This is a genomic window from bacterium (assembly GCA_026708055.1).
GTDB lineage: Bacteria > Actinomycetota > Acidimicrobiia > Acidimicrobiales > CATQHL01 > VXNF01.
The window spans coordinates 57672-115342 of the sequence record JAPOVS010000038.1; the positions used below are offsets into that span (position 1 = coordinate 57672).

Annotated in this window: 47 protein-coding genes and 1 pseudogene (2 of these 48 cut by a window edge); 22 read left to right on the plus strand and 26 right to left on the minus strand. The window is 67.9% G+C overall.

Translation table 11 applies throughout. The features are described 5' to 3' along the window. Positions 1-55, plus strand: the 3' end of a protein-coding gene (locus OXG55_07380; GenBank protein MCY4103063.1) for a PQQ-dependent sugar dehydrogenase. Its footprint begins 1574 nt before the window's first position; the window shows 55 of its 1629 coding nt (coding positions 1575-1629); its start codon lies off the left edge, out of view; its stop codon occupies positions 53-55. Beyond that, positions 52-1602, plus strand: a complete 1551-nt coding sequence (locus tag OXG55_07385) for an MFS transporter (protein ID MCY4103064.1) — start codon at positions 52-54, stop codon at positions 1600-1602. The genes OXG55_07380 and OXG55_07385 overlap by 4 nt, the downstream gene beginning before the upstream one ends. Before the next feature lie 471 nt (positions 1603-2073). On the opposite strand, the gene OXG55_07390 is transcribed toward OXG55_07385, so the two are convergent. Together OXG55_07390 and OXG55_07395 are read right to left on the minus strand one after the other, a co-directional pair. Further along, the gene (locus OXG55_07390; GenBank protein ID MCY4103065.1) at positions 2074-3327 is read right to left on the minus strand and encodes a DUF4143 domain-containing protein; all 1254 of its coding nucleotides are present in this window, start codon (positions 3325-3327) and stop codon (positions 2074-2076) included. A 127-nt stretch (positions 3328-3454) separates the two neighbouring features. Beyond that, a complete protein-coding gene (locus OXG55_07395; protein MCY4103066.1) occupies positions 3455-4180 on the minus strand; it encodes a PIG-L family deacetylase in 726 nt (241 codons plus the stop codon). Positions 4181-4255: 75 nt separating this feature from the next. Between OXG55_07395 and OXG55_07400 the strand changes: the two genes are divergently transcribed. The 8 genes from OXG55_07400 (at position 4256) to OXG55_07435 (ending at position 21093) form a co-directional block, all read left to right on the plus strand. Next, complete coding sequence (locus OXG55_07400) at positions 4256-5281, plus strand: nucleotidyltransferase domain-containing protein (GenBank protein ID MCY4103067.1); 1026 nt, start codon at positions 4256-4258, stop codon at positions 5279-5281. 394 nt (positions 5282-5675) lie between these two features. Further along, the gene (gene bmt, locus OXG55_07405; protein MCY4103068.1) at positions 5676-6683 is read left to right on the plus strand and encodes a betaine--homocysteine S-methyltransferase; all 1008 of its coding nucleotides are present in this window, start codon (positions 5676-5678) and stop codon (positions 6681-6683) included. A gap of 355 nt (positions 6684-7038) precedes the next feature. Continuing rightward, the gene (locus OXG55_07410) at positions 7039-10713 is read left to right on the plus strand and encodes a DUF4338 domain-containing protein (GenBank protein MCY4103069.1); all 3675 of its coding nucleotides are present in this window, start codon (positions 7039-7041) and stop codon (positions 10711-10713) included. After that, entirely contained in the window at positions 10710-12245 is a 1536-nt protein-coding gene (locus OXG55_07415) for a hypothetical protein (protein ID MCY4103070.1), read from the plus strand. Before OXG55_07410 ends, OXG55_07415 begins: the two co-directional genes overlap by 4 nt. Continuing rightward, positions 12242-16918 carry a DUF87 domain-containing protein gene (locus OXG55_07420; protein MCY4103071.1) on the plus strand — a complete coding sequence of 1559 codons (4677 nt, stop codon included), beginning with the start codon at positions 12242-12244 and terminating at the stop codon, positions 16916-16918. Before OXG55_07415 ends, OXG55_07420 begins: the two co-directional genes overlap by 4 nt. 209 nt (positions 16919-17127) lie before the next feature. Beyond that, positions 17128-18693, plus strand: a complete 1566-nt coding sequence (locus OXG55_07425) for an MFS transporter (GenBank protein MCY4103072.1) — start codon at positions 17128-17130, stop codon at positions 18691-18693. A 102-nt stretch (positions 18694-18795) separates the two neighbouring features. Further along, positions 18796-20265, plus strand: coding sequence for an FAD-binding oxidoreductase (locus tag OXG55_07430; GenBank protein ID MCY4103073.1), 1470 nt, complete (start codon positions 18796-18798; stop codon positions 20263-20265). A gap of 168 nt (positions 20266-20433) precedes the next feature. Beyond that, the gene (locus OXG55_07435) at positions 20434-21093 is read left to right on the plus strand and encodes an RCC1 domain-containing protein (protein MCY4103074.1); all 660 of its coding nucleotides are present in this window, start codon (positions 20434-20436) and stop codon (positions 21091-21093) included. A 577-nt stretch (positions 21094-21670) separates the two neighbouring features. On the opposite strand, the gene OXG55_07440 is transcribed toward OXG55_07435, so the two are convergent. From OXG55_07440 to OXG55_07460, 5 genes are all read right to left on the minus strand, one after another. Further along, on the minus strand, positions 21671-22255 hold the full coding sequence (locus OXG55_07440) for an AAA domain-containing protein (GenBank protein MCY4103075.1): 585 nt from the start codon (positions 22253-22255) through the stop codon (positions 21671-21673). Beyond that, the gene (locus tag OXG55_07445; protein ID MCY4103076.1) at positions 22227-22394 is read right to left on the minus strand and encodes a hypothetical protein; all 168 of its coding nucleotides are present in this window, start codon (positions 22392-22394) and stop codon (positions 22227-22229) included. Before OXG55_07445 ends, OXG55_07440 begins: the two co-directional genes overlap by 29 nt. A 131-nt stretch (positions 22395-22525) precedes the next feature. Then, positions 22526-22945, minus strand: coding sequence for a hypothetical protein (locus OXG55_07450; GenBank protein MCY4103077.1), 420 nt, complete (start codon positions 22943-22945; stop codon positions 22526-22528). Continuing rightward, positions 22920-23642, minus strand: a complete 723-nt coding sequence (locus OXG55_07455; GenBank protein ID MCY4103078.1) for a DUF433 domain-containing protein — start codon at positions 23640-23642, stop codon at positions 22920-22922. The genes OXG55_07450 and OXG55_07455 overlap by 26 nt, the downstream gene beginning before the upstream one ends. A 200-nt stretch (positions 23643-23842) precedes the next feature. After that, the gene (locus OXG55_07460; protein ID MCY4103079.1) at positions 23843-24709 is read right to left on the minus strand and encodes a MaoC/PaaZ C-terminal domain-containing protein; all 867 of its coding nucleotides are present in this window, start codon (positions 24707-24709) and stop codon (positions 23843-23845) included. A 99-nt stretch (positions 24710-24808) separates the two neighbouring features. Here OXG55_07460 and OXG55_07465 point away from each other — a divergent pair, with 99 nt between their 5' ends. Both OXG55_07465 and OXG55_07470 read left to right on the plus strand, forming a co-directional pair. Next, positions 24809-25771, plus strand: coding sequence for an alcohol dehydrogenase catalytic domain-containing protein (locus OXG55_07465; protein MCY4103080.1), 963 nt, complete (start codon positions 24809-24811; stop codon positions 25769-25771). 9 nt (positions 25772-25780) lie between these two features. Then, a complete protein-coding gene (locus OXG55_07470) occupies positions 25781-27163 on the plus strand; it encodes a serine hydrolase (protein MCY4103081.1) in 1383 nt (460 codons plus the stop codon). Here OXG55_07470 and OXG55_07475 read toward each other — a convergent pair. Further along, positions 27160-27873 (minus strand): class II aldolase/adducin family protein, encoded by a 714-nt coding sequence (locus OXG55_07475; protein ID MCY4103082.1) that lies wholly within the window; start codon positions 27871-27873, stop codon positions 27160-27162. The two genes, OXG55_07470 and OXG55_07475, sit on opposite strands and share 4 nt — an antisense overlap. A 129-nt stretch (positions 27874-28002) precedes the next feature. Here OXG55_07475 and OXG55_07480 point away from each other — a divergent pair, with 129 nt between their 5' ends. Beyond that, positions 28003-28467: a nitroreductase family deazaflavin-dependent oxidoreductase gene (locus OXG55_07480; protein ID MCY4103083.1), complete on the plus strand. Its 465-nt coding sequence runs from the start codon at positions 28003-28005 to the stop codon at positions 28465-28467. A gap of 149 nt (positions 28468-28616) precedes the next feature. Here the strand turns inward: OXG55_07480 and OXG55_07485 are convergent, their stop codons facing one another. The 3 genes from OXG55_07485 to OXG55_07495 form a co-directional block, all read right to left on the minus strand. Next, positions 28617-29414, minus strand: coding sequence for an SDR family oxidoreductase (locus tag OXG55_07485; GenBank protein MCY4103084.1), 798 nt, complete (start codon positions 29412-29414; stop codon positions 28617-28619). 139 nt (positions 29415-29553) lie between these two features. Beyond that, complete coding sequence (locus tag OXG55_07490) at positions 29554-31086, minus strand: hypothetical protein (GenBank protein MCY4103085.1); 1533 nt, start codon at positions 31084-31086, stop codon at positions 29554-29556. A 94-nt stretch (positions 31087-31180) separates the two neighbouring features. Further along, positions 31181-32953 (minus strand): DUF262 domain-containing protein, encoded by a 1773-nt coding sequence (locus tag OXG55_07495; protein MCY4103086.1) that lies wholly within the window; start codon positions 32951-32953, stop codon positions 31181-31183. Positions 32954-33341: 388 nt separating this feature from the next. Here OXG55_07495 and OXG55_07500 point away from each other — a divergent pair, with 388 nt between their 5' ends. Beyond that, positions 33342-33587 (plus strand): hypothetical protein, encoded by a 246-nt coding sequence (locus OXG55_07500; protein ID MCY4103087.1) that lies wholly within the window; start codon positions 33342-33344, stop codon positions 33585-33587. Continuing rightward, complete coding sequence (locus OXG55_07505) at positions 33584-34012, plus strand: DUF2335 domain-containing protein (GenBank protein ID MCY4103088.1); 429 nt, start codon at positions 33584-33586, stop codon at positions 34010-34012. The genes OXG55_07500 and OXG55_07505 overlap by 4 nt, the downstream gene beginning before the upstream one ends. Here the strand turns inward: OXG55_07505 and OXG55_07510 are convergent. From OXG55_07510 to OXG55_07530, 5 genes and pseudogenes are all read right to left on the minus strand, one after another. Beyond that, positions 34009-34833, minus strand: coding sequence for an SDR family NAD(P)-dependent oxidoreductase (locus OXG55_07510; protein ID MCY4103089.1), 825 nt, complete (start codon positions 34831-34833; stop codon positions 34009-34011). The genes OXG55_07505 and OXG55_07510 overlap by 4 nt on opposite strands. Before the next feature lie 180 nt (positions 34834-35013). After that, complete coding sequence (locus OXG55_07515) at positions 35014-36198, minus strand: RtcB family protein (protein MCY4103090.1); 1185 nt, start codon at positions 36196-36198, stop codon at positions 35014-35016. Between the two features lie 74 nt (positions 36199-36272). Further along, positions 36273-36596: pseudogene (locus OXG55_07520) on the minus strand (AAA family ATPase). A gap of 21 nt (positions 36597-36617) precedes the next feature. Continuing rightward, on the minus strand, positions 36618-36791 hold the full coding sequence (locus OXG55_07525; protein ID MCY4103091.1) for a hypothetical protein: 174 nt from the start codon (positions 36789-36791) through the stop codon (positions 36618-36620). A gap of 233 nt (positions 36792-37024) precedes the next feature. Next, the gene (locus tag OXG55_07530; GenBank protein MCY4103092.1) at positions 37025-37423 is read right to left on the minus strand and encodes a pyridoxamine 5'-phosphate oxidase family protein; all 399 of its coding nucleotides are present in this window, start codon (positions 37421-37423) and stop codon (positions 37025-37027) included. 107 nt (positions 37424-37530) lie between these two features. Between OXG55_07530 and OXG55_07535 the strand changes: the two genes are divergently transcribed. Continuing rightward, a complete protein-coding gene (locus tag OXG55_07535; protein ID MCY4103093.1) occupies positions 37531-38124 on the plus strand; it encodes a hypothetical protein in 594 nt (197 codons plus the stop codon). 222 nt (positions 38125-38346) lie between these two features. On the opposite strand, the gene OXG55_07540 is transcribed toward OXG55_07535, so the two are convergent. From OXG55_07540 to OXG55_07565, 6 genes are all read right to left on the minus strand, one after another. Continuing rightward, on the minus strand, positions 38347-39648 hold the full coding sequence (locus OXG55_07540) for a DUF4143 domain-containing protein (protein ID MCY4103094.1): 1302 nt from the start codon (positions 39646-39648) through the stop codon (positions 38347-38349). A 240-nt stretch (positions 39649-39888) separates the two neighbouring features. Further along, positions 39889-40914, minus strand: a complete 1026-nt coding sequence (locus OXG55_07545) for a Gfo/Idh/MocA family oxidoreductase (protein MCY4103095.1) — start codon at positions 40912-40914, stop codon at positions 39889-39891. Positions 40915-40981: 67 nt separating this feature from the next. Beyond that, positions 40982-42001 (minus strand): XdhC family protein, encoded by a 1020-nt coding sequence (locus OXG55_07550; GenBank protein ID MCY4103096.1) that lies wholly within the window; start codon positions 41999-42001, stop codon positions 40982-40984. Between the two features lie 223 nt (positions 42002-42224). After that, a complete protein-coding gene (locus OXG55_07555; protein ID MCY4103097.1) occupies positions 42225-44585 on the minus strand; it encodes an aerobic carbon-monoxide dehydrogenase large subunit in 2361 nt (786 codons plus the stop codon). Next, entirely contained in the window at positions 44582-45049 is a 468-nt protein-coding gene (locus tag OXG55_07560) for a (2Fe-2S)-binding protein (GenBank protein ID MCY4103098.1), read from the minus strand. The genes OXG55_07555 and OXG55_07560 overlap by 4 nt, the downstream gene beginning before the upstream one ends. 14 nt (positions 45050-45063) lie before the next feature. Continuing rightward, complete coding sequence (locus tag OXG55_07565) at positions 45064-45927, minus strand: FAD binding domain-containing protein (protein ID MCY4103099.1); 864 nt, start codon at positions 45925-45927, stop codon at positions 45064-45066. A 337-nt stretch (positions 45928-46264) separates the two neighbouring features. Between OXG55_07565 and OXG55_07570 the strand changes: the two genes are divergently transcribed. The 3 genes from OXG55_07570 (at position 46265) to OXG55_07580 (ending at position 49291) form a co-directional block, all read left to right on the plus strand. Continuing rightward, a complete protein-coding gene (locus OXG55_07570) occupies positions 46265-47143 on the plus strand; it encodes an SMP-30/gluconolactonase/LRE family protein (GenBank protein MCY4103100.1) in 879 nt (292 codons plus the stop codon). Between the two features lie 82 nt (positions 47144-47225). Next, positions 47226-48500: a histidinol dehydrogenase gene (gene hisD / locus OXG55_07575; GenBank protein ID MCY4103101.1), complete on the plus strand. Its 1275-nt coding sequence runs from the start codon at positions 47226-47228 to the stop codon at positions 48498-48500. Next, entirely contained in the window at positions 48497-49291 is a 795-nt protein-coding gene (locus tag OXG55_07580; protein ID MCY4103102.1) for an SDR family NAD(P)-dependent oxidoreductase, read from the plus strand. The genes hisD and OXG55_07580 overlap by 4 nt, the downstream gene beginning before the upstream one ends. A gap of 125 nt (positions 49292-49416) precedes the next feature. Here OXG55_07580 and OXG55_07585 read toward each other — a convergent pair whose 3' ends face one another. From OXG55_07585 to OXG55_07595, 3 genes are all read right to left on the minus strand, one after another. Then, positions 49417-50064 carry a hypothetical protein gene (locus OXG55_07585; GenBank protein ID MCY4103103.1) on the minus strand — a complete coding sequence of 216 codons (648 nt, stop codon included), beginning with the start codon at positions 50062-50064 and terminating at the stop codon, positions 49417-49419. Between the two features lies 1 nt (position 50065). Continuing rightward, the gene (locus OXG55_07590; protein MCY4103104.1) at positions 50066-51217 is read right to left on the minus strand and encodes an AAA family ATPase; all 1152 of its coding nucleotides are present in this window, start codon (positions 51215-51217) and stop codon (positions 50066-50068) included. 239 nt (positions 51218-51456) lie between these two features. Beyond that, the gene (locus OXG55_07595; protein ID MCY4103105.1) at positions 51457-51633 is read right to left on the minus strand and encodes a hypothetical protein; all 177 of its coding nucleotides are present in this window, start codon (positions 51631-51633) and stop codon (positions 51457-51459) included. A 538-nt stretch (positions 51634-52171) separates the two neighbouring features. Here OXG55_07595 and OXG55_07600 point away from each other — a divergent pair. The 3 genes from OXG55_07600 to OXG55_07610 all read left to right on the plus strand — a co-directional run bounded on the left by OXG55_07600 (position 52172) and on the right by OXG55_07610 (position 56945). Further along, a complete protein-coding gene (locus OXG55_07600) occupies positions 52172-53212 on the plus strand; it encodes a hypothetical protein (protein MCY4103106.1) in 1041 nt (346 codons plus the stop codon). A 107-nt stretch (positions 53213-53319) separates the two neighbouring features. Then, positions 53320-54147: a hypothetical protein gene (locus OXG55_07605; GenBank protein ID MCY4103107.1), complete on the plus strand. Its 828-nt coding sequence runs from the start codon at positions 53320-53322 to the stop codon at positions 54145-54147. A 989-nt stretch (positions 54148-55136) separates the two neighbouring features. Beyond that, positions 55137-56945 (plus strand): hypothetical protein, encoded by a 1809-nt coding sequence (locus OXG55_07610; GenBank protein ID MCY4103108.1) that lies wholly within the window; start codon positions 55137-55139, stop codon positions 56943-56945. 198 nt (positions 56946-57143) lie between these two features. Here OXG55_07610 and OXG55_07615 read toward each other — a convergent pair whose 3' ends face one another. Next, on the minus strand, positions 57144-57671 hold the 3' end of the coding sequence (locus OXG55_07615) for a DUF2971 domain-containing protein (GenBank protein ID MCY4103109.1). The gene runs 915 nt beyond the window's last position; only the last 528 of its 1443 coding nucleotides appear in the window; the start codon falls outside the window, past its right edge — the gene reads right to left on this strand; it ends in the stop codon at positions 57144-57146.

Sequence of the window (57671 nt, forward strand, 5' to 3'; positions counted from 1 at the left end):
CGAGATCTACGTCCTCACCGGCAACGCCCTCTGGCGCCTCGAGCCGATCCGGTGAGGCGCGACGGCGGGGGCTCGCCGGACCCGGAGGTCGAGCCGCACCCGCGGCGCTGGTTGATCCTGTACATCCTGTGCCTGTCCCTGACGATGGTGGTCATCAGCATGAGCTCGCTGAACGTGGCCCTGCCGTCGATCCAGCGGGAGCTCGACGCCAGCGGGTCGGACCTGCAGTGGATCGTGGACGCCTACGTGCTGGTCTTCGCGGGCCTGCTGCTGCCGTTCGGGGCTCTCGGCGACCGCTGGGGACGCAAGCGGGTGCTGCTCGTCGGCATGACCCTCTTCGGGGCGCTCTCCGCCCTCGCCGCCTTCTCGACGAGCCCGGCGCAGATCATCGTGTACCGGGCCGGCCTGGGGGTGGCGGCGGCGCTCGTCATGCCCGCCACGCTGTCGATCGCCACGGTGATCTTCCCGCGCTCCGAGCGCCCCAAGGCGGTCGCCGTCTGGGCGGCGTTCGCCGGGGCGGGCGGTGCCATCGGACCGCCGATCAGCGGGATCCTGCTCAACTTCTTCTGGTGGGGGTCGGTGTTCCTCGTGGCGGTGCCGGTGGCGGCCGTCGTCCTGATCGGCACCCTCTGGATCGTGCCGGAGTCCCAGGACGACGAGCGGCGGCCGCTGGACGTGGTCGGCGCGCTGGTGTCCATCGCCGCCCTGGGGAGCCTCCTGTTCGCGGTGATCGAGGGCCCCGAACTCGGCTGGGGAAGCCCTCCGGTGCTGGGAATGTTCGCCGCCGCTGTCGTGCTGGTCTGGGGGTTCGTGCGCTGGGAGCGCCGCGTGCGCTATCCCATGCTCGACCCCGACTACTTCGGGAACCGCCTGTTCAGCCTGGGCGCGGCCAGCATCACGCTGGTGTTCTTCGGGATGGTCGGCATGTTCTTCGTGCTCACGCAGTACTTCCAGTTCGCGCAGGGACACACGCCGCTCGACGCCGGATTCCGCAACGTGCCGCTGGCGGCCACCATGATGATCCTGGCGCCGCGCAGCCCCGCCTTCACCCAGCGCTACGGCGCCCGCGCCTCGATCAGCGGCGGGCTCCTGCTCACCGGCGCCGGTCTGGGCATCATGGCCGCGCTCACGCCGGCCACGCCCTACTGGATCATGGTCATCGCGCTGGTCACGACGGCGACCGGGCTGTCCCTGTTCATGCCGGCGTCGACGCACATCGTCGTGACGTCACTGCCGAAGCACAAGGCCGGCGTGGGATCAGCCGTCAACGACACCACCCGGGAGGTCGGCGCAGCCATCGGCATCGCCGTGCTGGGCACGCTGCTGACGGTCGGCTACCGGGACGTGATGCGCTCACGAGTCGGCGGCCTGCCCGAGGCGGCGGCGGACACCGCCTCAGACTCCATCGGCGCCGCCCTGCGGATCGCTGGCGAACTGCCCGCTGAGCGCGCCGCCGCGCTGACCGAGAGCGCCGTCGACGCCTTCAACCGGGGCATGACCCTGGCCATGGGCGTATCCGCGGCGCTGCTGGCGCTGACCGCCGCGGGCACATACCTGCTCTACCCACGCGAGATAACCGGTGGCCGGCACCGGCAGGAATAGTCTGCGAACTTCGCGGCTGCGCCGACCCCGTGAAGATGAAGAAGCCGTTGAGATGCCCGGAGTCCACTATGTGGCGGGCGCTGTTCCAGAGCCCCGGCGCCAGCTGCCACTCGTCCACCAGCCTGGGGCGGTCCCCCTCAAGCGTCTTGGCCGGCAGCAGGCGTGACGCGGCGCGGAGCTCGACGTCGTCGCCGAGGCGCACCTGGCTGCGCGCATGATTCAGGCCCGTCCACGTCTTGCCACAACCTCTGGTGCCCTCTCGCGCAGCGGCCCAGTCTCCTCGGGGCCGGAGCGGCTATCCCGCCTCGCCGCTGACCACGAGGGCGTAGCGGACATCCGGGCCCGCCGCAGTCCAGCGGGACACCGAAATCGGCCTCGGGGAAGCCGCCGACGCCAAGGGTCGATCAAGAGCAAGGTGCCGACCCCGAGATCCTCGAAGTTCTCGGTCCCGGTGCGGCGGCGGTGGAGGGGTCAGGGGCCGAGGGCGCCGATCGGGACGACCGCCACGCCGTCGCGGCGTTCGTGGCTGTAGTCGCCCACCGCGGTCACCACGATCAGCTTGGTCGGCTCGCCCGCGGCGACCGTGTCTACGCGGTCCCGTAGTTTGAGCAGGCTGCGGGCGGCTCCTTCGATCGCCGCGTCGCCGCCGAGTTTCACTTCGACCGCCAACCATTCGCCCGCCGCGGTCTCGAGGACCACGTCCACCTCCAGGCTGGTGTTGTCGCGGTAGTGGTAGACCTCGGCGTCGCAGGCATCCGCAAAGACCCGCAGGTCGCGCACCACCAGCGACTCGAACAGCAGGCCCAGGAACCCGAGATCGCGCCCGAGGCGTTCGGGCCCGGCGCGGAGTGCTGCCACCGCCAGCGACGGATCCACGAAGTGCCGCTTGCCGGCTCGGCGCAGGCGAGACCGCGACCTGAGGCGCGCGGACCAAGCGGGCTGGTCCTCGACGACGAAGACCCGCTCCAGTGCGTCGAGATAGGAGCGCACCGTGTCGCGGTGCAGCGGTTCGTCGCCGCCGGCGTCGGCGCACAGGCTCGCCAAGCTCGCCTCAGTGGAGGTATGGCGGGCCATCGATCTCAGCAGTCGCCGCATGGCCGCGGGGTTGCGGCGCGAACCGGTGGCCAAGCCCACGTCGATTCGAACGGTCTCCTCAAAGTAGTCCCGCACGTACTGTTGCGCCTCGGCCGGCGGACTGGTGCGGCGGGCCGGCCATCCGCCACGACAGAGCGCTTCAATCACGTCGGTGAGGCCGATGCCGCTGGCCTGACCCGCGACGCGCTCGGAGGCCAGCAGGCTGCGCAGCGACACCGAGCCGTTGGAGAGGCCCGTCTCGTACAGCGTCATCGGACGCAGCCGGATCCTGGAGATTCGCCCGGCGCCGCTGTGCCTGATCTCGTCGTCAGCAGGCACCGCGGAACCCGTAAGGATGAAGCATCCCGCCCGTCCCCTGGTGTCGCTGGCGCGACGCACATGATTCCAGAGCGGCGGCACATGCTGCCACTCGTCGAGCAGTCGGGGCTCGGGACCGTTCAGGATCGCATCAGGGTCGAGTTCGGCCAGTGCGCGGGCCCGGCTGTCGGTGTCGAACCGCACCTCGCTCTGCGCCCGTTGCCGAGCGCTCTCGGTCTTGCCCACGCCTCGGGCACCCTCCAGAACCACTGTCGGAGAGGACCGGAGGCGAGAAGCCATGATGTCGTCGACCACCCTTGGGGCATAGCCCATACAGCGAGCGTAGGGTCGCCGAACACATTCTGCAACACTTCGGACCAACGTTCTGCAACTATTGCAACCGTCACTCTGCAATAGTTTGAACCAGCATTCTGCAACACTGCTGCGCCGGAGACAGCGCTCAGGCGAAGACCACCTCGAAGCTCACCGCGTGTCGGACGCCGAGCCGTTCCCCGTCGGCTTCGGCGTTCGGGCGCAGGAACGCCTCGGGATCGGCCATCGGGCCTTCGAGCGTCGCCAGATAGACGGCGTGCGCCGCCAGCGAGGCGAATCCGGCCTCGAGGTGGCCGGTGACGTCGACGGCGTGGGTGGGCTCGGGCGAGCCGCCGAAGGCGATGAACCGCACGCCGCCCCAGGCCTCGAGACCATTGGCGGCCAGTTCGGGGAACATCCACGGGTTGGCGGCGTCGCGCACGGCGTCGATGAGGGCGCGCCCCACGTTCCGGTGGTCGACGTGGTTCCACGAGCCGCCCCCGAAGGAGTCCCGATAGTTGATGGACAGAACCGCCTCGGGACGGTGGCGGCGGATGCAGGCGGCAAGGGCGCGGCGCAGGTCCAGGTCGGCCATGACGCAGCCGTCGGGAAAGCCGAGGAACTCCACGTCGCTGACACCCACGGCGGCGGCCGAGGCCCGCTGCTCCGCTTCGCGCAGCGGCCCGGTCTCTTCGGGGGCCAGCGCGGCTATCCCGGCCTCGCCGCTGGTCGCGAGGGCGTAGCGGACGTCCTTGCCCGCCGCGGTCCAGCGAGCGACGGCCGCCGCCACCCCGTACTCCAGGTCGTCGGGATGCGCCACCACCGCGAGCGCCCGCTCCCAGTCCTCGGGCAGGTGCAGCAGATCCCCGGCCATCCCACGACGATAGGCGGACCCGCCGGCCGCGGCGCCGGCGGGCGGCAGATACCGGCGGGGGCGTACAATGGGCTCGTGACGGTTCTGGCCCCGCCGCCGGCGGGGCCTTCGATTCGGGATGCCGAGCGCGCCGCGGAGGCGTTGGCGGAGGCGGGGGTTCCGGTGGTGCTGCTGCACGGGTCGGTGGCGCGAGGCGAGCAGCACGCCGACAGCGACATCGACATGGTGGCGGTGCTGGACGACTTGGACTACTCCGACCGCTGGCGGCGGCGGTACGAGTTGGAGACACTGGCTTCTGAGGCCGCAGGGTGGCCGGTGGAGGTGTTCGTGACCGACCGCCCGGAGTGGCGCCACCGCAGCCTGCGGGTGCGCACATCGTTCGAGGCGGGCATCGCTCCTGCGGCGGTCGTGATGCGCGAGCTGCCGCCGGATGGCGTGGACTGGACCAAGGAGATCGGCATGCCCGCCAGCGACTTCGATGAGGCAGCGGCCTCGCTGCAGAACACGAACCAGGGCCTCAGCGAACTTCGCAACGAACTCGAGCCGGGCGGCAGCGAAACAGAAGCGCACGCCGCGGGCGACGCGCTCGATTATTCAGTCGAGGTTGCAGGTCGCTTGAGGGGCGTGTGTTCCCGGTCGCAGTCGGCGATGGAGAACTCACTGAAGGCCTTGGTGCATCTGTACGCCGACGAGGCTCCCGGGAAGGCGCACTCCCTGAATGGACTGGCGCACAGGATTCCCCAGCGGCTGCGGCCCGATGTCGCCGATGCGACGGCGGGCCTCGACCTGCCTGAGGTCTCGAAGTGGCGTCAGAGGGGCACCTACCCGGCGGACTTTCCGGACACGCCCCTAGAGGACCTGGTCGTCGCCGCCCACGCCTTCGCCTCGGCGGCGTGCGCCCTCGGCAGGCTGGCCGCGCAGCACGTCGCCGCCGCCGCGCCCGCCACGCCAGCGGGGACGCGCCCCGCTGCGGGCGCCGCGGACTGGGAGGCGGCGAGAGCGGCGAGGCTCTGCGCAGGAATCGAGTCGGTCCTGGCGGGCTGGGACCTTGCGCGGGACACGCCGACGGCGCAGATGGGGATACCCGAGCCTCCCGAATAGCCCGTTTTGCTAGCGCAGGACTCGCCGGTAACATTCTGCAACACTTGAGACCAACATTCCGCAAACTTTGCAACCGGGATTCTGCAACATTCTGGGTTTCTCCCGCTTGTTCGGCACCACCACACCCCGCCGATACCCAAGCGCCCGATCACGGTCCCAGCGCCGTGAGGGGGAGCACGGTGCGTCACAGGACATTCGAGCAGGCAGTCGCCCTGTAAAGCCCATATTGCAGGCAATCCACCGCCCACTTTGCCGGCAATCTACTGTCCACTTTATGGGTGCTGTAGGCCCCATGTTGAGGGGCGATTGGAACCCAGATTGCAGATCTCGGTCAGCCTGGCCGCAGGACGCTCTGCCCGCGGCGCCGGCCGGGGCGGCGGGTACCGTTGCGCCGATGGCCGGCGCGGGCGACGTGTTCGCCGAGTTCTGGGACACGAAGGGCTACGTCGTGGCCGACGGTGCCATGGGCACGCGGCTGTTCGCCCTGGGGCTGACCTCCGGCGACGCGCCGGAGCGCTTCAACCTGCTGGCCCCCGGGAGGATCCGCGACGTGCACCGCGGTCACGTGCGGGCGGGTGCCGACCTAGTGCTGACCAACAGCTTCGGCGCCAACCGCGCCCGGCTGCGCCTGCACAACCTCCACGAGCGCACCCTGGACTTGAACGAGGCCGCCGCCCGCATCGCCCGGGAGGCCGCCGAGGCGGAGTGCCGCCGCGACCCCCGGACCGTGCTGGTGGCCGGCTCGATGGGGCCGACGGGCGAACTGCTGGAGCCGCTGGGAGCCATGACCGCGGCCGACTGCGAGCAGACCTTCGCCGAACAGGCCGAAGGTCTGGCGCAGGGCGGCGTCGACCTGCTGTGGATCGAGACGATGAGCGACCTCGGGGAGGTGGAGGCCGCCGTGCGCGGTACCCGCCGGGTCTGCGACCTACCGGTGGCGGTGACGATGAGCTTCGATGTCGCCGGACACACGATGATGGGGACGACCGGGACGGAGATGGCCGAGCGGCTCGGCCCGCTGGAGCTGGCCGCCCTCGGCGCGAACTGCGGCAACAACCTCGCAGACACCGAGGCCGCCGCGCTCGATATCGCCGCCGCCCTTCCCGAGGTCCCGGTGGTCTCCAAGCCGAACGCAGGGATCCCCTACTGGAGCGGCAACACCTTCCACTACACGGGAACGCCCGAGATGCTGGCGGCCCACGCCCGGCGGGCACGCCAAGGCGGCGTGCGGATCATCGGCGCCTGCTGCGGCAGCACCCCCGACCACATCGCTGAGATCGCGGCCGCCCTCGCCGGTGGCCACCCGGGGCCGGCAATCAACGGCCCCCCGGCCGGAGGGCGGAAACCCTCCCGGCCAGCGCCGACCCCCCACCGCGCCCGATCCCGTCGGCGGCGGCCCTGACCCCCGGGCGACGAACCCGCCAACCCCTGCGGCGCGGCCGCGTCGCCGGCGCGTCCTTCGTCACGATGCCGCCCGGGTTCGCGTCGAGCGCTGCTGGCGTCTCGTGTCACACCCCTCACTTATTCTGGTCCTAGCATCAAGCAGCCGTTGCCGGAGGGTGCAAGAAGATGACAGAAGTTGACGAGGCGTTGACCAGAAAGGGGGCGACCGACCGCTTCAGCAGGACCTCTGCCACGACCGTCCGAAGACTTGCGAGCTGGCGGAAGCTGCGTGGGCCCAAGGCAGGGCGTACCTGCCGGTGCTTCCTTCGTTCCGACCTTGTTGCCTACGTCCGCGGTTGGCGCGGAGCTGTGTCATGACTGTTCTCGGAACGGTACGCCCCTTTATCGAAGTTGATCGAAAGGGGCTGGAGCTGCGGCGGTTTAGGCCTCGGTTGAGTTTCGGGTATCAGCAGGATCTGCTTGCACTTGTGCAGGATCTTGACGGGCAACCAGTCGAAGAGCGGATCGTTCGGATTCGTTCGAGCATCGATACTGCCGAGACGCAGCGCTTGATGCTTCGCGAACGCGGTGTGAGTCCCGACGATGTCGAACCGACGATCGTGTACCTCGGAAGCCTACGGGTGCTACGGGATCTGACTCTTCAGGGGTGGGTTGCCGGTGCCGACGATGAAGGGGTATACGTCGTTCCACCATCCCTCACCTCGGCGGGTGAGGATCCCTCCGAAGCCAAGAGCGATCTGCGCAGTTCCTTCCGTTTCGTGTTGGCAGACCAGTTGCACACCCCATCGGTGGGAGCGTTCGTCCGACGGATGGAGGGGCGCGGAATCGACAAGGTCTTCGCTGATGGCCCCGAACTCGCGTCTCGACTTGAGAAGGCTGCACGCAAGGGCAGCCCAGGACAGGCGATGCGACCTGTGCTCGAATTGGTCGACGGCAATGTCCGGGATGCGGCAACCGGGCTACGTCTCCAAGACATCTGGCGGTATGCCCGGCTCCAGTGGTCGATTCCGTACCAGCCGACTCCAGGACGCAATCTCCACTATCTGGTCCGGGACGAGCGAGGCCCGGGCCGACCCATCGTCGGCATCGCTGCGTTGGGCAACGCGATCTTGGGCCTGAACCAGCGGGATGACGCGCTCGGCTGGTCGATAGACGCGCTATCACGACGTTACGATGACTCCAGCCCAGAGGATCAAAGCAGTCTGGCTCGGCATTTGGCAGCGTTTGCCCTAGCGGAAGTCGATCGCGTCTACACCCGCGATTTCAACTTGGCCGGACTCAGTTCTGAAGAGAAGATCCGTTATCTCGGAGACATCGAGGCCGCCGCCGACAGCGCGCGCAGAGCCGCACTCGCCGCAGCAGGCGACGAGAGGACCGCCGAGTACGAACTGATTCGAAAGGCGCACAATCTTGTGCAGGACGGCAACGCCGACACGGTCAACTGGGAAACAATTGCCAAGACCCACCTCTATCGACGGAAGCGTGCGGCACACCTCGCCGACACTCTTCGCGCCATCGACATCTTCGATCGAGCAGGTCTCGACGAGGATCCGCTCGCATTGCCAGACTTGTTGGCAACGGCGGACGGGCGCCGGGCCGTCGAGATCGTGCTGCGACGGATCAAGCAGCAGGCGATCGCCGAGAACGTCATGGAGATAATCACATGCGGTGCTGTCGCTCCGTACCAGCAGGTGCTCGGCGGCAAGTTGGTCGCGATGCTCATGACGTCGCCGCAGGTGGTTGCTGACGTTCGAGAGCGCTACGACGGGCGAGTCAGCCTCATCGCATCCGGTATGGCGGGACGTGCGATCGTGCGGACGCCAGCGTTGTCGATGTTGACAACCTCCAGCCTCTACGCGTTCGGCTCCGCCCAGTACAACCGGATTCGAATCCCAGGCGAGGACACAGCCGACGACATTCGATACCGGCGGGTGGGATCTACCGAGAGCTACGGAACGGTGCAGTTCTCGTCCGACACAACGGAGACGCTGACTGCCGCAGCCCGACTCGCAAACAGCAAACGGCGTTTGGTCAACAATCTCTTCGGAGAGGGCATGTCTCCCAAACTGCGCTCATTGCGGCTTGGCCTCGAAGCGCTCGGCTTGGCACCCGACGAATACTTGCGACATCACTCGCCCCGGTTGCTCTACGCCGTGCCCTTGGTGTCGAATGCTGACGAAGTGATGCTGGGACTCAGTCGTGAGCCTCGCTACATCCTGCCGGTGTCGGGGGGGTCGGCCACGACCGTCGCCATCGCCCAGTACTGGTTTGACCGGTGGGTCAAGGCGCGTCTGGAGCGTCCGGACACGATCGAACGAGTTCGGTCCCTTCATCGAGATGTCCATCTCGTGTCCCGGGTGGCCAGCGACCTCAGGGTCTTGAACGACTCGATAGCGGCTGACTCAGGCGATCTGAGCGAAGTAGTGGAGATCGACTCGAGGCGGATCTCCAACAGCGACGAGCCGATCAGCTTTGTCGAGAGGCTCTACCGAAACAGGAACAGCTTCGCAGATCGGCTCTCCGCCGAGGAACTGAACTGGATCCATGTCGATCTAGGTCTTGATCAGTTCGTCCTCGACGCTGTCGAGGAGGACTGCCAACTCATCATCACGGGAAATCCCGGCGACGGCAAGACCTTCATCATCCAGAGGTTACGAGCGGAGTTGGAGCGCAGGGGGACGACGGTCTTCACTGACGCGAACGCTTGCACCAATAAAGAGATCTTGGCCGCTTGGCGCATGTGCGAAGAGAAGCGGGTGCCTTTCGTGCTGGCGATCAACGAGTGGCCTCTGTTCGAGTTGCAGCGGCTCGCCAGACAGGGGGGTTTTGCTCCGGTCGATGAGGCGGTTCGCCAAGTACAGGAAGCCATCTACTACGGGCAGGCACCCGACTCCGAGCAAGGGCGTGTCGTTGTTGTTGACCTTAGCCTCAGGAATGTCCTGGCCCCGCCGGTCACGACGAATGCCCTGCAGCGCCTCATTGCCGACCGGTTCATCGGCCAGCTTGACGACTTGGATCCGGCCAAGACCAACGTCAACAGGCTTCGACACGAGCGAGTTCAGGAACGGTTGGCTGCGCTGCTCGAACATGTTGGTCGACGGGGCCACCACACCACAATGCGCCAACTCATGGGGTACATCGCCTACATCCTCACCGGCGGAACAGGATCCACTCAGCGCTTGAGAGAGCTGACGGGCACGCGCTTCGTATACGCCACTCTCGCCTTCCAAGGCGGGGATGGTCCACTGTTCGACCTGGTCCGCACTGCCTTCGACCCGGCGCGGACCACCCATCCCCGATATGACGAGGAGTTGTGGCGGGGAACAACGCGCCCAGCGGACTGGATCGACCCATCCGACGTGCCCGGAGCAGTGGCGGCGTGTCCCGAAGTGAACCGCAAGCGCTTCTTCGAGGTAGCGAAGCGCCGGTTTTTCTTCGAGCACGCGGCAGGGCACGAGTTGCTGGGAGTTCTTCCTCGCGACGAGGCCGAGTTCGACGAGGTACTCCACGGTGGCACTCAAGGCGACGTCCTGATCGTGCGGACGATGGTGCTGGCAATCAATCGGTTCTTCGAGCCCGATGCCCCAGATGATGACAGTGAGTTGACTCTGTGGCAGTCCCACCGCTATGACGTGCGAGCCCCGGCCGCATTCGTGGCTCTGCATCGTGCGAGTGCGAATGCCATGATGGTCGAGGGGCCATCACTTGCATCGTGGGTCGATCGGTGGCTCCGCCCTGAACTCCGCCGGGTTACGCAATTCGCGCTTCGAACCGCGGATCATGGCGGCCGGCGACCGGCCCTCTTGATCGATCGCGAGCTATATCTCACCCTCAAGGACGCGGCTGTCGGACTCGGCCAATCGACCTGGTCGCGAAGCATCGCCCGCAAGGTGACGAGGTTCGTCGATGAGGTTCATCGCTTGCGTCCCCCGCCTGGTGCGATGGTCGACCTGCACATCCGTAACGTTGACAACAACCAAATGGTGCGGGTGCGGATTCAACGCGATCCGGCGAGGTACCAGTTGTGAGCGTTGTGTCGATCGAGACGCCAGATGTGCTCCTTCGCCGGATCTACGACGAGGAGTTCGGCTTCCTGCCCACCAACAAGTCGATGAAGCCGGTACACGTCGCGAACGGGCTAGCCCGCCGAGTGGTGGGAGCGACCAACGATTTCCGACCTTTGGCGAAAGTGATCCGCCAGTACGTCACCAAGCAGAAGGCCGGGTATCTCGAGGAGCGCAATCCCAACGCGGCCATCATCGAGGCCTACCCCGACAAGTTCCAAGACTTGCACCGCAACCCGCCGCCGGATGAGCGACTCACGTCGTTCCGTGCGCTCGCCAAGGACACACTGGGCGCCGACGGCGCCGTCTTCGAGTCCGGGCAGTCGTCATTCACGCTGTCCCATCAGCGGATGATCACAAATGACGCTTCCGACAATGGCTCAGGAGACTTCCTGGCGGGCCTGCTAACAGCTGGCAGCGGTCCGGTAGTCGCGACGGATCTGTTGCGTGATCTGCTTGATCGGGACACTGACCCGTGGACGATGATCGCCTGGCCGATGCTCGACGTTGGCGCCGGGTCGGACGCGGATTTGTCAGGCGTAGCGCGCACTCGGGCTGAGCGCGTATCGGCCGATCTGCTGGCAGTGGGGGAGGACGGTCAGATTTCCTCCCCGACTCTTCGACAACTGCGCCGGCGCTTCGACCAACTGGCTTCGCACGAGAAGCAGGGCGAGAAGCTCACGACGTTGAGACGGCTAGTCCTGTTCGGGTGTTTCGCGATCCACGTACACATGATTCACCGCTGCGCGGACGTCATGCGCGATGGAGCGAGACCCCCCATGCTGCTGGACATGTGCGACGGACGTCGCCGTTCGTTGCGGGAGGCCTCGGCTGCGACCCTTGAGGCTGGGCGGCGCGCGATCGAGCAGCTGGTGGTGTTCCGCATCCGAGAACATCTCGCAAGCGTGCTCGGGGAGGAAGAGCGCATTGAGCTGTATCTTGACGCTCTGCCAGACACTCCCGACAAGCAACTCATTGTTGACGTGTACCGGGCCGAGCGGGCCTCGCTGGGTGCAGTCGATGCCTTGGTCGAGGCGTACTGGAAGGCCGGCTACTCCGGTGTGGGCCCCAAGGCCGCCAAGGGCTACCCGTGGAACGCCCTGCGAGAGTTGGGCCGTCGCAGCGGCTACCTGTCTCCCTACGACGACCGAGGTCGCGGCGGTAAGGAGCACAAGCGTTACGGGGTCAACGCCGAATTCGCTGAAGTACTCGTAGCGTCCGTCGTTGCACCGGAGCAACCGCGACAATTCGATGAGTTCCTCGATGACTTGAGGGATGCATATGGCATCGTGGTCGGACGGCAGGGTGACTTCGACATCGTGCGCCGCAATGACCTGCGGTTGGGTGCCGACCTCCCACGTTCTGTGTCATTCAACGAGAACGACCTGCGCCTCAACGTGAACCAATTCAGAGATCTCTTGGTCGACATCGGATTCGCGAAGACCTACGCCGACGGAAGGACGATCGTTACAACCGATGAGGGCCGGCAACTATGAACTCGGCTCAGATGGCAGACGAAGCCAGCCGGGAGGCAACCCTCATTGCGGAACTCTTGGCGCACGCAGTCCGCAACGCTGAGGGCAACACCGGTGTGCTCATACGCGACCTCCACCTCGACTCCGCTGCAGTGTGCGCGCAGTTGCGGCGACTCGGTGAAGAAGGGCTCGACCTAAGGATCGCCTACCTGAACCCAGACGCTTCAGAGGCGGCCTTGGGCGCCGGGATTCCGAGTGAGGAATTCGATACTTCTGTTGAGCAGGCGGAACGCTGGCGCAACGAGCGCGGCCTTGACGCGCTGATCGTGGTTGTCTCAGAGTCCGACCAAGCGAAGCTGACCTCACTCGAGGACTTCGTCTTGATTGGACCATCGAGCCTGCGAGGACTGTTGGTGGAGCGGGCGCAACTCGAACTATCAGAGATCAACGACGTGCTGCCGCGATGGTGGGGCATCATCGGCCACGATGAGCAGACTTCGTTCATCGATCTACTCGACTACTTCCTTGCGCTGGAAGGACTCGGGCCGGAGCAGGTTAAGGAAGCGGCGGCCACCAGCATCAACATGCTCGGGCTCCTGCCAGACCCCGCCCTCTTCGACGATCCGAACGAGAATCAGCTGCGGAAGCGACTGGAGGAGAATCGCGTACTCGCGCTGCGGCTCGCGAACTTCAGTGAGGATGACCGAGCGAAGGTCGACGCCGCGTTGGCCGCGGAGGAAGACCATGAACGCCGGGCGCGATTGCAGGCTCAACTGCGCACGCTGCAGCAGCATCGACGCGGCGGAGAGATGGCGCTCTCAGCGAGCGACGCTCGCGAACTGCTGAAAGCCAAGGCGCGAAAGCCCAAGCCGAAGCCCAAACCGGAACCAAACGGCGACGCCCCCGACGATCCGCCGCCTCCGCAGCCGAGCAGCCTGACTGCGCTCGCAGCAGGAGCACTGTTGCGACCGACCGCTGACAACGCTGAGCCTGACGATGCTGACTCGCGGGAGCCTGACGATGCCGACGACACTGCGCCGGCCTCGTTGGCCCAAGCCGTGGAGGAGTTGACAAGCGAACTCGACAACCTCGAGCAAACCGTCCGGCCGGAGCCGATTCGCGTGACCTTGCCATCCGGGACTCAGATCGACGGCGAGGTGCAGACCGATGTGCTCGCGTTGGTAGGACGGATGGTCGACGAGTCCAGGTGCGGCGGCCTAGCCCGAGTGTTAGGCGCCGACATCGCCGCGATGGTTCGCAACTTCCAGCAGTCGGCTGAACTGATCGAGTCTTGGGACTTGGCGAAGATCGCCTATCTCATCGAGGCTTTCGCCGAAACGGACTCCCACTTCGACCCAATCCGTCAAGCGTTCGAGCAATACGGTGCTGCTCGTCGTGATCTCTTGCCGATGGTCCGCGAACTGTGCGTAGAACCGTTGCTCGTTGCCGTCAGCCCCTCGTCAGCCCCACTAGTTGCAGCGGTTGTCGACACGTACCAATGTCTAGTGACAACCTTGCGAGACGACCACACGGCGCTGCATGAGGCATTTGCGGAGGATGCTCGGGCGCTCCTTGAACGCGTCCTGCTTATCGACACAGTTTTCCTGGACAACGGTTCATCGCTCGTTGCTCTGCTGACACCGCTCCATCCGCTTCTGCTGTGGCATTACATGGAATATACTCGAGTACTTTCGAATCAGCGAGACTTCCTTGAAATTCGTGACCGGGAGTTGGTCTTCTCTGAACTCGACCGCAATGGCGTGCCGCTGTTTCTTCCCTCACTGGGGGTCCCGCGGCTTGTCTCCCAGCACGGCGCCTTGAGTTTGCCCTACGCCGGCAAGTTCGGCAGTCTCCCGCAGTTCAGCGAGACGGCAAACGCCAGTGACCCGAAGGATGGCCTCGAGCCCATCAGGAAGCTTCTGGAAGCCTTTATCGACATGCATCCTTCATCGGCTGAGGGGCTGCGACTGGCTGTGCTTGAGCCACCGGACGCTGCCCAGTTCCTGCTCGCGTGTTGCGATCTGGCCGACCGGAAGGATGCCAAGCTGCGTGGGGCCCATATCACCGTGCTGCGTTCACGCGCAGGCGTCGGCACCGAACTGGACCTATCGGCCGATGAGGAACGACGTATACAACAGCGCTTCGGCGATCACGCGAACCGCCGCTTTACCTTCGAGACGATTCGAGTAGCCGAGGAGGACCTAGCGCCACCCGATGGGCTCATGTGCCACATCTACATCGCAGTCGACCAGACCAAGCGGTTGCACGCCAACGCCTCTGGGCAACCACAGAGGATTCAGCCTCTCACCAACCGGCGCCGGCTTGCATATCGACTGAGCAGTGACACGCTCGACTTGGAGCCGGAGCCGGGGGGCATCCTGGCCGACTACTCCAAACTCGCTCAGTTAGCCGTTGGTTCGACCATCCTGTCTTATTCGCTGATCCACCAAGCGGAAGACTTGCGCGCCCGACTTCAAGAAGGCGCTCGGCAGGTGCCGTGGTACGTCGTGATTGATGGCCACGTAGACCGGGATCTCGAGATAGGTGGTCTCCGGATCTTGACCGCCCGAGAGCGCACGCGCGATGTGGCCGCCTTCACGCGAAGCAGCGACGCTTTCCGGCGCAGCCTCCGCGACGTAGTGCGTCAGTTCAATACCTCGGTCAACGATGATGCCCTCGACTCCATCTTGGTGTCTCTCAGCGAACTGCTCGACGCAGGCCTGCTGGCCTTGCGTCCGGGCAAGTCCGGAGAGATCGTGGTTCCCCACGTCAAGGGCATCCTCGGGATGATGGTCTCAGTCAAGCATCTGCGCGACACTGCGCCGCCAGGGCTTGACCGGATCGTTCTGAGTCTGGACAGTGAGGAGGCGCGACGCTGGCTCCATTTGCACGACAACAAGGACAACTCGCGATCGGATCTGCTCGTCATCGACGGCGCAGACAGTCAGTTCACCGTCACGATCGTCGAGGTCAAGGCCCATCAGAACGCCCCTGCCGAATACTCGGTGACTGACGGCATCGTCACCGGTCCTGCCATCGACCAGATGTTGTCGACGTACCGGATCCTCCGTCCCGTCTTCGACCCTTCAACGACTGAACTCCTGTTGACGCCATCAAGGCGCGAAGTCATCCGTGAGCACCTGTACCGAGAACTGACGAAGGCCTCCTACGACAGGACCACCCGGCGACGCTGGGTGCAACTCGTGCGCCAACTCCTTGACGAAGGCACCCAAGTCGATCTGCGCTGCGAACTCATCCATGTGCAGTTGGGAGTAGCGGCGACAAGTCTCAAACCCCGACGCGAAGTGCGGGCCAGGATTGAGGACGAACTCGTTCCCGTTTACTTGCAGCACCTCAACGAGGACGGCGTACCGGAACTGGAGGCGGCCCTCACGCCACCCGAATCGCAACCGAAGCCGCCGCATGTGGGGCCTACGAGCGACAGCCGCCGCCCGCCAAGCGGTAGTCCCGCTGGAGCTACCGCTGAGGCTCCTCTGCAAGCCGAGAAGACTGAGGCGGCAACGCCCGACAGCAACATCGAAGCGGCCACGCCCGTCGCCGACGATCCGATCACGGGTCGCCCACGCGTGTTGATCGGCGCTGCATCAGGCTCCTTCAGGGGTGGGCGCGAGATCTTCTTCGACCCTCAAAGCCCCGACGAGAAACTCAACAATCCGCACATCTCGATCACGGGTGAGACCGGGACTGGCAAGACTCAGGCAACGAAGGCAATCCTCAGCGAACTCCTCCCGCTCGGCATCCCGGCTCTCATCCTTGACTTCAAAGACGACTACGCCAAACCGGACTACGCCGCCGTGGAGGGTCTCACCGTCCACGATGCGTCACTTGGAGCGCTGCCGTTCAATCCGATGGTGCCGCCAATCGACAAGATGACCGGCTACGCCAATCCCACAGCACATCTGCACGAACTCTCCAACACGCTGCAGCGCATCTACGGGCTGGGTGACCAGCAGGCCTTCGCTCTCCGCGAAGCGATGAAGGAGACCTACGCCATCGCCGGTGTTGGCACCAAGCCCTTCGTCCCGGATCCCTCCCAGCAGTACCTCCCGTTCGAGGCGATCAAGGACGTGTTGGTGCGAGAGAAGTCCACAACATTGCTCGGGCGACTGTCTCCGGTGTTCGATCTCGGGGTGTTCAGCGAGGGTGATGCTGCTCTCAAGTTGTCTGACCTGCTCGAAGCACCGACCGTGATCAGGCTCAGCCAACTGCCCGGCGACCAGGTGAAGAACGCCGTCGCCGAGTTCTTCCTGATGGCGATGCACTCCTATCTCATGCGACGCGAACAACCCCACGTCCTGCGACAGGTGCTCGTGCTTGACGAAGCGTGGCGACTAGTCTCCTCGCGCTTCCTCAAGCCATTGATGCTCGAGGGCCGTGCCTTCGGACTAGGCGTCATCGTGGCGACACAGTTCCCGCGTCACCTGCCCGAGGAGATCTCAGGCTCGACAGCGACGCGCCTGTTCTTCGGTCAGACGAAGGCCGAGCAGGTCCGCGAGATCCAGCGGACGCTGGTCGGCAAGACCAGCGGTCCCGACGCGGACAACGTCGATCGGGTGGTCCGAGCTCTCGCACCGCTGGAGTGCGTCATGCAGAACGCGCAGCACGCGCCATGGGTGCGCGTGAAGGTAATGCCCTACTACGCGCGGCTCAAAGAGGAACTTTCTAACGAATAGGCGCTACTCGTCCAGCGAGCATCGTCTGAGCGTCCTACCCGGTTGGTCGGACAGGTGCTGCGATCTGAGGGGTCCAGTGCGTTGGGGCCTCGCGAGTCCGACAGTAAGACGTGTCGAGACAAGGAGGTGCAACGCACTGCCTGGGAGGGCCAGCCCTCGGACCCCAGTCGGCCCGGCCCCGGAGGCAGGCCCCGTACAATGCCCCCGGCATGCGCGAACAGCCCGCGGGGGAGCCCTTCGAGCCGCACCCGCGGCGCTGGCTGATCCTCGCCGTCCTGTGTTCGTCGATGGTGATGGTCTTCAGCAACCTCGGTTCGATGAACGTGGCCCTGCCGACCATGCAGACGGCGCTGGGGGCCAGCGGCTCGGACCTGCAATGGATCACCGACGCCCACATCCTGACCTTCGCCTGCCTGCTGCTGCCGCTCGGCGCGCTCGGTGACCGCCGAGGTCGAAAGGGGGTGCTGCTCGCCGGGACCGTGATCTTCGGGGTGGCCAGCGGGCTGGCAGCCTTCTCGACAACCGCCGGGCAGGTGATCATCTACCGGACCGTGATGGGTGTCGGCGCCGCCCTCGTCATGCCCGCGACGCTGTCGATCGGCGCGGTGATCTTTCCGGCGTCGGAGCGAGCCAAGGCCGTCGCCGCCTGGTCGGCGGCCGCCGGGCTGAGCGGGATGCTCGGTCCCGTCATCGGCGGCGTCCTGCTCCGGTACTTCTGGTGGGGCTCGGCCTTCCTGTTCACCGTCCCCGTTGCCGGGGTGGTCCTGGCGCTGGTCGCCTGGATCGTGCCGACGTCCCGAGACGAGGGACGACGGCCGCTGGACGCGGTCGGCTCGGCGCTGTCGATCGTGGCGCTCGGCTGCCTGCTGTACGGGATCATCGAAGGCCCCGAACTGGGATGGCGCAACCCTTGGGTGATCGGGGGCTTCGGCGTGGCGGTGGTGGGATTCTGGGCCTACGCCCGCTGGGAGCGCCGGGTCCGGTTCCCCATGCTCGACCCGGCGTACTTCGGCAACCGGGTCTTCACCCTCGGGGCCGTCTCCGCCGTCTGCACCTTCTTCGCCCTGTACGGCATCGTCTTCATCCTCACCCAGTACTTCCAGTTCGCGCAGGGCCTCACGCCGCTCGGAGCGGGTCTCCGGATGCTGCCCGTCTCGGTGGTCGTGTTCCTGATCGCACCCCGCATCCCCGCCGTGATCGCCCGATCCGGCACGCGGGCCACGATCAGTGCCGGGCTGGTGATTACCGCCGCCGGGATGGCGACGATAGGGATGCTCAGCGCGGCGTCGCCCTACTGGCCCGCCGCAGTGGGCCTCCTGGTGCTGGGCACCGGGCTCGCCGTGACCATGCCGACCGCCACACACGCCATCGTCAGTTCGCTCCCGCCGCACAAATCCGGCGTCGGCTCGGCCCTCAACGACATGACACGCGAAACGGGCGGGGCGATCGGCATCGCGCTGCTGGGCTCGCTCCTGTCGGTCGGCTACCGGCAAGGGATCTCCGGGAGGCTGGGCGACCTGCCGGCGGAGGTGGCCGAGGCTGCCTCCGACTCGATCGGCGGCGCCCTCGGCGCCGGCGGCGAGCTGCCTGCCGAGGCCGCCGAACGGCTGCATGGTCTCGCGGTGGATGCATTCGACCGGGGGATGACCCTGGCCGCCTGGGTTGCGGCCGCCGTGCTGGCGCTCGTCGCGGTCATCGTCTACCGGATGTACCCGAGGCACCGAACCGTCACCCGTCCGGTCGCGCCGGCGGAGGCGGGCGCGGAGAGCGGCTGAGGCCGGCCGATGCCCCCGCCCGGCGAGATCATCGATACCGTCCCCCGTCCGATCGCGTCGGCGGAGACGGGCGCAAGCGCCAGGGACGCCTGAGGCCGGCCGATGCCCAGCGCCGACAGGACCGTCGGTCGTCGTGACCTGATCTCCGACCTCGCCGCCGCGGTCGGCGCCCGCCACACGCAGACCGACGAGGACATCCTGGCCCCGCTCCTCGTCGACGAGCGCCGGCGCTACCACGGCGACGCCCTGGCGGTGGTCTCGCCCGCCGACACCGCTGAGGTGGCGACGGTGATGCGCCTCTGTGCCGCCGCCGGCGTCGCCGTGGTTCCCCAGGGTGGCAACACGGGACTCTGCGGCGGGGCCACCCCTCAGCGCGAGGTGCCGTCGGTGATCCTCAGCCTGCGGCGCATGCGCGAGGTGCGCCGCATCGACCGGCTGGGCCGCACGATCACCGTCGGCGCCGGCGGCACGGTCGCCGAGGTTGCCGGCGCGGCCGCGGCCGCGGGCCTGCTGTTCCCGCTCAGCTTCGGGGCCGAGGGCACCGCTCAGATCGGCGGCGCCCTGTCCACCAACGCCGGCGGGACCAGCGTGCTGCGCTACGGCAGCGCCCGCGCCCTCACCCTGGGCCTGGAGGTGGTGCTGGCCGACGGCACGGTGGCGCGCCTGGGCCGCGGGCTGCGCAAGGACAACACCGGCTACGACCTGAAGCACCTCTTCGTGGGCAGCGAAGGCACCCTCGGCGTGATCTGCGAGGCCACCCTCGCGCTGCACCCGCTGCCGCGCCAGCGGGCGACGGCGATGGCTGCCCTCTCCGCCGACGCGGCGCCCGCGCCAGCGACCGGCGCGGGTGGGGCCAGTGCCGGCTTGGAGGTGCTCGGCCGGTTGCTGGACGCGAGCGACGGGCGCGTCAGCGCGTGCGAGTGGCTGAGCCCCACCACTCGCCTGTTGGCCTGCGCGCAGCCGGGCGGCGCCCGGGATCCGTTCGGTCCCGGCACCGAATCCCTGCTGCTCGTCGAGTTGACGTCGGGCCGGGCGGGCGATGATCTGCGACGGCTGCTTGAGGAGGTGCTTGCCGGTGCTCTCGCTGACGGTCTGATCTGCGACGCCACGGTGGCCGACGGCACGGCCGCCGCCGAGCGGCTGTGGCGGGTGCGCGAGGCGCCGCCCGAGGCCGAGAAGCGCTCTGGAGGCTCCGTCAAGTACGACATCGCCGTCGTGCCCGACCGGATGCCCGTGTTCTTGGAGCGGGCGGCCGTCGCGGTCGGCACAGTCCTCCCCGGCGTGCGCATCAACGCCTTCGGCCACCTCGGCGACGGCAACATCCACTTCAACCTGCTGGCACCGTCCGGGACGCCCCCGGACGCGCTCTTCGACCGCGAGGAACGCCTGACCGAAGCGGTCTTCGACGTGGCCGAATCCCTCGGCGGCAGCTTCAGCGCCGAGCACGGCATCGGCCAGCGCTGGCGCCACGAACTCGCCCGCCGCAAGCAGCCCGCAGAGCTGGACCTGATGCGCCGAATCAAGGCCGCCCTCGACCCCCACGGCGTCCTCAACCCCGGCAAGGTACTCTGAGCTTGGATGGCTGTGGAGATCCGCGGCAGGGGTACAGCGCGGAGCGCCGCCCGCGGCGCCGACTCGAGTGGGACGGGCTCCATGGCCGATCGCACTGTCGACGGCGCCCGCCAGCCTCCGACTTGTCGATCGCGGCACCGTCGACGGGATCTGGCCGCCATCGCAGCGGTGGTCGCCATTGTCGCGGCCGCCGCGGCACCCCCGGTCGCGGCACAACAAGGCGACGATGCGGTGCGCATCGTCGCCTTCAAACTCCCCGAGGGGCGCATCGAGTCCGGACTCCAGCAACGACAGGACGACGACACCTGGGGCGACCTCCGATTGCCCCGCGTCCGCTTCTTCCCCACGACCGCCGCCGTGGGCCGCTGGCTCGCCACCTCGGCGCTCACTGTGGGCGACGACGAGGTGCGCATCGTGGCCCGCAAACTCCCCGAGGGGCGCATCGAGTTCGGACTCCAGCTACGCCAGGACGACAGCACCTGGGGCGACCTCCGATTGCCCCGCGTCCGCTTCTTCCCCACGACCGCCGCCGTGGGCCGCTGGCTCGCCACCTCGGCGCTCACTGTGGGCGACGACGACGTCGACGTCTCGCCAACCACCACCCGATATTCCGCCGTGTCTGTCGGCGGTTATCACTCGTGTGGGCTGCGCAGCGACGGCAGCATCATCTGCTGGGGCGACAACAACTCTGGACAGGCGGAGGTGCCCGCCGGTCAATACACCGCCGTATCCGCCGGCGGTGTGCATTCGTGTGGGCTGCGCAGCAACGGCGTCCTCGCCTGCTGGAGCGGCAACAGGTATGGCCGGGTGGACGTGCCCACCGGGTGATAGACCGCCGTATCCGCCGGCTTGTCTCTATTGATACCGCAACCGGCATGCCGCGGACTGTTGCAGAAGAGAAGCGCACCCTACGCACCTCGACCCAGCAGGAATCCTCAACCCCGGCAAGTTGCTCTAAGCAAACGCTCCCCGCCTCTACAGAGTTCCGCACCTCCCGCGTTGGTATCGGGACCGCCGGATTGCCGCAACCAAGGCATTCGTGATCTGCCGCTGGCGGCGGTCGTAACCCAAGTGGGCACACATCTCATCAAGGAGTTCTTCGTCGGTGCGCCTGCGACCGTCCGACATGATCCAATCGACGAGTTGGACCAGTCGATTGAGGTCGTGCTCTTGAATGGGGCGACCGCGCGGCAGCGAGGGATCGCTGCCCCGACCGGAGGCTTCGGCCCGTGCATCCGCTGGTCGAGCGCCAGCCGCGTCACGACCAGCGATTCGCCCCACGACATACTCCTGTGGCCCACGTCGCGCACCCGCTGGTCGAGCGCTGGCCGCGGCGTCGCGACCTCCTGAGGCGTCGACAGCGTCGCCGTTCTTCGCCTGTGCGATGGCACGGTACAGTGCCTCCTTAGGGATCGCGCTCTCGGTGCAGCGCACGGGCGTAGCCCGACAGCGCGGTGCGGGACTCCTCGAGGCGCTGGTGCAGCTCCGGCTGATCCGCAGGCGACACCGCAGCGATCGCAGCCAGGGACTCGTCGAGAAGTCTCGCAAGTTCACGGCGACGCGGCGTGCCGCCGTGGAAGTCCATGACGAACCCTTCGAGTCCGACGCTCGTGAGTCTCTTGGTGACGGCGTCGATAGCCGCCCGTTTCTCGGCCACGAACAGCACGCTGCGGCCCCGCGCCATCATGGTGGCGATGACGTTGGCGATGGTCTGGCTCTTGCCCGTCCCCGGCGGCCCCTGCAGCACGAACGACTCGCCCGCGAGCGCCGCGTTGACGGCCCTGTTCTGCGACGAGTCGGCATCAAGCACCAAGTATTCGTCAGCCGGCGGCGTGGCGTCGGGCAGAGACGGATCGACGTTGTGACTGTGATCGCTGCGAAGCAACACTCGTGCATCACCGTCACCTGCGACGGCCGCGATCAGATCGTGGTCCGCGAGCGCAGCGAGATTGTCCTCGATCTCAGAGGCGCCGCGTCGGTGCAGACCCACGTTGCACATCAGCACCGGCGAGATCCAGCGTCCCGAGTTTCAGATGGCGGTAGTGCAGCAGCCTGTTGCGTCCCGACACGTCGGTCAGGTCACGCGCCCATTGCTGTGCTGCACGACGGACGCGTTCGATCCGGGTCACCGGTCAATCATTGCGCGACTCCCGCCGAGTCGGACAATCGCAGTGCAGTCCCCTGACGCCCGACTCGACCCCGCGGAGTGCTCACCTTGGCAGGGTCGCCTGAGGTGAGCGCTGGGCCAGTACGCCCGCCACTATCTCTCGTGGCCTAGTTGAACCTTCTGGATGCGATCCCTGTAGACGACGTAGAGGAACGGACCCGGCTCTTGGCAGGCCCTTGCGATAGCGGGCAGACGCCGCAGGAACTGCTCAGCCATCTCATCGGCGGGAAGGTTGCGGCCGGCCAAGCAGAAGCAGCGAACCCTGAACCTCTCGATGGCTTCCCGCTCGTGCGGGTGGTAGCGGATCCGCTTGTCCTTCATCAGGACTGCCCAGCCACGCGAACCGGCGAGTTCCAGCCACTCCTCGTCGGGAACTGTCTCGTCGCCGGGAACGCCGTCGTGCTCGCTGAGCGTCGTCAACGTGAGGCCAGCATCGCGCAGCAATCGGGGAACCTTGAGTCGATCCAGGCTGCGATCCAGAAAGAGATCAGGCAGCTCGGCGGGATGTGACACGGATGACGTCCTCGAGCTCGCCAACCGGGACGCCGAACTCTGCGGCTGTCTCCAGAAGTGTCTCACCCGCCCAGAAGCGCTCGAGCACATCCTCCACCCGTGCCCCCGCACGAGCGAAGATCGGTGCCCCGAACGACCTCTTTGGATCCGCTACGACCTCGGCAAGCTCGTAGGCCGGCACGGAAATCACAGTCGCGTAGCCGTCATCCCCGTAGGTGATCCGGCGAAGATACGACTGGATGATCTCGACGAAAACGCGCTGGTTGCTACGAACTATAACGAGATCAAGCGCGCAGTTGCCCTGGTCGGTGCCTCGACAGCTCTCCCCGTAGTCGTACAACACCTCAGCGCCGTCGGTGTAGAGCTTCTCCGACGCCAAGGCGTATTCGACGCCGATTTCGCTCTTCAGCGCGTCCAGAGCCGGGCGGATTCGCTGCATCGGGACGCCGCTACGACGGATCGCCGCCAAGACGAGCGCCTCTACGAGCCCGACGAATGGAATCGTCGGCTCACCGGGACGATCCGCCTGCATCGCAGTAAGGATCGGGGCGCCGACGATCGGGCGGCGTCCGGGCGGACGACGCACGTAGCCCTTCGCCCACGACGCAAGCGTCGAGTAGGGCACGTCCACGATAAGGGCCGCTTCGGCCACCGTGTACAGCGGCACATCGAAGCGGATTCGTTCAGCCCTCGTCAACCGACACCTCCCTGCCGTGTGCACATTCAACCACGGTTCGATGAGCGTGCAGACCCTTTCGCGGAGGTCGTGTCCGGCAACCCAGATGTTGGTACCTCGACCGGCATGCCGCGGACTGTTGTAGAAGAGAAGCGCACCTTACGCATCTGCACTGAAGTCCGAGGGGCGCGGCACGTCGCCGCGAGGAGGGAGCGACCCGCTCAGACCTGGGTCATCGTGCCGTTGTCGATCACGGCGCGGTCGCCGACGAGGGTGCGGTACCAGGCGCGGCGGCCGTCGATCCAGACGTGTACGTCGAGGCGGTCGCCGGGGAAGACGGGAGCGGTGAAGCGGCCGTACATGCCGCCGAAGCGCTCCGGGTCGCCGTCGCAGACGGCGTGCAGCAGCGCCCGCCCGGTGAAGCCGTAGGTGCACAGGCCGTGCAGGATGGGCCGGTCGAAGCCCGCCCGGGCGGCGAAGGCCGGGTCGCTGTGCAGCGGGTTCCGGTCGCCGTTCAGGCGGTAGAGCAGCGCCTGGTCGGTGCAGGTGGTGTAGCTCACAATCTTGTCCGGCGCCCGGTCGGGCCGGTCGGTGCCCGGAGCCGACGGCCCGCGGTCGCCGCCCCAGCCGCCCTCGCCCCGCAGCACCAGTGTGGCCACGTTGGTGTACAGCGGCTGACCGTCGGCGGTGTCGGCGGCGCTGGAGGTGATCTCCACCACGGCGGCCTTGCCCTTGTCGTAGACGCCGGTGATCTTGGCGACCGTGCTGATGGTGGCCTCGGTCGGAAGCGGGCGGTGCAGCGTGATCCTCTGCTCCCCGTGCAGCAGCAGCGCAGGGTTGAACGGCCCGAGGTGCCGCATGGGATTGTCGGGGTTTCGGCCCATCCCGTCGCCGAGAACCACGCACATGGTGGGCAGCGCCTTCTGCGTGACCTCGTGGCTGTTCTCGGTCGTGAACTCCAACTCGGCGCCGACGGGATCGTCCATGCCGGCGCCCACGCCCAAGGCGTACAGCAGGCAGTCCTTGGAGTCCCAGCTGCTCTCGACGGCTGAGCCCTCGGCTCCCAGAGCGTCGGGGTTGATGGGCATGGCACGCCTCCTGGGCTGATCGGCGACGGTGCTGCAACACTACCGAGCGGCCGCCGGCAGCCGTGAGCCAGGGGGCCGCGCTCCTAGGATGAGCGTCCCATGAAGGCCGTTCGCTGCATCGATGGGCGCATGCAGCTCTGCGACGTACCCGCTCCGGTGCCCGGCGACGGCGAGTTGCTGGTGTCGGTGGCCTCGGCGGGCATCTGCTCCTCTGACCTGCACATGGCTCGGCTCGGCCTGCTGGACCCGCAGATCACAGTCGGCCACGAGATCGCCGGCCGCCTGGGCGACGGCACCCCTGTGGTCGTCGAGCCGGTCACGCCGTGCGGGCAGCGGTGCGCCTTCTGCGACGGCGGCGACTACAACCTCTGCGGTGCGTCGGTGCGGCAGGTGCTGGGCATCGGCGCCGACGGGGGCATGGCCGAGTACGTGGCGGCGAACGCCGCCGGGATCGTGCCGCTTCCCAGCATCGGCGACGGCATACGCGACGCCTCCCTGGTGGAGCCGCTGGCGGTGGGCGTACACGGCCTGCGCCTGGCGAACCCCGGCGGCGGGCGGGTGCTCGTGATCGGCGGTGGCGCCCTGGGGCTGTGCGCGGCCGCCGCCGCCCGCCACAGCGGCGCCGAGGTGGCGGTGCTGGCCCGCCACGAGGCCCAGCGCGCCGCAGCCGACCGCATCGGTGCCGGCGAAGTTGGCGACGGCCGCTACGACCTCGTCGTGGACGCGGCCGGCACCCCCGAGGCGCTGGCCGAGGCCGCCCGCAGGGCCCGGCGGGGCGGCACCCTGCTGCTGCTCGCCAACTACTGGGGGACCGACATCGTGCTGCCGGGTGGGAGCGTCATGTTCAAGGAGCTGCGCATCGTCACCGGGATCATGTACGGGCGGGGACCCTCGGGCCGCGACATCGAGACGGCCGCCGCCGTGCTGGAGGACAACCCCGAGGTGGCCCGAGCGCTCGTCACCCACCGCTTCCCCCTCGACGCCGTCGACGAGGCCTTCGCCGCCGCCGCCCGGCGCGCCGAGGGCGCCATCAAAGTCGTCCTCGACCCGACCGCGAGCTGAGCCGGCCCCATGCCGAGACGGTGCGCGCCGGCCGGCGCGGCAGTGGCGGGCCGCTTGGCGCTGGTGCTCGCGGTGGCGGCGCTGGTGGCGGCCTCCTGCAACGGCGACGAGGCGACCCCGACCGAGCCCGCCGCCACGACGGCGCCGACCATCGAAGCCGACCCGCCCGCACCGCCCGACTCCCGGCCCCCCACCGCACCGGATCCCGGACCGGGCGCGGGCGGCGACGACCCAGCAGCGACGACCGGGGAGCCGACCGACGACGGTCCGGCGGATGGGGACGGCTCGGACGCACAGCCGCCACCGGCGGGCCTGAGCTCCGACATGGCGGATCGCCTGGCCTCGCTCCTCGACGAGCTGGCCCGGCTTGCCGGCGAGTGGGACCCGGCGGCCCGGGCCTCTCTCGCCGTCGTCACCCCCGACGGCACCCTGTACGGCTTCAACGAGAACCGCCAGCACATCTCCGCCAGCGCCGTGAAGCCGATCTGGACAGCAGCCGCGATCGACCTGGCCGGTCTGGCGGCGGTGATGCCGCTTGGAGCGGCCGCGCTCGTGCAGTCGGACAACTTCGCGGCCGGCGAGATCATCGACCTGATCGGCATCGACGCCGTCAACACCTGGAGCGCCGAGGCGGCGGGCACCACCGGCACCCATCTGGCCGCCTGGCACTTCGGGACCGACAGGGTTGCGCAGTCGGTGATCGACGGCGGCAGCAGGGCGAACCTCACGACGGTCGGCGATCTGGCGCTCTTCTACGCCGGACTGCGGCGCGGGGACCTGCTGGACTCCGACGGCTTCGCCTCCCTCGAGGAGTGGCTGCGCGCCACCGACCGCGGGTCGACCCCTGCCGGCACCGTCCGGGGCGCCCTCCTGGCCCGCCTCCCTGGCGAGGTGGCGACTGCGGCGATCCACAAGGCCGGCTGGCTGCTGCCGTACTGCTGCCGGGCCGAGGTTCGCCTCATGCTCGACGCGGGCGTGATCCCGCTGCCCGGCGGTTCCTGGTTCGCCATCGGCGCGGTCAGCGACCGGGGCGACTTCTACAACCTGTCGGTGCGCTGGGTCAGCCTGGCCTCCTGCCGGGTCTACGCGCTCCTCGCCGAGGATCCGTCGCACACCTGCGACCGCCCCGGCGACGGCGTCCCCCGCCCGGACCTGTGGCAGCAGCCACCGGAGCCGGAACCCGAGGACGATGACATCGAAGAGCCGGCGCCCGGGTCCGACGAGGCCGACATGCTGCCACTCGAGGACGAAGACGAGCCCGAGGAGCCGCCGGGGGAGGCCGATGATTCCGACCTGCCGCCGAGCGGCGAGGTGATCGAACGCGAGCGGAGCGACGCTCCGGAGCCCGAGCCCGACGAACCCGAGCCCGACGAACCCGAGGCCGGCGCCTAGCTGTCGAGCGTCTCGAACAGGTCGGGATCGCTGCGGCGCAGGCGGCGCCAGTTGGCCTCCCACATGGCGCCGATGAAGTTGTCGAGGTAGAGCCCCTTGCTGCGGACCACCTCGGCGATCGGCATCTCCTTGCCCCCGATCAGCTGCGCCTCGACGTGGCAACGGGCCGAGGACTCCAGAGTGATGGCCTTCACGGTGGCCAGCGCCAGCGTCTCGGCCACGATCACCACGCCGTGGTTGCCCAGCCACAGGACACTGCGCGTCCCCAGCGCGGCCGACATACGCGGCCCGTCCACGATGGGCCGGACGCCGTCGTCGAAGTAGTGCGCCTGCTCGTCGTGGAACAGGCAGGCGTCCGCTGAGTACATGCCCACCTCCGCGCCGGTGGTGCTCAGCACCTCCACGTAGGGCGAGTGAGTGTGGATCACCGCGCCGGCAGCGGGCCGGTCCCGCAGCATCTCGGCGTGGAAACCCACGGCCGGCGACACCCCGCCGGCACCGGACAGCACCGCGAAGTCCATGCTCACGTGCACGACGTGGGCGGGCAGTGTCTCGTCGAAATACCCCCACGGCGAGATCCAGAACGTCTCGGGACGGCCGGGGTCCCGCAGTGCCACCTGGCCGGCGACGCGGCTCTCGCAGCCACCCCGGGCCAACATGCGTCGCGCCGCGGCCACCTGGAACGCCGGGTGATCGACGTGCATGCCCATGCGCCGGAGTGTACGAGTCGCCGCCGATGGGCCCCGGAGCCGGGCGGCCCGGTCCGGCTGTGCCCCGATGGGCAGCCGACCATCGGTGGCGGGTACGATCACCGGCGGGCGCGGGCGAGAGGAGGGAGGATGAGCCAGAGCTTCGTCAGCGACTGGACACCCCCTGACTGGCTCATCCCGTGGATCTCACGCACCCACGTCGTGCTGTACAAGCTGACCACGGGCAAGATCGGCAGCCACGTGGACGGCATGCCCTGCATCCTGCTGCGCACCATCGGGCGCCGCTCGGGCAAGCCGCACACGGTCTGCCTCAGCTACCTGCCCGACGGCGACTCGATGGTCGTCGTGGGCTCCTTCGGCGGCGCCGAGTACAACCCCGCCTGGTATCACAACCTGCAGGCCAACCCCGAGGTCATCGTGCGCGACCGGGAGCGGGTTTTCTGGGCCACGGCCGAGACGCTCACCGGCGACGAGCGAGAATCCCTGTGGGAGACCCGCATCGCCAGCGCCCCCCGCTACGCCCGCTACCAGGAACGCACCGACCGGGAGATCCCCCTCGTGCGGCTCAGCTACTCCCGCCCCTACACGGGGTAGCGCCCCACGGCACGCCGCTCAGAGGGTCCAGCCGCCGCCCCTTCCCCGTCACTCCGGCGAAGGCCGGAGTCCACTGCCCGACGGCCGCGCGCCTGTGTCTGCCATCGAGTCCTGAACAAATCCCCGCGGTTCCGACCCGCTTGGCGGGCTCAGAGCGTCCAGCCTCCGTCCACGTCGAGTTTCTGGCCGGTGATGTAGCCGGCCCGGTCCGAGGCCAGGAAGCACACCGCCTCGGCGATGTCGCCGGCCCGGCCGAAATGGCCGAGTGCGATGCCGCCGAGGGCCTCCGCTTGGGCGCGCTCATCGACCTCGCCGGTGGCCATCAGGGTCTCGGCCATGCCGTCGGCCATCAGCCCCGGCCCGACGCAGTTGGCCCGCACCCCGTAGCGGCCCTCCTCCTTGGCGACCGCCCGCACGAGTGCCTCCACCGCCCCCTTCGGCACCGACGAGAGGGAGTCGCGCTTGGGGAACCGCTCGGTGGCGCAGGTCGTGACCGCCACGAGAGACCCACGGGCAGCACGCAGATGGGGCAGAGAGGCATGCACCAGGTTGTAGAACGCCAGGATGTCCCCGGTGCACTGGCACCAGAAGCGCGCCGGTTCGATGCGCGCCACGTACTCCATCGACACGTAAGGCCCTGAGGCGTAGACCACGGTGTGCAGCCCGCCGGCGGCCGCCTGCTCGACGACCACCGCCACCGCGGCCGTGTCGGAGAGGTCCAGCTGCACGGCGCGCGCCTGTCCGCCCTCGGCGTCGATCTCGGCCACCAGAGCGGCCGCCCGTTCGGCGTTGCTGTTGTAGGTGAAGGTCACCTCGGCGCCGCGGGCGGCCAGCAGCCGGCAGACGGCCGCGCCGATGCCGCCGCTGCCGCCGCTCACCAGCGCCGCGCCCACCCTGGGGGCGAAGTCCCGCGGCTGGAGCGACTCCGGGGCTGGCGTCCCCGTCATCCCGTCATCGTGGCGGAAGCGGCGGCTCTAGGAGTGTGCCGAGCAATCCACGGGCAGCGCCGGTCGGGTGTCAGGTCCTGGATTCCGGCCTTCGCCGGAATGACGTGTCGGGGCGTCTCGAGCATCGCGCAGCAGTCTCCTAGGCGGCCGTGCGAGACCGTGGCAGCGTCTCGGCCTCGCCTTCCTCGCCGAACAACTCCCCCGGATCGATGTCGTCGAGAAGCCCGCCGAACGGACCGTCAGGGCCGAACAGATCCTGCAACGGCCCGTCGGGGTCGAACAGACCGAGATCGGTGTCGCCCTCCTCGAAGCCCCAGAACCCGCCGAGCGATCCGTCGGAATCGAGCAGCTCTGCGAGATCGTCCAGAAGCTCGGGGAGCACTTCGGGGTCGCTGAGCAACTCCCCGATCCACTCCAAGAGCCTCACCAAGCCTCCGAGAGAGAACCGCTCGAGGGCACCGCCGAATGGGCCCGGGCCGTCGCCGCCGAAGGGGCCGTAAGGGTCGTAGGGCGAGGGGACGGCGTGGTCATCGTCGCCGTCGAATCCGAATTCCGGCCAGGGCGCTGAGGGCAACGGATCGCCGTCGGGGAACGGTGCATACCCGAACCACCCCGGACCGCTCCCCCAATCCCATCCGAACGGCCGGAGGGCGTCGAGCTCGCAGTCGCCGCCACAGGCGAAACAGGCACCCGTCGAGCCCTGGCCCCACGGCGACCGGCTCTCTGCGCACCAGCCGGTCCCGGGTTCTGCCCAGCCGAACCACTCTCCCGCTTCGGGCCCCCCTCGGCCGTCCGGGAAGAAACGGCCGCCTTCGGGAACCGGCGGGGCGGCCCAGCCACCCCAGCGGTCGAACCCGTCGAACGGCGGCCAGGCACTGCCGGGGCCTCGGCGATAACACAACTCGATCCACCCGCCGCGAGGGCCCATCCTCACCGTGCAACCCTCGCCGTCGAATCCCCGGCGAGGCGCCGCGCCGAAACGACCCTCGGCCGCCCCGGAGTCCGCCCACTTGCGGGCGTCCCCGCCGTCCCGCAATCCCGGCTTCCCGCGCCATCCGTCGGCCGCGCCGGAGTCCATGGGGCCTCGATGCCCGCCAGCAGGGGAGTCGTACCTCGACTTCGTCCCCGCGGCGTCACCGTCTTTGCCGTCTAAGTCGCCGCCGCCGTCGACATGCTTCGAACCTTCGTAGGCATACCACCCCTGCTCGTCACCCAGTCCCTGCTCACGCCGGTCACCGTCGTCGCGGTCACGCCCGTCGTCGAAGATCGAGTAGATGAACACCGAGAGGACCGACACGCCTGCCACGCCGACCGCCACCGCCGCGGCTTGCGCTGCCCGCCATCGCCACGACCGGACGGGCCGCACCGCGGTGTACCAACTCGTCGCGACCCCGGGCTCAGCCGGGTCGGCCTCCGCCGAGCCCGCAGCGGGGGAACCGGCCGGGGCCCTGCCCGGGTCCTCCTCGGCACCTTCCGCCTCGCCCGCGCCTTCCGCTGAGCCGTCGTCGCCGTCGGCCACGTCGACAGCGCCGGAGTCACCCGTCGACGGTTCGCCCGTCTCCGAGGCAGCCCCACTGACAGCCAGCGCCGACGCCTCCGCCTCGCCGCCCGAAGGATCCCCCGAACTCTCCCCAGAACCCCGCCGACCCTTGCCGAATCTCCAGAGTCTCACCACTGCCCGAGCCTCCTCATCGCCTCGACCTCAACACGAAGTGTACGAGCGCAGCCTCCGCCGGCTCACACCAGATCACTGGCTGCACCCATGACTACCGTCCGAGCAACTCCGTGATTCTCGCCTTAAGACGGTCCCTCCTAGCATCATAGTAGCTGCCGAAGTCAGCCATTGAATCAGATATCTGTCCCAACAGGTACTTCTCGCGATACATGTTGCTTTCTACGGGGTCAGCAATGGTCGCAGATAGCCATTCGACTGGCATCTTCGTGCCCTTCTCAGTATTGACGGGACCTTCAAGTAATTGGAGGTTGGCAAGCTGATCTTTTTGTATCTGGAAGTCGCCAATCTCATCCTCCGCGACACCGGCCTCTCGAAGCGATCGATCCTTGAATCGTGCCGAAGGAAAGATGTGGTCAATGTGAAATTGATTACGGAGATCGACGAATGGGAATAGTAAGGACAACAGGGCGAACGTTAGCCTGCCTCCATATTTCATATCCGCCAACTCCTCTATTTCCTCGTCATCAAAAACGAGCGACCTACCTCGTCGTGACATTGCTTCACGAATCAGCGACTCAGAGAAGGCATCGCTCCCACCTTCCCGTATGGCTTCTCTAAGGCTGGTCAGCAGAGTGTCCAGACCACTGCCCCAGACGCCGGTCTTGAGCAGGCTCCGGATGAGCCATTCGCGGATGATTCGCCGGTCACCCTCAAAATGGCTGTGCCTCAGATAGACGACATCCGGATCTTTCTTGTGGAGATAGTAGGCAATTGGCAGTATGGCGTTGTGGGCGGTCAGATTCTGACCATTGAAACCAAAAGATTCTACAAGTTGTACTGTCAATGTTAGCGCAACTCTGATGCTGTCCCAGGTATCTTCAAACTTGGCCATGTTCTCTCGATTGAAGTTATCCACTCGGAAGCCGACACTGCCAATCTCACTCAGCATTAGTCCAGCCTTTAGCACCAAGTCCTTGGAGAACGTAAATCCTGCACCTATGCCGTTTAGTTCATCAACCAGTTTGTGTATTTCCTCCCGGGCATCATGATTCGTCCACTGGGCCACTGCGATCGAGAGGAGAAGGTCTGAATGAGACAACACGGTGGCCCCATCGTTCATCCGAATGAAGATCTGGAGAGCCTTGTCCAGCTCTTGGCCCTTCTCCTCGTAATAGGCCACTAGATGCTTCGAATGTACAATTTGATACAGTCTGTCGAGCGTCTCGAAAGCGGGATCTACTAGCTCTTGCGGTAGCCGAGCATTCAGCCACTTCGACGCAGCAGGTCCTGCGTTTGGCATCGAGAGAATCTCTCCTACCCGAAACCAACATTGCCCATCTCGGTGCACTTGGACCTGCTGTTCGGTCAAGAACCGGAACCGATATCTAACCCCCTCTTCCTCATCGTCATCCGGTTTCCAGAGCAAGTCGAGATGAAGCTTCTGTTGGGGGAATGCATTAGGATTGTTCCTCCAGAGTCTCGGAAGCTTCCGAGCCATGCTGCCCCTTAGACCAATATTGAGAGCGGTCAGTCGTTGTTGGCCGTCGAGCACCGCGGTCAGCTGGCGATTGTGCATCTCCGGTAGGGGTGGACAGTGAGGGTTGTCGCGTTCGTGATAGTTGAGGACGAAGTCAAAGAACTTGAACTTGCCGCTGTTCTCTGGATTGACTCGCCAATAGAGAAACGTCCCAAACGGGTAGCCTTGCATGAGGCTATCAAAGAAGCGATAGATTTGGCCCGGCTGCCATACGAATTCACGCTGTATAGCAGGCAGTACAAGAGCGTGACGATGAATCTCGTCAAGGGTGTCCTTGATGGTCTGGCCGGTCCGGTACACAACACTCCTCTGGATCGTGGTCAGCATCTGGCCCGTTGCCCGCCCACCAGACTGGCATGGCGGTGCGAAGGGTGCTGCCGACACCGGAGTCTACGTCCCGGCCACACACTGGCGAACAGGTCTCCGAGGGCTCTACCCCGGGTGGGGGCGGATCACTCCACTCCGACGCCGCTCGCCACCGGGCGCGCTCCGGCAGCCCTGGATCTCAGAGTGGCGACATTCTGACAGCTCAAGCGACGCCGGACGTCAGCCGGTGATCGCCCTCCTCGCCATTTTGCTGATCTGGGGCTGGGCGAAGGTCTGCTCTGACGGGCCTTCAAGCGTTCTACCAGCGATGGCTGTGAGGGTACGGCTTGACCACGGGATTCATTGCGCGACTGTCAAAACACTTGACGAGTGTCTAACCTCTGGCGCGATGACAACCAGCACGCCGCGCCAACACCGCTCTTCCGCGGCTGCAATCATTGACGCAGCCGAGGGGATGGCGGCCATCTTCGATATCGCTGGAGCGATGCATCCGGGCAACGAGCAGCACCCAGACCCGTGGATCGCGGCCCGCGACGACATTGCGGAGGCCTGGCAGGAGACGGGCGAACTGCTCGGATGGGCTATCAACGCGTGCCCCGACCGTCCTGATCCCATCGGTTCGCCGCCCGCATGACAGCCGATCTCCCCGTCAAGGCGGACGACGGGGGCGAGACGAGTTCCGACGAATCCGCCCAAGTCGTCAGCAGCACATCGTTGGAGAATTTCGCAGGTCCGCTGCCTCCGCCCAACGTGGTGGACGCGTACGGGGACATCAACCCCGGATTCCCGGAGAGAATCTTCGCACTCACCGAGTCATCCTTGGCACACCGCCAGGCAATGGATCGCGGGCGCTCGCGGCGCTCAACCGTTGGTCTCGTCGCCGGTGTCGTCATCGCCTTGTCATTCCTGGGTGTCGCCGCGTGGTTGATCAACGGCGGCCATGGCGTATTCGGAACGATTCTGGGTTCGGTCGATCTCGTCGCCCTGGTGTCGGTGTTCGTGTTGGGACACCGCAACGGCTCACGCCGCGGACGCCAAGCCGACCAGAGTCACAGCTAGCCGGCGGTCCAGCAGGAGTCCTGGATCTCGGCGTGGCGCTGGCGGAGAGGCTCGGCGAACAGGTCGTCGGTCCAGATGTAGAAGCGGCCCTCCAGCAGGCCGTCGTGGAGGATGGCGGCGGCCTCGGCCGCTGATTTGGCCCGGCCGAACTGGGCCTCCAGCGCCTCCTGACGGCCTTCGGCCATCCTCTCGTCCCACGACTCCCGCTCCGGGAGCGGCTCGCCGGGGTTGCGGAGCTGGTCGGGGCGGTTGCGCGCCGAGCTGGTGATGCGGGTCCGCACCAGACCGGGGCAGAACGCCGCGACCGTGACCGCGCTGTGCTGCTGGGCCAGCTCGGCGCGCACGGTCTCGGAGATGGCCACCACCGCGTGCTTCGAGGCGTTGTAGGCGGCCAGATTCCCGACGACCACATGGCCCGCCGAGGATGCCGTGTTGACGATGCGGCCAGCGTCGCGGGCCAGCATGTGCGGCAGGAAGACCCGCAGGCCGTGAATGACGCCCCACAGGTTCACGCCCAGCACCCACTCCCAGTCCCGCGTGGTCATCTCCGCCGTGGGCTTCTGGATCCCCACGCCGGCGTTGTTGAAGAGCAGGTCCACGCGGCCGTGACGGTCCAGCACCGCCGCGGCGAGGGCGTCCATGGAGGCGGCGTCGGACACGTCGATGGGCACGGCGGCGGCCTCGACGGCGGCGGCGGTCAGTTCGGCGGCGGCCCGCGCCAAGGCGGCCTCTTCCACGTCGGCCAGGACGAGGCGGCAGCCAGCGGCGCCGAACCGGTCGGCGATGCCTCGGCCCAGGCCGCTGGCCGCGCCGGTGATCACCGCTACCTGTCCCTCGAAGGGGCCGCCGACTGCCGTCTCCGGTCCCCCGCGGTTCACGACGGCGGCCCGGTCACGCCCACTCCTGCGCAGCGACCCGCCCGCGGGCCTCTCAGCATCTCCCGACGACTCCGGGAGGCCGACCCGGGGGAGGCCCTGCCACAGCGACCCGGCGCGGCCGTCTCAGCATCCCTTGTAGTTCATGACCGCCGTAAGCACGTGGTCGATACGCACCAGGTCGGCTTGGTCGGCCATCACGGAGGCGATGTCCTTGTAGGCCATCGGTGACTCGTCCACGAGGCGCTCGGCGCGGTCGCGCTGCCAGGCGCGCCCGGACATCGAGGAGCGGAAATCGTCGATGGAGAGCTCCTGCTTGGCCCGCTTGCGGCTCATGCGCCGCCCCGCTCCGTGCGCCGCCGAGGTGTAGGAGTCGGGGTTGCCCAGGCCGGTGACGACGTAGCTGTCGGCGCCCATCGAGCCGGGGATCACGCCGCGGTCGCCTACCCCGGCCCGGATGGCCCCCTTGCGGGTGATCCACATCGAGCGCCCGTCGTGGGTCTCACGGGCGGCGTAGTTGTGGTGGCAGTTGATGCGCTCCCGCTCGACAGGCCGACGGCCGACGGCCCGCCCGAGGGCCGCCAGCAGGGCGTCCATCATGATCTCGCGGTTGGCGAAGGCGTAGCGCTGCGCCCACAGCATGTGCTCGACGTAGCGCCCGAACTGCTCGTCGGTCTGCAGGAAGTACGCCAGGTCGCGGTCCTCCAGCGAGCGCTGCAGGTCACGGCACAGGCGGCGGGCGCCGTCGATGTGGCCGGTGGCCAGCCGGTTGCCGATGCCGCGGCTGCCCGAGTGCAGCACGCACCAAACCCGCTCGTCGCTGTCCAGGCTGACCTCCACGAAGTGGTTGCCGCCGCCGAGGGTGCCGAGCTGCGGGCCGACCTTGGCGAGATCCTTGCCTCTCAGCCCCTCGGAGTGCGGCAGCGGGTCGCCCGCCAGCCAGCGCTCGGCGGCCTTGGTGGTGCGTGGATGGGCGGCGAACCCGGCGGGGATGGCCTGCTCCACGTCGGCCAGCAACCGCTCGAGGCTGTCGGGCAGGTCGGCGGCGCCCAAGTCGGTGCGCACCGCGATCATGCCGCAGCCCAAGTCGACCCCGACTGCCGCGGGGATGATCGCTCCCTCGGTGGGGATGACCGAACCCACCGTCGCCCCGATGCCCACGTGCGCGTCGGGCATCAGCGCCACCGGTGCCGAGACGGCGTCGCAGCGCGCCGAGGTCAGCGCCTGGCGCAGCGTGCCGTCGTCGATCTCGCTCGCCCAGTTCCGCACCAGCTCGCGCTCGGCGGCGGATGCCTTTCCTATTCGTTCCATCGGGAAACCTTCTTCTGCATCGTCGTCCGACCGGCTGTGCAGCGCTCGCTTTGCTGCCCGCCGGGGAATCTCCTCTACAACAGATCACCCTGCCAGAGCCGGTCGGCGAACGCCGCGGCCGGAACGATGTCGATCTCGTCGGCGGTTCGCCGCGGCCGAGACTCCAGGCAGACCACGGACCTTGAGACACCAGGGTGCTCCTCAGCGAGCGTGCGGAGCCCCTTGAGACGGTCGCCGGTGACTCGGGTGCTCGCCTTCGCCTCGATCGCCAGCCGCATGTCGCCAACCACGAAATCTACCTCGATGCCGCTGGGGAGCCGCCAATAGGTCAGATGCTCGTCGAGGCCCCGGTAGGAGATGAAAGCGGACAGCTCGTGGAAGACCCAGTTCTCGAACGCTTTGCCGTAGGCGTCCGAGCCTCATCGGAGTTCTCCCCGCCTTCCCAGACGGTTCACGACCCCCACATCCTCGAAGTAGAGCTTCGGCGCCCCGGCCAAGCGTCGCTTGGCCCGACGTTGCCAGCGCGGCAGCCACCGGGCGAGCAGCGTGTCGGTGAGGATGCCGAAGTACGCCTTAGCCGTAGGCCCCGACACCCCGCACTCGCGAGCGATGTTGGAGTAGTTGACCGAGGCGCCGTCGCTCAGGACGCCGGATCAGGCAGGGAGAGCGCCCTTCCAAACATAGACTTTAGTTTATCATGATAATCTAAAATGACAGTTTAGCCGTCTTGGTTCTGCGACGGTGGCGACCGATCGAATCCGCCCCAGGCGCCAACTCCCGCGTCGCTCGACGGGACGAGGCCTCCCACCCGGTGCCGCGCCGCGTCTCACGCCCGGCCCATGACGCGGGTTACCGCTACCTCGATCACGCGCCGGTCGGGTCCGCGATCGCTCGGGGGCCGGTAGCGACGGGCGTAGCGGCTGACGCCCTCGGCGCAGCGGTCGGGATCCGCGGTCACCACCGCGGTGCCTTCCAGCGCCAGCCAGCGCCCGCCGTCCACCTGGCACAGGGTCACCGGCGTCGGGCCGGCTGCCTCCAGCAGCCGGACTTTGCGCGCGCCGGCGAAGCTGATGATCCTCGCCAACCCGGTCTCGCCGTCCCATGTGAACCCCACCGGCGTCACGTGCGGGGCACCATCGGGGCGCGGGACGCTGATTGTCGCCAGGTGGCGCTCTGTCATGAACAGCTCCGCCGCCGAGGGCAGGGCATCGGGTCTCCACGCCATGGGTGAGTCCTCCTCCGGCCGCAGACGCCATCTCAGCGTAGGGGCGGCCTCGTGCCACACGACCCGGCCCTCGACTCGGGGCGCGCGGCGCGCTCGCGGCGCGCCCCGTGGCACCAGACCTGGCCCAGGCGCGTCACGCCGACCCGAGCGGCCCGATCGCCGGCCACCGCGCAGGCATCGTTCCCGCCGGGGCGGCGAATGACGGCGGGGCGACGCGCACCGGAGCGATGCCCGGCCGTTACGGTATGGGCCGACGCCTCGACCTCCCCCGGAGCCACACCACGACCATGGGCCTGTTCCGCGACACCAACACGCTGGATCGTCCGTTCGCCCGCAACGAGATCGTGATGGCGACCGAGGACCTCCCCGGCGTCCCGGCCCGGACGACCGGCAAGGTGAAGGTCGTGAACGGCGTCACCTGGCGGCGCTACTGGGTCTTCTTCGAGAACGGCGTCCACCTCGGTTCCCTCGACAGCCACGAGTTGGTGCGCCCCGAGGACTGGGGCCACTTCCTCGCCGCCCGAGCCGAGCGCGAGGCCGCAGCCGCGGCCGCCGCAGCGGCAACCGCAACAGGCGCCGACGACGACACCGCAGCCGCAGCCAGCGCCGACGACGACAGCCCCAACGCCCGCCTCCGCGCCATGGTCCCCGAGTACTTGCTCGAGAGAAGCGCAGCAGCCAGAGCCCGCCTCAGCGCCTGAAGCCCGCTACTCCTACACCAACGTCACGAGCTTCGAGATCACGCGCCGCGAGCGGATCGCCGAGGTGCCAGCGTTCGCCAGCGATTTCGCGGCCGCCGGAAGCGTCAAGGGCCGCTCGTCCAGGGACGACCCCCAAGGCTGTCGCTCTGTGCTAGCTGCCCAGCCGCCGCCGGTCGTCCCCGTAACCCCACCGACACGGGACGACCTCCCCGGTCGTCACCACTAGGCGCCGAGCGCTGTGATCGGTACCACGGCCACGCCGTCGGGACGCTCGTAGACGTAGCCAGCGGGCGTAATGACCAGCAGCGCGGCGGGCGGGCCTGCCACAGCGGTGTCCACCGAGTCGGCGAACCTGCGCAGCGAGTGGGCCGCCGCGTCCACAGTCTCGGGGGAATGGGCGAGTTTCACCTCCGCGGCGATCCATTCTCCGCTGTAGCGTCGCCGGATGATGGCGTCCGCCTCGAGACCGTTGTCGAGGCGGCAGTGGTAGATGCCGCACTCATTGGCGTCACCGTAGATTCGCAGGTCGCGCACCACGAGCGACTCGAACAGCAGGCCGCATGCCTCCAGATCCGCCATCAGGTCGTCCGGGCCCGCCCTCAGTGCGGCCGCCGCCAGCGAGGGGTCGACGAGATGCCTCTTGGGCGACTTGGTGAGGCGCGCCCGCGAACGCAGGTGCGTAGGCCAGGCGACGAGATCCTCCAGCAGAAACAGTCGGGTGAGGGCGTCGAGGTAGCCGCGGACCGTCTGATGGTTGAGCGGGCTCTCCGGGTCAGCGTCACGAGCGAGTCGCGAGTTGGGCGCGGTCGTGGCGGTATTGCGCGCCAGCGACAGGAGCAACTTCTCGACAAGCAAGGGGTTTCGCCCGCGCCCGCTCTCGCCGTTGACGTCCAGCCGTCGGACTTCGTCCAGATACTCCCGGAGACGGTCCCCGGCGAACCGTGGAGACTGCCCCAACAGCCAGGGCCACCCTCCGACGCACAGCGCCTCGATCACGTCGTCGAAGGTTGCGTCACTCGCCCCGGCGGCTCCGGGCGCGCCGCGCAGCAGCAGATCACCGAGCGCCACCGAGCCACTCGACAGGCCCGACTCACAGAGTGACATCGGGCGCAGCCTCACCCGCGCAATACGTCCCGCGCCCGAATGGCGGGTGATGTCATCGGTCGGGGCGGACGAGCCGGTGAGAATGAACCGTCCCGGCTCACTCGACCGGTCACAGGCATGGCGGACGTGGTTCCAGATCTCCGGCGCCAGCTGCCACTCGTCGAGCAGCCTCGGCGGCTCGCCGCGCAGCACCGCCGGCGGGTTCACGGTCGTGAGCCGCCGTGCCGTGGCGTCGGCATCGAAACGCACTGCGCTGCGGGCATGGCGCAGCGCCGCCCAAGTCTTGCCGCAACCCTTCGGACCTTCGACGAGCACGGCGCCGACCGACGCCAGGCGCTCGGCCACGGCGCGGTCCGCGAGGCGAGGCAGATAGCCCTCCGGGGTGAGGGTTCCGCCCTCTGATGACGGGGCTGTCGTCATGGCCGTCGCTTCCTGGGTGATCGCTCTCGCTCGAGCCCGCCGAGATGGTCGCTACATGGCGGCGCGTGGAACTCAGTGTAGCGATTACGGAGTCGTGAATGTAGGGATTCCGTGACGTTCAGTGTAGGGATTGCGGAGTTCTCAGTGTAGGGATTACGGGGGCGGGGTCTGCCGGGACGGTGCGATCACGCCCGACCGGCCACCGAACGAACGGCCGCTCCGAACTCGCGTCCGAGCGGGTCAGGCGACGGCGGCTACCTGGACGGTTCGGCCGGTCTTGGCGGACTCGGCTACTGCGAGGGCTCCGGCTAGGGCGGAGAGGCCGGCGGCTCCGTCGACGGTGGGGTGGCCGGTGCCGGCGATGGCGGCGCGGAAGCCGTCGGCGACGATCTCGTAGAGGTCGCGGCGGCCGGGGACCTCGATCTCGTTCGTCTCGCCGTTGGCGGTGCGCCAGAGCGTGCCGGCCGGTTCTTGGGCGAGGACGCCGACGCCTCGCACAGAGGCCTCGGTGCCGATGACCTCCACGCTGGTGGGGCGGTGGGTCACCGTGTATGCGTCGTGGGTCTGTACCGGGACGTCGTCGAAGCGCAACGCGGCCATGACCGCATCAGGTGGGCCGCCGTCGCCCGGAGCGGCCCACGGCCCTTGGCGGACCGCAATGGCCGCAGCCGCCGTGGCGGTGGTGCCCAGGACGGCCTGCGCCACCGAGACGCTGTGGGTGGTGAGGTCCAGGATGGCACCCCCGCCGACCGGGTCGTGCAGGCGCCAGGCAGGAGGCCGCTCGGAGATCATGATGGTGAAACCGAGACGCACCGCCAGCGGCACCCCGAGGGAACCGGACGAGACGAGCCGCTGGATCGTGCGGAGCGTTTCGGCGCCGGGGAGATGGTGGTTGATCGCCAGCACGACCCCGTGACGCTCGGCGGCGTCGATCATCCGGCGGCCGTCGGCGACGGTCAGCGCCATCGGCTTCTCGCACAGCACATGCTTGCCGGCGGCGGCCATGGCGATGGTCTGGGGGGCGTGGCGCTCGTTGATCCCGGAGATGAAGACAGCGTCGACGCCGGGCCAGCCGCACGCCCGACCGAAGTCGTCGGTCGAATGAGCGATCCCGTTCGCTGCGGCGAACTCAGCGGCCCAGGCCGCCGCGGAGCTGTAGACGAACTCCACGGAGTCCCCGCCGGCGCGGAGCGCCGGCAGGACCCATCTCGCCGCGATGTTGCTGGCGCCGATGAGTCCCCAACTCAGCGGCGGGGCGGGATTCACCGGATGGCCATCGCGGCGGCTTCGAGGGTCTGACGTCGCCGCAGCCGGCGGCAGCGGCCCAGACGCCTCATAGGAACATGGCAGGATCGGCGTCGAAGGCCTTCTTGCAGCCGGGGGCGCAGAACCAGTAGTCGGCACCGGCGTGGTTGGAGTGGTACTTGGCGTCGGCCACCAGCACCGTCATGTTGCAGACCGGGTCGACCGCCGTCGCCGGCGCCTCGGGCACGGCCCCCCAGCGGGACAGCTCGCCGGAGGCTCGACGCGCCACCAGGTCGGCCATGATCGCCACCGCCAGCTCCCGGTTGCCGAGCCGCCCCAGGTCGAGTCCCGCCGGGGCCTGGATCCGGGCCAGTTCCTCCTCGGCCACTCCCCGGCCGCGCAGGTTCTCGGCCACCGCGTCGGCCCGCTTGTGGCCGGCGACCAGCCCCACATAGGCGGCGTCGGTGACCAGGGCCGCCTCCAGCGCCAAGTCGTCGTAGTGCCCCTGCGTCGCCACGACGATCGCCGACCCCACGCCCACGCCCAGTCCGGAGAGATCCAGGGTGGTGCGCACCAACTCGGGCAGCGGATGCTCGTCGGCAGAACCACCGTCATCGATCACGGCGACGTCCCACTCCAGCGCCCGGCCCATCAGCGCCAGAGCAGCAACGGCCGGCGAGCGGCCGATGACCACGAGCTGCGGGCGGGGCGGCACGGGTTCCAAGTAAACCTCCAGGGCACCGTCATTCTCACACGCCATCGGCACCGAGTACGTACCCCCCGGCCCAGCACCGACGTCCCCGGAGCCACAACCGGCTCCTAGGGTCGCCTCCTCCACCTCCACCGGAGCACCGGACGGATCCTCCACATCCCCCAGCAGCAGCAGCCGCGGCTCGCCGTCCAGCAGCGCCTCCCGCGCCTGAACCACAACCGTCGGCTCGGCACAAGCGCCACCCAGCCAGCCCCGAACGGTCCCGTCGGCCAGGATCACCGCCTTCGACCCCTGCTGCCCCGAAGAAGGCCCCCGCCGCCACACCACAGTCGCCAGCACGAAAGGCACCCGAGCCTCAGCCAGAGCAACCGCCTCCCGCAGCACGGACAGGGTCACCGCGCTAGCCCCGCAGCAACCCGACCGCGGAGGCCGGAGTCTGGATTCCGGCCTCCGCCGGAATGACGAACTGGGTTGGCCGCAGGCACACGAGGGACGCGATTTCGGGGGGACGGCGCCGGATCGATTTCGCCAGACGATCCGCCGACGGCCACCGGCGGCCCCGGCCCGGACACTGCGGACCCGACCGGACAACGCCGATCCCCGCTCGGACAGCCCCTTGTTACGAGGCCGATTCGAGGGCGTCCCAAACCCGGTCGGGCAGCACCGGCATGTCGATGTTGCGCACGCCGAGGTGAGCCAGGGCGTCGATGACGGCGTTCACGTACGCAGCCGGTGAGCCCACGGTTGCCGACTCCCCCACACCCTTGGCCCCGATGGGATGGTGCGGCGAGGGCACGCAGGTCTCCAGCAGCTCGAAGCGGGGGGTCTCCCAGGCGGTCGGCACCAGGTAGTCCATGAAGTTGGAGCCGATGCAGTTGCCGTCGTCGTCGAAGGTGATCCACTGCATGGAGCTCTTGGCGAAGCCCTCGGTGAGCCCGCCGTGGATCTGGCCCTCCACGATCATGGGGTTGATGCGCACGCCGCAGTCGTCCAGTGCCACCATCCGGTCCACCTTCCACACGCCGGTCTCGGCGTCCACCTCGACGACCACGATGTAGCTGCCGTAGGGGAACGTGAGGTTCGGCGGGTCGTAGTAGCTGACGCCTTCGAGGCCGTGCTCGAGGCCCTCGGGCATGTTGGTGTAGGCGGCGAAGGCCACGTCCTGGATGGTCACCGACCGCTCCGGGGTGCCCCGCACCGAGAAGGTGCCGGCCGCCAGGTCGATGTCGGCCTCGGCGGCCTCCAGCAGGTGCGCGGCGATCTTGCGCCCCTTGTCGGCCAGCTTGCGCGACACCATCGACGTGGCCCCGCCGGCGGTGGGCGTGGAGCGCGAGGCGTAGGTGCCCAGGCCGTAGGGCGTGTTGTCGGTGTCGCCGTGTACGACCTTGATGTCGGTCACGGGGATGCCCAGCTCACTGGCCACGATCTGGGCGAACGTGGTCTCGTGCCCCTGGCCCTGGGTCTTCACGCCCAGCTTCAGGATGGCCTTGCCGGTGGGGTGTACCCGCAGCTCGGCCGAGTCGAACATCTTCAGCCCGGCGATGTCGTAGGTGCGCGACGGCCCGGCGCCGACGGCCTCGGTGAAGTGGGCGATGCCGATGCCGATCAGCCGCCCCTCCTCCCGCGCAGCCGCCTGCTCGGCCCGCAGCTCCGCGTAGCCCACCTCGTCCATGGCCTTGCGCATGGCGGTGTGGTAGTCGCCGGAGTCGTAGGTGAAGCCGGTGGGCGTGGTGTAGGGGAACTGGTCGGAGCGGATGAAGTTCAGCAACCGGAACTCGGCCGGGTCCATGCCGATCTCGTAGGCCGCGGTCTGCACGAGGCGCTCGATGAGGTACGAGGCCTCGGTGATGCGGAACGAGCAGCGGTAGGCCACGCCGCCGGGCGCCTTGTTGGTGAACGCCCCCCGGCAGGTGACGTGCGCCGCACCGAAGTCGTAGGACCCGGTCACCACATGGAACAGGCCCGCCCGGAACTTCGTCGGCTGGGCGTCGGAGTAGAAGGCGCCCTGATCCGACAGAACGTCGGCTCGCAGCGCCAGGATCCGCCCGTCGTCGTCGAGCGCCAGCTCGCCGCGCATGTGGTAGTCACGCCCGAAGCCGGTGGAGATGAGGTTGTCGCTGCGCGACTCGATCCACTTCACCGGCGTGCCCAGCAGCAGCGAGGCCGCCGTGGCCACCACGTACCCCGGGTAGATGGGCACCTTGTTGCCGAAGCCGCCGCCGATGTCCGGCGAGATGATGCGGATGTTCTGCTCGGGCAGCCCCGCCACGATGGCGAACAGCGTCCGGTGGGCGTGCGGCGCCTGCGACGTGAGGTACACGGTGGCCTGGCCGGTGACGGAGTTGACGTCGGCCACGATGCCGCAGGTCTCCAGCGGCGCCGGGTGCGAGCGCGGGTAGAACGTCTCCAGCGCCACCACTCTGGCGGCGCTCGCGAACGCCGCATCGGTTGCGGCCTGGTCGCCGCTTTCCCAGGTGTAGGCCAGGTTGTCGGTCTGGCCCTCCTTCTCGTCGCGGATCACCGGGGCGTCGGCGGAGAGCGACTGCTGCGGTCCGGTGACCGCGGGCAGCATCTCGTAGTCCACCTCGATGAGCGTGGCCGCGTCGGCGGCCACGTACGGGTCGGTGGCGATCACCGCCGCCACCTCCTGGCCCTGGTAGCGCACCTTGTCGGTGGCGAGCACCGCCTGGGTGTCGCCCGACAGGGTCGGCATCCAGGCCAGGTTGTGGGCGTCCATCAACTCGCCGGTCACCACGGCGACGACCCCGTCGACGGCCGAGGCCGCGGCGGTGTCGATGCCGCGGATGCGGGCGTGCGCCACCGGCGAGCGGTGGATGGCCATGTGCAGCATGCCCGGCAGGACCACGTCGTCGAGGAAGTCGCCCTGGCCCTCGATGAGCCGGTCGTCCTCGCGCCGGAGGACGCTGTGTCCGATACCGCCGATCTCCGGCGGGGTGGAGAGGTCCGGGGTGGCGGTCATTGTGCTCTCCCTTCGGCCGCTGCGGCCTGAATGGATTTGACGATGTTCATGTATCCCGTGCACCGGCAGAGGTTGCCGGAGATCGCCCAGCGGATCTCGTCCTCGGTGGGGTCGTCGTTGGACTCCAGCAGGGCGGCCCCCACGAGCATCATGGCCGGCGTGCAGAAGCCGCACTGCAGGCCGTGGTTCTCCTTGAAGGCCTTCTGCACGGCGTGCAGCTGGCCGTCGGCCTTGAGTCCCTCCACGGTGGTGACCTCGTGGCCGTCGGCCTGGGCGGCCAGCACGGTGCAGGCCTTCACGGGCACCCCGTCGAGCAGCACGGTGCAGACGCCGCAACTGGTGGTGTCACAGCCGATGTGCGTGCCGGTGAGGCCCGCCGTCGTGCGCACGTAGTCCACGAGCAGCTGCCGCGGCTCCACGTCGTGGGACTGCGGGGTGCCGTTGATGGTGACGCTGATCTCCATGTCTGATCTCCTCCTCAGCCGGCCTGCGCCTGCGCCAGGGCCGCTTCGAGGCCCCGCCGGGCGTAGACCCGCACCACGTTGCGCTTCCATTCCGCCGAGCCCCGCACGTCGCTGCGCGGCTCGGATGCGGCGGCGGCCGCCTCGGCGGCGGCGGCGAACAGGTCGTCGCTCGGCGCCTCGCCCACCAGCAGGGCCTCGGCGTCGGTGGCCTTGCGGTTCACCGGCGCAACCGACGTCATGGCGATGCCGGCGGCGCTGATGGTTCCGTCGCCGTCGAGTTCGAGGTGGGTCGCCACCCCGACGGTGGCGTAGTCGCCGACCTTGCGCTCCAGCTTCATGTAGGCGCCCCCGGAGGCGCCCGACGGCACGGGGACGTGCACCTCGGTCACCATCTCGCCGGGGGCGAGGCTGTTGGTGAAGAAGTCCACGACGAAGTCGCCGATGTCGATGGCTCGTTCGCCGCCGGGCCCGGTCGCCACGACCGTGGCCCCCGTGGCCAGCAGCACCGAGTTCCAGTCGCCCTCGGGGTCGCAGTGCGCCACCGAGCCGCAGACCGTGCCCCGGTTGCGCACCAGCGGGTCGGAGATCCAAGGAGCGGCGGAGGCGACCGCGCCGCCGGGCCACTCCGAGGCCACGATGTCGGCGTGGCGGGCGGTGGCGCCGATGCGCAGGCGCCCGTCGGTCCGCTCCAGCGTGTCGAGGCCCGCGATCTCGTTGATGTCCACGAGCAGCGACGGGGCCGCGAACCGGAGCTTCAGCATCGGTATCAGGCTCTGGCCCCCGGCCAGGATGCGGGCGTCCTCACCTCCCTCGGCCAGTGCGTCGACGGCTTCGGCCACGGAGCGGGCCACCGTCAAGTCGAACGACGGCGGGTACATGGCAACCCCCTATCGAGCCCGCCGGAGCGGGCGTCAGTGTCCGGCGATACCCCTGGTGGCTCAGGCCGCCCGGCGAGGCCTCCAGTACCTGCGGACTGTAGTCGTTTTGTCCAGTGGGCGTGATCGCGGGGTGTGACGCCCAGGTGACGAGCCGGCGCAGTCTGCGGCCCGGCTGCGACGCGACGAGTGCGGCCGCAGCGGCGGGACGAGACGGGTGCGGAGTACGGTTGGGGAGACACCGGTGGGGCGCGCCCGCCGATCCCCTCCGGGAAGGACCCGCGCGGAGGGATCGCAGGGGATTCCTGACAGCGCGGCGACGTACAGGAGAGGGGAACAGGTGGCCGAGCACGTGACCGGGGCCGGAGCGCTGCTCGGCGAGTGCCCAGTTTGGGAGGGTGAGGCCGGGGTACTCTGGTGGCTCGACATCGAAGGGCGCAACATCCGTCGCTACGACCCGGCCGGCGACGCCGAGCAGGTCTGGCCGATGCCCGACAAGCCCGGCTCGATGGCCCTCTGCGGCGACGGGCGGCTGCTCGTGGCGATGCGCAACAGCGTCGGCTGGCTGGACCCCGGCGACGGATCGTTCACGCACTGGCTCGATCTTGAGCCGGGTCAGGCGTCCAACCGGATGAACGACGGGCGCTGCGACCGGGTTGGACGCTTCTGGGTCGGCAGCATGCACGATCCCGTCACCGAAGGGATCTTCACCGGGCAACTGCACCGGATCGACACGGACGGCACGCACATCGTGCTGCGTGAGGGCGTGGGCGTCTGCAACGGGCTGGCGTTCTCGCCCGAGGGTGACCGCATGTACTTCTCCGATTCGATGCGCCGCACGGTGTGGCGCTACCGCTACGACCCCGAGACCGGCACCGCCGACGATCCGGAGGTGTTCTCCGACTGGTCGGGGCTCCCGGGCGTGCCCGACGGCGCGGCGGTGGACGAGACCGGCTGCTACTGGTCAGCGTGCGCGTTCGGCTGGTCGCTCGCCCGTCTGACGCCCCACGGCGAGATCGACCGCATCGTGGAGTTGCCCGTGGAGGTCCCCACGATGCCGGCCTTCGGCGGCACCGACCTCGACACGATCTTCATCACGTCCATCGGCCCGGGAGGCAACTTTCCGCTGGAACCGGGCCAGCCGCAGGCGGGCGGCGTCTTCGCCGTCGACGCCGGCGTGAGCGGCCTGCCGGAGCCCCGCTTCGCCGCCGGAGCCTGAACGCCGACCGCCCCGCTAGGTTCACGCCCGGCGCGGCCGCGCGCCGCCGCAGCACGCCGCCGATCGACGAGCAGGAGAAGACATGGCCCGCTGGCTCAAGACAGGAATCGCCGAGGACCTCAAGCGCGCCCGCGATGACCAGGTCCGAGACACGGTGACGAAGATCCTCGACGACATCGAGCGCCGCGGCGACGAGGCGGTGCGGGAACTGTCGCTCCGCTTCGACAGCTGGGACCCGGCGGACTTCCGCCTCAGCGACGACCAGATCGCCGCCGCCCTGGAGGAGATCCCCGGCGAGACCCTCGACGATGTGCGCTTCGCCCAGACGCAGATCCGCAACTTCGCCCAGATCCAACGGGACGCCCTGCAGGATGTGGAGGCCGAGACGCTGCCAGGGGTGATCCTGGGGCACAAGAACATCCCCGTCGGGTCGGTGGGCTGCTACGTGCCCGGCGGCAAGTACCCGCTGGTGGCATCGGCGCACATGTCGGTGGTGACGGCCAAGGTTGCGGGCGTGGAGCGCATCGCGACCTGCGCCCCGCCGTTCCAGGGTCGTCCCTCCTCCGCCATCATTGCCGCCCAGCACCTCGGCGGGGCCGACGAGATCTACTGCCTCGGCGGCGTGCAGGCGGTCGGCGCCATGGCCCTGGGCACCGGCACGATGGCGCCGGTGGACATGCTGGTGGGTCCCGGCAACCCGTTCGTGGCCGAGGCAAAACGGCAGCTGTTCGGGCGCGTCGGCATCGATCTGCTGGCCGGGCCGACCGAGACGCTCGTCATCGCGGATGACACCAGCGACGGGGAGATCTGCGCCACGGACCTGCTGGGCCAGGCCGAGCACGGTCCCACGTCGCCGGCGGTCCTGCTGACCACCTCCGAGGAGCTGGCGGTCGCCACCATGGCCGAGGTGGAACGGCAGCTGGAGATCCTGCCGACCGGCGAGATCGCCGGGACGGCCTGGCGCGACTACGGCCAGGTGATCGTGGCCGACAGCGACACCGAGATGGTGGGCCTCGCCGACGACATCGCCTCCGAGCACGTGCAAGTCATGACGGCGGATCCGGACTGGTTCGCCGAGCGGCTCACGAACTACGGGTCGCTGTTCCTGGGCGACCGGACCAACGTGTCCTACGGCGACAAGGTCATCGGCACCAACCACACGCTCCCGACCCGCCGGGCGGCCCGCTACACCGGCGGGCTGTGGGTCGGCAAGTTCCTGAAGACCTGCACCTACCAGAAGGTGCTGACCGACGAGGCCTCGGTGCTGCTGGGCGAGTACTGCTCGCGGCTGTGCGCCCTGGAGGGCTTCGCCGGCCACAAGGAGCAGGCCGACATCAGGGTACGGCGGCTGGCGTGAGCGGCGACGGCGACGGGGCCAACTCGGGGAGCCTCCCCGGCCGCGGCCTGCGCCTGGACGGGCAGCAGGCGCTCGTGACCGGCGCCGGGCGGGGAATCGGCCGGGCGTGCGCCGAGGCGCTGGCGAAGGCCGGCGCGGAGGTGACGCTGCTGAGCCGCACCCGCAGCGAGCTGGAGCAGGCCGCGGCGGACATCGAGGCCAGCGGCGGGCGGGCCGACGTGCTGGTCTGCGACTGCACCGACGCGGCTGCCGTCTCCGAGGTGATCGGGGGGGCGCCCGGCCACTGGGACGTGCTCGTCAACAACGCCGGCACCAACCGGCCGCAGACCTTCCTGGAGGTCACCCGCGAGGCGTTCGAGGCGGTGATGCAAATCAACGTCACCGCGGCCTTCTTCGTGGCGCAGACCGTGGCCGCCAAGATGACCGCCGGCGGCGAGGGCGGCAGCATCATCAACATGTCCTCCCAGATGGGTCATGTGGGCGGGGCGCGGCGCTCGGTGTACTGCACCTCCAAGCACGCCATGGAGGGCATGACCAAGGCCATGGCCATCGACCTGGCGCCGCACCGCATCAGGGTCAACAGCGTGTGCCCCACGTTCGTGCTGACCCCCATGACCGCCGCCTACTTCGAGGACGAGGCCTTCCTCGCCGACACCCTGGGGCGCATCCCGCTGGGCCGCCTCGCCCAGGTCAACGACGTGACCGGCGCCGTCGTGTTCCTGGCCTCGGACGCCTCGGCCATGATCACCGGATCGGCCCTCAAGGTCGACGGAGGCTGGACCGCCGTCTGAGGCCCGCCGATTGCCGAGCGGCCCTGCGACGGCTGCATCAAGAGGTCTGTCTAACATTGTCTATCGCTATCTAACAAAATCCAGTAGACATTGTTAGACTGCTCGGATGGACCCGGCATGGCAGGTCAGGTCGGGCGCGGGTCAGTTGGGGCTGGCGGGTTGAAGAGCCGCTTGATCCAGGACAGAAAGTCCTGCACTGTCTGATTGGCGGGGTCGAGGTCGCGGGACGCTATTCCGAGCCAGATCGGGCGTGGGCGTTCCTGTGCGGCGAGCCAGGCATGCACCTTCGCTCTGGTCGTTCTGTTGGGCGCGAAGCGGCGGTGCTCGTCGGGGATGTCGTCAATGTAGGTCTCCGCTCGAGGCCAGATGGGGTCGCCCGTCGGGATCATCAGCGCCGCAAAGTCCTCGATCTCGCCTCGCCGTTCGTTGTTCGGCATGATCCAGACGCCAACTCGGATGTCGCCGGGGATCACGGTGCCGCCCGGGTCGGCGGCCTTCGGGGCGAAGACGCCAGCGCTGTGCAGCCGGTCGGCGATCGACCGCCATCTGGCGACAGGGCTCGAGTCCGCGTCGACGACGATGCCCAGAGCTTCCAGTCCTCGTGCCCCGAGATGGTTCCGGATGGACTTCAGCAGCGCGTCGATGCCGCCCTTTGGCTCCGTCGCGAAGTTGCGGTCGAGCCCCTCCCGGTCGCAGAGGCGGCGGATTACGTGTTCGTCGTCGTTGCCTTCGACGAGCAGAACGCGAGTGACCGCGTCGGCTGGCGCGGGCACGTCAGCGGAGTTCGATCTGTTGGTCGGCGGCGACGGTGAGCATCTCCTCGTCGTACTCGACGGCTCGGAGCGAGTCTCCGCAATGTTCGATGCGGACGGCCCGCCCCTCCACATGGTCCAACTCGGCGGAGGCGCTAGCGAACCCGGTGATGCAGTCCCAGTTGTGGGTCGTGGCCAGGACTTGGACGTTGTTGTCGGCCGCGGTCTGGAGGATCATGCGCCAGTAGTCCTCCTGGAGCAGGTGATGGATCCCGTTCTCGGCCTCGTCGATGAGTAGGAGCCCGTCTCGGCTGTTGGCGAGCGCCAGCGCCGCGGCGAGAATTCTGACCGCGCCGTCGCCGAGGTTGCGAAGAGGCACCGGGCGCTCCTCCCCCTTCAGCTTCACGATCGGCGTCGAGTCTCTGCTCATACGACCGCTGCCGCCGATGAACGCGACGCGCTCCACGCTCGGACCGTGCACGATCCGCAACGCCTCGATCGCCCTTTCCTCGTCCGGGCCGAGGGCGACGCTCTCCCAATGGTCCCGCATAATCCGGTCATCGGCAGCGGCGGGGCCGATCGACACGCATTTGATCGCGGGCGGGAAACCGTCTGTCGCGAAAGAGCGTCGCTGCCCGAAAGTGCGCCCGGGACGTAGGGGACGATACGAAGTCGGGGCCTCGGGGCTCGGCACAGGAACAACCATGCGCTCGGTGCCGATCGTGACCAAGAGCGCCAGGGCGTCCGACTCGCTCAGCCGGACGGGGAGCCGCGGGTCCTCGGTCTCCAGCAGGTCCTCGAGGGCTCGCATCTCCAGCTTCATCGGTGGCGCGGAGCCGTTGGGGCCGATCACCACAGAACCCTCCGAAGGGTCGGAGAACCACCCGAAGAGTCGCCTATAGTCGGGAACGGCTAGCCGCCGCGCCGCGTCCTCCTCGTCGGGAACCGCCGTCACGTCGCCGCGGGCTTCGAGGATCGATTCGCACACCGCCGCCGAGGCGCGCCCCGCGTAGAGCTGAACCGCTTCGAGGACCGTCGTCTTGCCGGCACCGTTGAGCCCCGCCAACAGAGTGACGCGCCCCAGCCGTCCGACCGAGAGATGACAGATCCCGCGGAACCCCGAGATCGTCAGATCCGGCAGATGCAGGCCCCGATCGGTGCCGCGCCTAGCCACAGGTCGCCTCCTTCTGCTCCGGGACGCAGTTCACGCTCAAGGCTAGCGGCCCCGGCACCGACGCCGAGGAAACCGGCGGCAAACCCGCGAACCCCAACCGCGGAGCGAGAGCGCCCTGTGCCGCCACAATCGACCGCGTGCTCCTCGCCCTGTTTATCGGCCCGCTCGGCCGCGGGCTGCTGGCTTTCGGCCCTCGCTGGAATGACAATTGGGTGGCAGCGCGTGCTGCCAGCGAGAATTCAAACACTGGCGTCCGCGGCCAGCAGCACTTGGCCCCAGGCCAGCACCGCCCGGTTCACCGTGGGCCAGTCACACCTCAACTCGGCTTCCACATCGGTGACCGGGCGCGCGTCGCGGCCCACCGCGACGGTCGCCCAGCGGCCCGCACGGGACGTGAGCCCCGACCGCGGCGGCACAATCCGCTCGTCAACCTCGCCGAGCGAGGCGACCCCACAACTCGACGACGGGCACCGCCAGCGCTACTTGTGCCACACCAACCGCACCGGACGCCCGAAGGCGGGCAGGTCCACCAACCGCACCGGGCTGGCGCCCTTGGACCACACCGCCCCACCGCAGCCACCACAGGACGGCGGCGCCGAGTCCGGATTTGCACCGGCAGCGGCCCGGCAGGCTCGTCGTCGACGCCGAGGACTTCCACCTCGCCCAGACCGACCACCAGTTCACAGATACGCGTAGGGTTCTCCTCCACCGGGGGCCTCCTCCGATTCGGTGTGTGTCAAACCCGATTCTGGAGGCCCCACCCCCGCCATCGCGGACCCAGTGCCCGCTCAAAACCGAAGAGCCAGCAATCTCTGCGGTCGCTGGACTCACCGCCCGCTAATTCTCGACGCTCTCAGGCCGTGAAGAGAGGATAAAGAACCAATGGGGCACAACGGCTCGACAAGACCCGCTCCGCCAGGTTCGCCCTTTCACCTCCAACCCACGGACTTGGAGTTGGCGATATCGCAAGCCGCGGACGACCTCAAAATCACGGCGTTCGGCCAGCGCGTCCGTGCCACTCTCCGGCGCAACCGCGCCGCAGAAGGCAACGCCGCCCTACCACATGCGTCATACAAGGACGTTGTGGGGCCAGACCTCGTGCGCGAACTCAATGCCCTGTGGTTCTTGGCCGCCTCGGATACGCCCGACGTTGCAGCCCCGACACGCCTAGATCGAGAACTCCTCGGCCTGCTGGAAGGCCACGTAGACATTGCCAGAGCGATCGTCGCGCGCTTGTGGGACAGCCGACTCGACGACTTTGCAGCATCGTTCGTCGACTACGACAACGTGCCAGTCCCACTCTGCCCGATGTACTGGAACGCGAGAGATCTCATTGGCAACGCCGATTCGGCATTTCCTCGACCTCTGACCCAGATCGTCGAACGGCTCAAGATGGAACTGGCCAAGTCGCCACCCATGCAGGCGTCCCTCGACCATCTCGATCAGGTGTCCCCCACATACCTGCGGCACCTCCACGCCAAGAAACAGCGCTTCATCGAGGAGTCGCCATGCCGGCCCGACGAGACGGTCGCGGAATGGGCGGACCGACTACAGGCCTTGATCCAGGATGCAAGATCAGAGGTCCCGCCGGCGCTCCTGGCGCTCAACCAGCTCATCCACGTGACGGTGATATGCCTGGTGTCCCTCGCCGTCTGGGACAACAGGGCCCGCCCCGACGATGTTTCGTCGTGTCAACCCTCGCTCGCGGAAGCCGCGCCGGCGGTGCCTGACGACGTCGCGCCCAAGCCGGACGTCGACCGCGGGAGGTCGCCGGACACGGCGATCCCTGAGAGCTACGAACTGACCGTGTCGGCACTCGAACTCATGTTCCCGCCCCTCGACGCGGCAATCCGCTTCTACGATGGCGCACGCCTCCGCAGCATTGCGGTCGTCAAAGGAGCGTCCATCTCCGGCGCAAGAGGCAGAATCGTCGATGCCCGCGTGACAATCGCTCCGTTCGCGTCATACGAGACGGAGCCGGCGGGGAGTAGTTAGCGATGGAGGGCTGGTGTATCGCCATCGCCCAGGAGACCCCCGAGGGTCCCCCCACGTTCTCATCCGTTCGCCCGCTGTCCGACGATGAGCACCGACGATTGGAATCCGTGATCCGCACCCTGTGCGAGAAGCTGGGTCGTACCTCATGGCATGTGCTGCAACAGAACCATCACGCCTTCTGCACGATCGAGCAGGCGCTCTCGGATCCCGGTGACGGCCCATTCGCCGGACACCAACCTCAACCGGAGTCGCTGCAGATTGCCGTCACAACAGCGATCGTGAACTTCCTCTCGTCGATGCACATGTACCTCGAGCACACAGAGCGCCACCTAAAGCAGGCCGACAAGGCTGACGGCGGGGACAGAGCGACCTCGTGGCAGGCCGCCCGACACGCCGAACACGACGACTACTTCGCGTACAGGTTCCTCTACAAGTTCCGCAACTACGTTCAACACGTGGGTCTGCCATTGCATGCGTTGAATATCGACCACGCCTTGAAGGACGCCGACGACATTGCCGAGCGGGTCTTGAGGGGCGAGCCACCACTAGTCGATGGCGAGACCTCCCACGCCAAGACCATCTCGATCGCGTTGCGGGTGGTGCCGTCAGAACTCCTGCGGGAGTTCAAGACCGGCAGACACCTCAAGACGGACCTCGAGTCTCTCACGACCGACATCGACCTCTCCGAACAGATCCACGTCGGAATGGAATGCTTGACTCGGTTGGAGTCCGCGTTCCAGGAGGCGTTCAGGCCAGAACTCTCACGCTGCGTCACCGAATACGCCGAAATCGTCGGAGAACTGGACGCCTACGAGAGCCCTCCCTTCCTAATGCACGTCGATCAGGAGCAGCCGTACCTGACGCTACAACTGAGTGACCTGCAACTTGCGAGATTCTTGTTGGCAACGCAACTCACGACCGCCCCGACGACCTAGTCGCCAAGTGGCTAACCGGCGCGCGCAGCGGGCATGTGTCCGGGACGACTCACCTGAGCCTACGTGGTGCCCGACCCCGGGTCAGTCTTCCGCGCAGAACCCCGGTGACGGTGGCGACGAGCGCCCAGTTGAGGTTGCCGAATCTCCGCGTCTTGTCAGGCAAGGGGGTTCGGTTATCCGTCCCGTGCCGGGGCCGACCAATATGGCCTTTGGTCTAGTGTCAAAGGTGGTGTGCCTTGGGTTCCGCGCAGTCAGCTTGCTGGAGTCCCGAGAGATTGTGGAGGATTCGACTGCCTCGGCGGCACCGATTGTTTTTGCCCTTGCTGCATGACGCCGTTCAGGGTGCACCCACCGACAGCGCCAGCACAGTCAGATCCGACACCAACGGCCTCCGCCCCGGTTCTCGCTTTCGGTTCGGGCGGATCAGCCTGAACAACGAGGATTCAGCGCCGGATCGAGATCACACATTTCTGGCGCGACTTCTACCGAGACTTCTACCCGACGCTGCCGCACGGAACAGCACGCATTGGCACGCATGCACACGGGCGACGCCTTGAATCCCCTACTCAGCGGCACTATTCCACACGCAGCCGCACGCTCTCACACGGCACCCGTCCGGCTCATAACCTGAAGGTCGGAGGTTCAAATCCTCCCCCCGCCACTGAGAAATCCCAGGTCAGAGCGACGCTCCGGCTTGGGGTTTTGCTCGTTGGCACCGGATCTCTGTCAGATTTTCTACCGGAGCCAACCCGCGACACGGGTACCGGAACTTGACATCGGCTCGCCCGCGCCGCAGGTGGGGGAGTTTTTCTTGATCGGCGGGAACCGGGGTGGGTGCGGGTTCGTCTGAGTGGTGATGACTATGGTGTTTCGCGACCGCCGGGTTGGCGTGTGTGCCGCGCTGGTTGGTGGGGATCGCCGACGTCCACTGGCAGAGCCGGCCGAGCCCGCCGAATAGGCGGATTGCCGCAGTTCGGCTGGGAGGGTTCGTGGCCAACTCGACGGGTGTGGGGCTGGTCGTGGTGGTTGTCGGGCTGGTCGCGGTGTCGTGCGGCGGCGCAGCAGCGCCGGATGCTGACAGCGGCGGCGAGGTCACGGTGATCGAAGAGGATGCCGGGGAACCCCAGGAAGGTGGGGAAGTATCGGTGCCGGTTGGGCGGGCCCCGAGCCCTCACGGTCCGTTCAGAGCGGTGTCTGTGGGCAGCTTTGATGCGTGCGGGTTACGCAGTGACGCCACGATTGCTTGTTGGGGTTCTGGCCCGAGTGGGCCGGAGATCGATGTGCTGGACGAGACGTTCAGTTCGGTGGCCGCCGGCTGGAGGCATTACTGCGGGCTGCGCACAGACGCCACGATTGTCTGCTGGGGCAGCAGCCATCACGGAGCAGCCGACGCGCCCGACGGGACCTTCAGCGCCGTGTCGGCGAGTTGGGACGCTTCGTGTGGGCTGCGCACGGACGCCACGATTATCTGCTGGGGCTCGAACTGGTTGGGCACAGCGGACGCGCCCGACGGGGCCTTCGGTGCGGTCTCCGCCGGCTGGGCGCATTCGTGCGGGCTGCGCACAGACGCCACCATCTCGTGTTGGGGCGACAACGACGACGGCCAGACCGACGCCCCCGACGGGACCTTCAGTGCGGTGAGTGTCGGCGCGGACCATTCGTGTGGGCTGCGCAGCGACGCCACCGTTGCCTGCTGGGGCAGCAACGAGTACGGCCAGACCGACGCTCCCGCGGGGACCTTCACCGCCATCAGCGTCGGCGAGCTGCATGCGTGCGGGCTGCGCGCCGATGCCTCCGTTGTCTGTTGGGGCGATAACTACTGGGGCCGCGCGGACCCGCCCGAGGGGACCTTCAGCGCCATCTCCGCCGGCCTGTACGACACCTGCGGGCTGCGCACAGATGCCACCATCGCCTGCTGGGGCAAGCTCTATGACGCGGGAGTCGTCCCCGACGGGGCCTTCAGCGCCGTCAGCGCCGGATCCGACTATTGGTGCGGCGTCCGCGCCGACGCCACCGTTGTCTGCTGGAGCCACGACGGCGAGCGAGAAATGCTCGACTTCGGTGAGGCAGACCCGCCTGCGGGGTCCTTCAGCGCCGCCGCCGCCGCCAGGGACCACACCTGCGGGCTGCGCACAGATGCCACCATCGCCTGCTGGGGCGCTGACGAAGTGGTCACCGAGCCGCCCGAGGGGACCTTCGCCGCCATCACCGCCGCCAGGGACCACACCTGCGGGCTGCGCACGGACGCCACCGTCGCCTGCTGGGGCGCTGACTCCCGGGGCACCGAGGACCCGACCCCCGAGCCGCCCGAGGGGATCTTCGCCGCCATCAGCGCCGGCGAGTTCCACACCTGCGGGCTACACACAGACGGCACCATTGCCTGCTGGGGCGACGCCGACATGGCCCCCGAGCCGCCCGAGGGATCCTTCGCCGCCATCAGCGCCGCCAGTGACCACACCTGCGGGCTGCGCACGGACGCCACCGTCGCCTGCTGGGGCAGCAATGACTACGGACAGACCGACCCGCCCGAGGGGACCTTCGCCGCCATCAGCGCCGGCACGTTCCACACCTGCGGGCTGCGCACCGACAACACCATTGCATGCTGGGGTTACAACGACGCCGGGAACGTTCCCGACGGTACCTTCACCGCCATCACCGCCGGCCGACTCGAAACCTGCGCGCTGCGCGCCGACCGAACCCTCCAGTGCTGGCGCGCCCTACCCGACGGCGTCCACGCCACAATCGCCGACGGCCACCGGGACAAACGCGGCATCGGAACCAATCGAGCCACAACATGACACCGACAGACCAACCCACCACATCGCCACCGCCGAGAGTCAAGCAAGCTGGAAGCAGCCCTCGCGGCGGCCACGGATAGACGACGCGGCAAACCTACTGTTCGACCTTGGCTTGCTCCCGGGAGCATCCACCCATAGCGAGAAGCGAAGCCGCCGGATTGGGCGGTCGAGTCACCTGGTTGAGTTGCGTGCGGCGATTCACTGCGTGACATCCAGGTTCAGTGGGAAGGACTCGATCTGCCCTGTTCGAGACGAGTAGTAGGCCTGACGGAAATCGAATTTTGCTCGACCGGCGGCAATGCACTTGCTCTTGATCAGGTCGATGGTGGCCAACTTGTCATCGTCGGACGTGGTGATTCCGAAGATGATGCCCTTGAGCGCCGGGAAGTCGTAGGCCATTGTCAGTTGGTCTTCGGGCAGGGTGTCGCTGAGCAGGCTGTAGGTCACGAGGCGGTGTTCTTTCTCGTATGACCATTCGTTGGTCTTGGTGCAGGCGTCCCGCCGGTACTCGGACCACAGGGCATCCCTCCAGTCACCGATGTCCGCGTGGGGAGCCATGTGCGCGGCGACAGCAGATGTATTGCCGTCCTCGTCGGTGAACCAGACTGTTCGCGCGGAGGCTTCGGGCAGTCTGCTGATGCGGGCGAAGAAGTCGACTTCATCGAGCGACTCGACGTATCGCACTCTCTCGAAGTGGATCCGGTCGGCACGGCGCGACCGCTGAAT

Coding starts and splice junctions, on each gene's coding strand:
- OXG55_07410 (MCY4103069.1), top strand. CDS start 7,039: ATGACTGTTCTCGGAACGGTACGCCCCTTTATCGAAGTTGATCGAAAG.
- OXG55_07485 (MCY4103084.1), bottom strand. CDS start 29,414: ATGACGGGGACGCCAGCCCCGGAGTCGCTCCAGCCGCGGGACTTCGCC.
- OXG55_07505 (MCY4103088.1), top strand. CDS start 33,584: ATGACAGCCGATCTCCCCGTCAAGGCGGACGACGGGGGCGAGACGAGT.
- OXG55_07390 (MCY4103065.1), bottom strand. CDS start 3,327: ATGGGCTATGCCCCAAGGGTGGTCGACGACATCATGGCTTCTCGCCTC.
- OXG55_07395 (MCY4103066.1), bottom strand. CDS start 4,180: ATGGCCGGGGATCTGCTGCACCTGCCCGAGGACTGGGAGCGGGCGCTC.
- hisD (MCY4103101.1), top strand. CDS start 47,226: ATGGCCCGCTGGCTCAAGACAGGAATCGCCGAGGACCTCAAGCGCGCC.
- bmt (MCY4103068.1), top strand. CDS start 5,676: ATGGCCGGCGCGGGCGACGTGTTCGCCGAGTTCTGGGACACGAAGGGC.
- OXG55_07425 (MCY4103072.1), top strand. CDS start 17,128: ATGCGCGAACAGCCCGCGGGGGAGCCCTTCGAGCCGCACCCGCGGCGC.
- OXG55_07430 (MCY4103073.1), top strand. CDS start 18,796: ATGCCCAGCGCCGACAGGACCGTCGGTCGTCGTGACCTGATCTCCGAC.
- OXG55_07540 (MCY4103094.1), bottom strand. CDS start 39,648: ATGACGACAGCCCCGTCATCAGAGGGCGGAACCCTCACCCCGGAGGGC.
- OXG55_07420 (MCY4103071.1), top strand. CDS start 12,242: ATGAACTCGGCTCAGATGGCAGACGAAGCCAGCCGGGAGGCAACCCTC.
- OXG55_07555 (MCY4103097.1), bottom strand. CDS start 44,585: ATGACCGCCACCCCGGACCTCTCCACCCCGCCGGAGATCGGCGGTATC.
- OXG55_07565 (MCY4103099.1), bottom strand. CDS start 45,927: ATGTACCCGCCGTCGTTCGACTTGACGGTGGCCCGCTCCGTGGCCGAA.
- OXG55_07475 (MCY4103082.1), bottom strand. CDS start 27,873: ATGGGCATGCACGTCGATCACCCGGCGTTCCAGGTGGCCGCGGCGCGA.
- OXG55_07515 (MCY4103090.1), bottom strand. CDS start 36,198: ATGGAACGAATAGGAAAGGCATCCGCCGCCGAGCGCGAGCTGGTGCGG.
- OXG55_07495 (MCY4103086.1), bottom strand. CDS start 32,953: ATGCTGACCACGATCCAGAGGAGTGTTGTGTACCGGACCGGCCAGACC.
- OXG55_07530 (MCY4103092.1), bottom strand. CDS start 37,423: ATGGCGTGGAGACCCGATGCCCTGCCCTCGGCGGCGGAGCTGTTCATG.
- OXG55_07465 (MCY4103080.1), top strand. CDS start 24,809: ATGAAGGCCGTTCGCTGCATCGATGGGCGCATGCAGCTCTGCGACGTA.
- OXG55_07460 (MCY4103079.1), bottom strand. CDS start 24,709: ATGCCCATCAACCCCGACGCTCTGGGAGCCGAGGGCTCAGCCGTCGAG.
- OXG55_07470 (MCY4103081.1), top strand. CDS start 25,781: ATGCCGAGACGGTGCGCGCCGGCCGGCGCGGCAGTGGCGGGCCGCTTG.
- OXG55_07480 (MCY4103083.1), top strand. CDS start 28,003: ATGAGCCAGAGCTTCGTCAGCGACTGGACACCCCCTGACTGGCTCATC.
- OXG55_07560 (MCY4103098.1), bottom strand. CDS start 45,049: ATGGAGATCAGCGTCACCATCAACGGCACCCCGCAGTCCCACGACGTG.
- OXG55_07500 (MCY4103087.1), top strand. CDS start 33,342: ATGACAACCAGCACGCCGCGCCAACACCGCTCTTCCGCGGCTGCAATC.